This is a genomic window from Streptomyces sp. NPDC017056, from assembly GCF_044332485.1.
Lineage (GTDB): Bacteria > Actinomycetota > Actinomycetes > Streptomycetales > Streptomycetaceae > Streptomyces.
The window spans coordinates 279,976-333,370 of sequence record NZ_JBIRPD010000010.1 but is presented as its reverse complement, the minus strand read 5'-3'; the positions used below and the strand labels follow the sequence as shown (position 1 = coordinate 333,370).

The 53,395-nt window shown below is 71.4% G+C and carries 58 protein-coding genes (2 of these 58 running past the window's edge); 30 read left to right on the top strand and 28 right to left on the bottom strand.

What is annotated here, in order from left to right:
- Positions 1 to 720, bottom strand: partial view of a LysR family transcriptional regulator gene (locus ACH4OW_RS20735; RefSeq protein ID WP_398029455.1) — the 5' portion only. 213 nt of this gene lie to the left of the window's left edge; the window shows 720 of its 933 coding nt (coding positions 1–720); it begins with the start codon at positions 718 to 720; the stop codon falls past the left edge of the window.
- A 108-nt stretch (positions 721 to 828) separates the two neighbouring features.
- Here ACH4OW_RS20735 and ACH4OW_RS20730 point away from each other — a divergent pair, with 108 nt between their 5' ends.
- From ACH4OW_RS20730 to ACH4OW_RS20720, 3 genes are all read left to right on the top strand, one after another.
- On the top strand, positions 829 to 1,674 hold the full coding sequence (locus tag ACH4OW_RS20730) for an alpha/beta fold hydrolase (protein WP_398029453.1): 846 nt from the start codon (positions 829 to 831) through the stop codon (positions 1,672 to 1,674).
- Between the two features lie 14 nt (positions 1,675 to 1,688).
- The gene (locus ACH4OW_RS20725) at positions 1,689 to 3,140 is read left to right on the top strand and encodes an MFS transporter (protein WP_398029451.1); all 1,452 of its coding nucleotides are present in this window, start codon (positions 1,689 to 1,691) and stop codon (positions 3,138 to 3,140) included.
- Between the two features lie 198 nt (positions 3,141 to 3,338).
- The gene (locus tag ACH4OW_RS20720; RefSeq protein ID WP_398029449.1) at positions 3,339 to 3,809 is read left to right on the top strand and encodes a hypothetical protein; all 471 of its coding nucleotides are present in this window, start codon (positions 3,339 to 3,341) and stop codon (positions 3,807 to 3,809) included.
- A 3-nt stretch (positions 3,810 to 3,812) separates the two neighbouring features.
- Here the strand turns inward: ACH4OW_RS20720 and ACH4OW_RS20715 are convergent, their stop codons facing one another.
- The 3 genes from ACH4OW_RS20715 to ACH4OW_RS20705 are packed head-to-tail and all read right to left on the bottom strand — an operon-like array spanning position 3,813 to position 5,100.
- Complete coding sequence (locus tag ACH4OW_RS20715; RefSeq protein WP_398029447.1) at positions 3,813 to 4,007, bottom strand: DUF397 domain-containing protein; 195 nt, start codon at positions 4,005 to 4,007, stop codon at positions 3,813 to 3,815.
- Positions 4,008 to 4,017: 10 nt separating this feature from the next.
- On the bottom strand, positions 4,018 to 4,236 hold the full coding sequence (locus ACH4OW_RS20710) for a DUF397 domain-containing protein (RefSeq protein WP_398029445.1): 219 nt from the start codon (positions 4,234 to 4,236) through the stop codon (positions 4,018 to 4,020).
- A 12-nt stretch (positions 4,237 to 4,248) separates the two neighbouring features.
- Entirely contained in the window at positions 4,249 to 5,100 is an 852-nt protein-coding gene (locus ACH4OW_RS20705) for a helix-turn-helix transcriptional regulator (protein ID WP_360124925.1), read from the bottom strand.
- A 167-nt stretch (positions 5,101 to 5,267) separates the two neighbouring features.
- On the opposite strand from ACH4OW_RS20705, the gene ACH4OW_RS20700 reads away from it, so the two are divergent.
- The gene (locus ACH4OW_RS20700; RefSeq protein WP_398029443.1) at positions 5,268 to 5,699 is read left to right on the top strand and encodes an ATP-binding protein; all 432 of its coding nucleotides are present in this window, start codon (positions 5,268 to 5,270) and stop codon (positions 5,697 to 5,699) included.
- A gap of 77 nt (positions 5,700 to 5,776) precedes the next feature.
- Here ACH4OW_RS20700 and bla read toward each other — a convergent pair whose 3' ends face one another.
- Both bla and ACH4OW_RS20690 read right to left on the bottom strand, forming a co-directional pair.
- On the bottom strand, positions 5,777 to 6,709 hold the full coding sequence (gene bla / locus ACH4OW_RS20695; RefSeq protein WP_398029441.1) for a class A beta-lactamase: 933 nt from the start codon (positions 6,707 to 6,709) through the stop codon (positions 5,777 to 5,779).
- A 100-nt stretch (positions 6,710 to 6,809) separates the two neighbouring features.
- Positions 6,810 to 7,553 (bottom strand): DUF4232 domain-containing protein, encoded by a 744-nt coding sequence (locus ACH4OW_RS20690; RefSeq protein ID WP_398029439.1) that lies wholly within the window; start codon positions 7,551 to 7,553, stop codon positions 6,810 to 6,812.
- Positions 7,554 to 7,879: 326 nt separating this feature from the next.
- Here ACH4OW_RS20690 and ACH4OW_RS20685 point away from each other — a divergent pair, with 326 nt between their 5' ends.
- Positions 7,880 to 9,286, top strand: coding sequence for a helix-turn-helix domain-containing protein (locus tag ACH4OW_RS20685; protein ID WP_398029437.1), 1,407 nt, complete (start codon positions 7,880 to 7,882; stop codon positions 9,284 to 9,286).
- A 98-nt stretch (positions 9,287 to 9,384) separates the two neighbouring features.
- Here the strand turns inward: ACH4OW_RS20685 and argS are convergent, their stop codons facing one another.
- On the bottom strand, positions 9,385 to 11,163 hold the full coding sequence (gene argS / locus ACH4OW_RS20680; protein ID WP_360124911.1) for an arginine--tRNA ligase: 1,779 nt from the start codon (positions 11,161 to 11,163) through the stop codon (positions 9,385 to 9,387).
- A gap of 156 nt (positions 11,164 to 11,319) precedes the next feature.
- On the opposite strand from argS, the gene lysS reads away from it, so the two are divergent.
- The 4 genes from lysS to ACH4OW_RS20660 all read left to right on the top strand — a co-directional run bounded on the left by lysS (position 11,320) and on the right by ACH4OW_RS20660 (position 16,662).
- Positions 11,320 to 13,044 (top strand): lysine--tRNA ligase, encoded by a 1,725-nt coding sequence (gene lysS / locus ACH4OW_RS20675; protein WP_398029435.1) that lies wholly within the window; start codon positions 11,320 to 11,322, stop codon positions 13,042 to 13,044.
- A gap of 197 nt (positions 13,045 to 13,241) precedes the next feature.
- Positions 13,242 to 13,454 (top strand): hypothetical protein, encoded by a 213-nt coding sequence (locus ACH4OW_RS20670; RefSeq protein WP_360124905.1) that lies wholly within the window; start codon positions 13,242 to 13,244, stop codon positions 13,452 to 13,454.
- 101 nt (positions 13,455 to 13,555) lie between these two features.
- Positions 13,556 to 14,317, top strand: coding sequence for an HAD family hydrolase (locus ACH4OW_RS20665; protein ID WP_398029433.1), 762 nt, complete (start codon positions 13,556 to 13,558; stop codon positions 14,315 to 14,317).
- The gene (locus tag ACH4OW_RS20660) at positions 14,314 to 16,662 is read left to right on the top strand and encodes a glycoside hydrolase family 65 protein (protein ID WP_398029431.1); all 2,349 of its coding nucleotides are present in this window, start codon (positions 14,314 to 14,316) and stop codon (positions 16,660 to 16,662) included. The genes ACH4OW_RS20665 and ACH4OW_RS20660 overlap by 4 nt, the downstream gene beginning before the upstream one ends.
- Before the next feature lie 21 nt (positions 16,663 to 16,683).
- Here ACH4OW_RS20660 and ACH4OW_RS20655 read toward each other — a convergent pair whose 3' ends face one another.
- The 3 genes from ACH4OW_RS20655 to ACH4OW_RS20645 form a co-directional block, all read right to left on the bottom strand.
- A complete protein-coding gene (locus ACH4OW_RS20655) occupies positions 16,684 to 17,919 on the bottom strand; it encodes a DUF2637 domain-containing protein (protein WP_398029429.1) in 1,236 nt (411 codons plus the stop codon).
- A 123-nt stretch (positions 17,920 to 18,042) separates the two neighbouring features.
- Positions 18,043 to 18,768, bottom strand: coding sequence for a DUF3558 family protein (locus tag ACH4OW_RS20650; protein WP_360124893.1), 726 nt, complete (start codon positions 18,766 to 18,768; stop codon positions 18,043 to 18,045).
- 176 nt (positions 18,769 to 18,944) lie between these two features.
- A complete protein-coding gene (locus ACH4OW_RS20645) occupies positions 18,945 to 19,826 on the bottom strand; it encodes a hypothetical protein (protein WP_398029427.1) in 882 nt (293 codons plus the stop codon).
- A 162-nt stretch (positions 19,827 to 19,988) separates the two neighbouring features.
- On the opposite strand from ACH4OW_RS20645, the gene ACH4OW_RS20640 reads away from it, so the two are divergent.
- Entirely contained in the window at positions 19,989 to 21,182 is a 1,194-nt protein-coding gene (locus tag ACH4OW_RS20640) for an RtcB family protein (protein ID WP_360124887.1), read from the top strand.
- A gap of 59 nt (positions 21,183 to 21,241) precedes the next feature.
- On the opposite strand, the gene ACH4OW_RS20635 is transcribed toward ACH4OW_RS20640, so the two are convergent.
- From ACH4OW_RS20635 to ACH4OW_RS20625, 3 genes are all read right to left on the bottom strand, one after another.
- Positions 21,242 to 21,658: an RNHCP domain-containing protein gene (locus ACH4OW_RS20635; RefSeq protein ID WP_398029425.1), complete on the bottom strand. Its 417-nt coding sequence runs from the start codon at positions 21,656 to 21,658 to the stop codon at positions 21,242 to 21,244.
- A 16-nt stretch (positions 21,659 to 21,674) separates the two neighbouring features.
- Positions 21,675 to 22,073, bottom strand: coding sequence for an RNHCP domain-containing protein (locus tag ACH4OW_RS20630; protein WP_398029506.1), 399 nt, complete (start codon positions 22,071 to 22,073; stop codon positions 21,675 to 21,677).
- A gap of 305 nt (positions 22,074 to 22,378) precedes the next feature.
- Positions 22,379 to 23,371 (bottom strand): helix-turn-helix transcriptional regulator, encoded by a 993-nt coding sequence (locus ACH4OW_RS20625; protein WP_398029423.1) that lies wholly within the window; start codon positions 23,369 to 23,371, stop codon positions 22,379 to 22,381.
- Between the two features lie 91 nt (positions 23,372 to 23,462).
- Between ACH4OW_RS20625 and ACH4OW_RS20620 the strand changes: the two genes are divergently transcribed.
- Positions 23,463 to 23,861, top strand: coding sequence for a VOC family protein (locus tag ACH4OW_RS20620; RefSeq protein ID WP_360124875.1), 399 nt, complete (start codon positions 23,463 to 23,465; stop codon positions 23,859 to 23,861).
- A gap of 51 nt (positions 23,862 to 23,912) precedes the next feature.
- Here ACH4OW_RS20620 and ACH4OW_RS20615 read toward each other — a convergent pair whose 3' ends face one another.
- Together ACH4OW_RS20615 and ACH4OW_RS20610 are read right to left on the bottom strand one after the other, a co-directional pair.
- Positions 23,913 to 24,680: an SDR family NAD(P)-dependent oxidoreductase gene (locus ACH4OW_RS20615; protein WP_398029421.1), complete on the bottom strand. Its 768-nt coding sequence runs from the start codon at positions 24,678 to 24,680 to the stop codon at positions 23,913 to 23,915.
- A gap of 63 nt (positions 24,681 to 24,743) precedes the next feature.
- Positions 24,744 to 25,079 carry a YnfA family protein gene (locus ACH4OW_RS20610; protein WP_398029419.1) on the bottom strand — a complete coding sequence of 112 codons (336 nt, stop codon included), beginning with the start codon at positions 25,077 to 25,079 and terminating at the stop codon, positions 24,744 to 24,746.
- An 85-nt stretch (positions 25,080 to 25,164) separates the two neighbouring features.
- Here ACH4OW_RS20610 and ACH4OW_RS20605 point away from each other — a divergent pair, with 85 nt between their 5' ends.
- Positions 25,165 to 25,893: an AAA family ATPase gene (locus tag ACH4OW_RS20605; protein WP_398029417.1), complete on the top strand. Its 729-nt coding sequence runs from the start codon at positions 25,165 to 25,167 to the stop codon at positions 25,891 to 25,893.
- A 553-nt stretch (positions 25,894 to 26,446) separates the two neighbouring features.
- Here the strand turns inward: ACH4OW_RS20605 and ACH4OW_RS20600 are convergent.
- Positions 26,447 to 28,003: an FAD-dependent monooxygenase gene (locus ACH4OW_RS20600; protein ID WP_398029415.1), complete on the bottom strand. Its 1,557-nt coding sequence runs from the start codon at positions 28,001 to 28,003 to the stop codon at positions 26,447 to 26,449.
- Positions 28,004 to 28,115: 112 nt separating this feature from the next.
- On the opposite strand from ACH4OW_RS20600, the gene ACH4OW_RS20595 reads away from it, so the two are divergent.
- The 3 genes from ACH4OW_RS20595 (at position 28,116) to ACH4OW_RS20585 (ending at position 30,083) form a co-directional block, all read left to right on the top strand.
- Positions 28,116 to 28,703: a TetR family transcriptional regulator gene (locus tag ACH4OW_RS20595; RefSeq protein WP_360124860.1), complete on the top strand. Its 588-nt coding sequence runs from the start codon at positions 28,116 to 28,118 to the stop codon at positions 28,701 to 28,703.
- A gap of 91 nt (positions 28,704 to 28,794) precedes the next feature.
- Positions 28,795 to 29,301, top strand: coding sequence for a cupin domain-containing protein (locus ACH4OW_RS20590; RefSeq protein ID WP_360124857.1), 507 nt, complete (start codon positions 28,795 to 28,797; stop codon positions 29,299 to 29,301).
- Complete coding sequence (locus ACH4OW_RS20585; RefSeq protein WP_398029412.1) at positions 29,298 to 30,083, top strand: SDR family NAD(P)-dependent oxidoreductase; 786 nt, start codon at positions 29,298 to 29,300, stop codon at positions 30,081 to 30,083. The genes ACH4OW_RS20590 and ACH4OW_RS20585 overlap by 4 nt, the downstream gene beginning before the upstream one ends.
- A 4-nt stretch (positions 30,084 to 30,087) precedes the next feature.
- Here the strand turns inward: ACH4OW_RS20585 and ACH4OW_RS20580 are convergent, their stop codons facing one another.
- The 4 genes from ACH4OW_RS20580 to ACH4OW_RS20565 form a co-directional block, all read right to left on the bottom strand.
- The gene (locus tag ACH4OW_RS20580) at positions 30,088 to 30,330 is read right to left on the bottom strand and encodes a hypothetical protein (RefSeq protein WP_360124851.1); all 243 of its coding nucleotides are present in this window, start codon (positions 30,328 to 30,330) and stop codon (positions 30,088 to 30,090) included.
- 53 nt (positions 30,331 to 30,383) lie between these two features.
- The gene (locus ACH4OW_RS20575) at positions 30,384 to 30,881 is read right to left on the bottom strand and encodes an STAS domain-containing protein (RefSeq protein ID WP_398029410.1); all 498 of its coding nucleotides are present in this window, start codon (positions 30,879 to 30,881) and stop codon (positions 30,384 to 30,386) included.
- Positions 30,882 to 31,003: 122 nt separating this feature from the next.
- On the bottom strand, positions 31,004 to 31,861 hold the full coding sequence (locus tag ACH4OW_RS20570; protein WP_398029408.1) for a serine hydrolase domain-containing protein: 858 nt from the start codon (positions 31,859 to 31,861) through the stop codon (positions 31,004 to 31,006).
- A gap of 63 nt (positions 31,862 to 31,924) precedes the next feature.
- Positions 31,925 to 32,476 (bottom strand): hypothetical protein, encoded by a 552-nt coding sequence (locus ACH4OW_RS20565; protein ID WP_078897590.1) that lies wholly within the window; start codon positions 32,474 to 32,476, stop codon positions 31,925 to 31,927.
- Positions 32,477 to 32,746: 270 nt separating this feature from the next.
- Between ACH4OW_RS20565 and hemL the strand changes: the two genes are divergently transcribed.
- From hemL to ccsB, 7 genes are all read left to right on the top strand, one after another.
- Positions 32,747 to 34,054 carry a glutamate-1-semialdehyde 2,1-aminomutase gene (hemL, locus tag ACH4OW_RS20560; protein ID WP_398029406.1) on the top strand — a complete coding sequence of 436 codons (1,308 nt, stop codon included), beginning with the start codon at positions 32,747 to 32,749 and terminating at the stop codon, positions 34,052 to 34,054.
- A gap of 31 nt (positions 34,055 to 34,085) precedes the next feature.
- The gene (locus ACH4OW_RS20555) at positions 34,086 to 34,766 is read left to right on the top strand and encodes a histidine phosphatase family protein (RefSeq protein WP_360124841.1); all 681 of its coding nucleotides are present in this window, start codon (positions 34,086 to 34,088) and stop codon (positions 34,764 to 34,766) included.
- A 186-nt stretch (positions 34,767 to 34,952) separates the two neighbouring features.
- A complete protein-coding gene (locus ACH4OW_RS20550) occupies positions 34,953 to 36,173 on the top strand; it encodes a hypothetical protein (protein ID WP_398029404.1) in 1,221 nt (406 codons plus the stop codon).
- Between the two features lie 78 nt (positions 36,174 to 36,251).
- Complete coding sequence (locus tag ACH4OW_RS20545) at positions 36,252 to 36,866, top strand: TlpA disulfide reductase family protein (RefSeq protein ID WP_360124835.1); 615 nt, start codon at positions 36,252 to 36,254, stop codon at positions 36,864 to 36,866.
- A 4-nt stretch (positions 36,867 to 36,870) separates the two neighbouring features.
- Positions 36,871 to 37,632, top strand: a complete 762-nt coding sequence (locus ACH4OW_RS20540) for a cytochrome c biogenesis protein CcdA (RefSeq protein ID WP_360124832.1) — start codon at positions 36,871 to 36,873, stop codon at positions 37,630 to 37,632.
- A 3-nt stretch (positions 37,633 to 37,635) separates the two neighbouring features.
- Positions 37,636 to 39,369, top strand: coding sequence for a cytochrome c biogenesis protein ResB (locus ACH4OW_RS20535; protein WP_398029402.1), 1,734 nt, complete (start codon positions 37,636 to 37,638; stop codon positions 39,367 to 39,369).
- The gene (gene ccsB, locus ACH4OW_RS20530) at positions 39,366 to 40,457 is read left to right on the top strand and encodes a c-type cytochrome biogenesis protein CcsB (RefSeq protein WP_360124826.1); all 1,092 of its coding nucleotides are present in this window, start codon (positions 39,366 to 39,368) and stop codon (positions 40,455 to 40,457) included. The genes ACH4OW_RS20535 and ccsB overlap by 4 nt, the downstream gene beginning before the upstream one ends.
- Before the next feature lie 16 nt (positions 40,458 to 40,473).
- Here ccsB and ACH4OW_RS20525 read toward each other — a convergent pair whose 3' ends face one another.
- The 4 genes from ACH4OW_RS20525 to ACH4OW_RS20510 all read right to left on the bottom strand — a co-directional run bounded on the left by ACH4OW_RS20525 (position 40,474) and on the right by ACH4OW_RS20510 (position 43,133).
- A complete protein-coding gene (locus ACH4OW_RS20525; RefSeq protein ID WP_398029399.1) occupies positions 40,474 to 41,085 on the bottom strand; it encodes a DUF4291 domain-containing protein in 612 nt (203 codons plus the stop codon).
- Between the two features lie 61 nt (positions 41,086 to 41,146).
- Positions 41,147 to 42,118: an isopenicillin N synthase family dioxygenase gene (locus ACH4OW_RS20520; RefSeq protein ID WP_398029398.1), complete on the bottom strand. Its 972-nt coding sequence runs from the start codon at positions 42,116 to 42,118 to the stop codon at positions 41,147 to 41,149.
- On the bottom strand, positions 42,111 to 42,539 hold the full coding sequence (locus ACH4OW_RS20515; protein ID WP_360125027.1) for a nucleoside deaminase: 429 nt from the start codon (positions 42,537 to 42,539) through the stop codon (positions 42,111 to 42,113). Before ACH4OW_RS20515 ends, ACH4OW_RS20520 begins: the two co-directional genes overlap by 8 nt.
- Positions 42,540 to 42,698: 159 nt before the next feature.
- On the bottom strand, positions 42,699 to 43,133 hold the full coding sequence (locus ACH4OW_RS20510; RefSeq protein WP_398029396.1) for a PLD nuclease N-terminal domain-containing protein: 435 nt from the start codon (positions 43,131 to 43,133) through the stop codon (positions 42,699 to 42,701).
- An 88-nt stretch (positions 43,134 to 43,221) separates the two neighbouring features.
- Here ACH4OW_RS20510 and ACH4OW_RS20505 point away from each other — a divergent pair, with 88 nt between their 5' ends.
- Positions 43,222 to 44,679 carry a menaquinone biosynthesis decarboxylase gene (locus tag ACH4OW_RS20505; protein WP_360124804.1) on the top strand — a complete coding sequence of 486 codons (1,458 nt, stop codon included), beginning with the start codon at positions 43,222 to 43,224 and terminating at the stop codon, positions 44,677 to 44,679.
- A gap of 2 nt (positions 44,680 to 44,681) precedes the next feature.
- The gene (gene mqnP / locus ACH4OW_RS20500) at positions 44,682 to 45,605 is read left to right on the top strand and encodes a menaquinone biosynthesis prenyltransferase MqnP (RefSeq protein WP_360124801.1); all 924 of its coding nucleotides are present in this window, start codon (positions 44,682 to 44,684) and stop codon (positions 45,603 to 45,605) included.
- Positions 45,606 to 45,674: 69 nt separating this feature from the next.
- On the opposite strand, the gene ACH4OW_RS20495 is transcribed toward mqnP, so the two are convergent.
- On the bottom strand, positions 45,675 to 46,427 hold the full coding sequence (locus tag ACH4OW_RS20495) for a DUF4870 domain-containing protein (RefSeq protein ID WP_398029393.1): 753 nt from the start codon (positions 46,425 to 46,427) through the stop codon (positions 45,675 to 45,677).
- Between the two features lie 69 nt (positions 46,428 to 46,496).
- Positions 46,497 to 47,102, bottom strand: coding sequence for a rhomboid family intramembrane serine protease (locus ACH4OW_RS20490; RefSeq protein WP_360124795.1), 606 nt, complete (start codon positions 47,100 to 47,102; stop codon positions 46,497 to 46,499).
- 166 nt (positions 47,103 to 47,268) lie between these two features.
- On the opposite strand from ACH4OW_RS20490, the gene ACH4OW_RS20485 reads away from it, so the two are divergent.
- Positions 47,269 to 47,940 carry a UbiX family flavin prenyltransferase gene (locus ACH4OW_RS20485; RefSeq protein WP_398029504.1) on the top strand — a complete coding sequence of 224 codons (672 nt, stop codon included), beginning with the start codon at positions 47,269 to 47,271 and terminating at the stop codon, positions 47,938 to 47,940.
- Here ACH4OW_RS20485 and ACH4OW_RS20480 read toward each other — a convergent pair.
- A complete protein-coding gene (locus tag ACH4OW_RS20480; RefSeq protein WP_360124792.1) occupies positions 47,937 to 48,074 on the bottom strand; it encodes a hypothetical protein in 138 nt (45 codons plus the stop codon). The two genes, ACH4OW_RS20485 and ACH4OW_RS20480, sit on opposite strands and share 4 nt — an antisense overlap.
- A gap of 130 nt (positions 48,075 to 48,204) precedes the next feature.
- Here ACH4OW_RS20480 and ACH4OW_RS20475 point away from each other — a divergent pair, with 130 nt between their 5' ends.
- The 5 genes from ACH4OW_RS20475 to ACH4OW_RS20455 all read left to right on the top strand — a co-directional run bounded on the left by ACH4OW_RS20475 (position 48,205) and on the right by ACH4OW_RS20455 (position 52,756).
- Positions 48,205 to 48,660 (top strand): Lrp/AsnC family transcriptional regulator, encoded by a 456-nt coding sequence (locus tag ACH4OW_RS20475; protein ID WP_003986103.1) that lies wholly within the window; start codon positions 48,205 to 48,207, stop codon positions 48,658 to 48,660.
- Between the two features lie 138 nt (positions 48,661 to 48,798).
- On the top strand, positions 48,799 to 49,965 hold the full coding sequence (mqnE, locus tag ACH4OW_RS20470) for an aminofutalosine synthase MqnE (RefSeq protein WP_360125023.1): 1,167 nt from the start codon (positions 48,799 to 48,801) through the stop codon (positions 49,963 to 49,965).
- 61 nt (positions 49,966 to 50,026) lie between these two features.
- On the top strand, positions 50,027 to 50,551 hold the full coding sequence (locus tag ACH4OW_RS20465) for a GNAT family N-acetyltransferase (RefSeq protein WP_398029390.1): 525 nt from the start codon (positions 50,027 to 50,029) through the stop codon (positions 50,549 to 50,551).
- Between the two features lie 149 nt (positions 50,552 to 50,700).
- On the top strand, positions 50,701 to 50,991 hold the full coding sequence (locus ACH4OW_RS20460) for a DUF4229 domain-containing protein (RefSeq protein WP_360124786.1): 291 nt from the start codon (positions 50,701 to 50,703) through the stop codon (positions 50,989 to 50,991).
- A gap of 406 nt (positions 50,992 to 51,397) precedes the next feature.
- Positions 51,398 to 52,756 (top strand): dicarboxylate/amino acid:cation symporter, encoded by a 1,359-nt coding sequence (locus ACH4OW_RS20455; protein ID WP_360124783.1) that lies wholly within the window; start codon positions 51,398 to 51,400, stop codon positions 52,754 to 52,756.
- A gap of 98 nt (positions 52,757 to 52,854) precedes the next feature.
- Here ACH4OW_RS20455 and ACH4OW_RS20450 read toward each other — a convergent pair whose 3' ends face one another.
- Positions 52,855 to 53,395 carry the 3' portion of an alpha/beta fold hydrolase gene (locus tag ACH4OW_RS20450; protein ID WP_398029387.1) on the bottom strand. It continues 350 nt past the right edge of the window, so the window shows 541 of its 891 coding nt (coding positions 351–891); its start codon lies beyond the right edge, outside the window — the gene reads right to left on this strand; the stop codon is at positions 52,855 to 52,857.

The window sequence follows — 53,395 nt, the reverse complement described above, 5'->3', positions numbered from 1 at the left end:
CACGCCCGAGGCGGCGAGGCCGATGATCGTGTGCACATCCCTCGCGACGGTCGCGCCGCCGAGAGTCGATGAGTCCGCGCCCAGCAGGGTGCGCAGTCCGGCGACCACAGCGGGCTCGTCCTCGCCGGCTGACACGATCAGCGGCTGTCGCCGCAACTGATCGGCACTTACCGACTGATGGCCCGCGTACGGGTGCACCGTACTTACCACAGCGATCACGTGGTCGCGTCCGATCGGGACGGACACGAGATGCTCGGCTCCGGCACCCCGTGGTGGGCCCAGGGTGATGGCCACGTCCAGCTCCCCGGCGACGAGAGCCGGGCTGCTGCGGCTGGTCGCCATCTCGTGCAGTTCCAGTCTCACATCGGGCCGTTCACGGCCGAATCGGCTCAGGACGCCCGGCAGCGGGTCGAGCAGTGCCGAGGCGATGAAGCCGAGGCGCAGACGTCCCGTCTCGCCGCGCGCGGCCCGGCCCGCGTCGACCGTGGCCGCCGCGATCTCGTCGAGCGCCCGGCGCGCCCGCGCGAGGAACGCCTCGCCGGCGGCGGTCGGGAACACCCCCTGACGGGTGCGGTCGAACAGCCGGGCCCCGACCTCGCGCTCCAGGTCGGCGATCTGCTTGGACAGCGGCGGCTGCGCGATGCCCAGCTCGCCGGCCGCCCGGCCGAAGTGTTCGTGCTCGGCGAGAGCAACCGCGTACCGCAGGTGCCGCGCTTCCATGACCCGCCCTCCATCCCATCGGCTGGTGGTAATACCTCAAAGATATTGCCATGCCACTTACCAGATCTATGAATGGATAGCGCTGTAATTCCTGTCTGCAATGGAGCCATGAGGAACGTATCTCTGACCGACACCGTCTTCGTTTTCGTGCACGGCGCCTGGCACAGCTCCGGACAGTGGGCGGCGACGCAGCGCGCGCTAGCCGGACTGGGCGCTGCAAGCGTGGCCGTCGACATGCCGGGGCACGGCTTCGACGCACCCCTGCCCACCGGATACCTGCTGCCCGGCCAGCCGGGCCTGCTGACCGAGAAGTCACAGCTCGCCACCCTGACGATGGACGACTGCGCCGAGGCAGTACTGAGCGTCCTGCGCCAGGTGCGTCACCATCGCACGGTCGTGCTCGTCGCGCACAGCGCGGGCGGCGGTCCCGCGTCCCTGGCCGCGGAGCGGGCGCCCGAGCTGGTGGACCGGATCGTCTACCTGTCCGCTTTCGTCCCGGGCGGGCGGCCGCGGTTCTTCGACTATCTGGGCTCACCCGAGAACGCCTCTGCGCTGGGCCATAACCTGAACCTCGGCGACCCCGAGACCCTGGGCGCCGTACGGATCAATCCGCTCTCACCGGATCCCGTCTACCTTGACGAACTGCGGGAAACCCACTACCACGACACCCCCCTGGACCGCTTTGACCGGTGGCGGTCCGCGCTGAGCCCTGATCTGCCCCTGGCGATCCCGACGGCTCCGGTCACCCTGACCGCAGCACGGTGGGGACGCATTCCACGAACTTTCCTGCGCTGCGCCGAGGACCGGGCGCTGGCACCGGCCGCGCAGGACCTGATGATCGCGGAAGCCGACCGGGCCTTCCCCGGTAACCCGTTCACTGTGCGTACCCTGCCCGGCAGCCACAGCCCGTTCGCCGCCCGGCCGGGCGAGCTCGCCGCGGTCCTCGCCTCGTGAGCCGGCATCGGCCCGTGAAGGGTTCCCCGTCCCTGAGCGGGGGACGGCTCGCGGCCGGTGGCGGCGGGCGGCTCGTGCTGCCGGTCGTGCTGAGCGCGACATTCGTGCAGTTGCTCAACGTCACCGTCGCGCAGATCGCCGCCCCGGCGATCCGGGCCGACCTGGGTGCCGGCTCAGGTGCCGTGCAGCTGATCCTGGCCGGGTACACCCTGACCTACGCCTGCTTGCTTATCACGGCCGCGCGCCTCGGCGACCGGTACGGCTACCACCGGCTGTTCGCGCTGGGCACCGTCGTCTTCATGGCCGGTTCAGTAGCGGCCGCGTGTGCTCCCGATGCCACGTTCCTCATCGCGGCCCGGTTGGTCCAGGGCGCGGGCAGCGGCTTGGTCGCCCCGCAGGTTCTGTCGATCATCCAGGTCGCCGTCCCCGCTGCCCGGCGCCCACGGGCGCTCGGCCTGTTCGGTGCCACGATGGGAGTGGCGTCGCTGGCCGGGCCGCTGATTGGCGGACTTCTCGTCGGCGCCGACCTCTTCGGTCTCGGCTGGCGCTCGGTGTTCCTGGTCACGGTGCCGGTGGCACTCGTCTCGCTCGCGGGCGCGACCGTACTGCCTCACACGCGAGGCGCGGCCGGACAGCGCGTGGACGGGATGGGCATGTTGCTGACTACCGTGGGCTTCGGTGCGCTGGTGCTGCCGCTCTCGCTGGGAGGGGAAGCCGGCTGGCCCTGGTGGACATGGGCCACGCTGGCCGTGTCCGTGGCAGTTCTCGGCTGCTTCGCTCTGACTCTCCCGTACCGGCCGGATCCCCTGGTGCATCCGTCGCTGTTCCGCGACCGGAGGGCGCGTGCGGGGGTGCTGCTGGTGTTTGTGTTCAACTCCGGGGTGCCATCCTTCACGTATCTGCTGTTCCTGCATCTGCAGTCGGCCATTGGGTATCCCGCCCTCACGGCCGCGCTGACGTCGGCTCCCTTCGCGGCCGCGGCCGTGCTGGGCAGCCGTGGCGCACCCGCGCTGGCCCGCCGACACGGGTCGGCCGTGCTCACGGTTTCGGCGCTGGTACTGGCGGGGACGGCCCTGGCTCTCGCGCCGCTCATCGGCACGGCGGCCGGACGCTGGGCGGCGTTGCCGGTCCTGGCTCTCGGCGGCGCCGCGTTCGGCTCGTTCACCGCCTCGGTGTTCGCGTCGGTGCTGGCGAGGGTGGACGGCTCCGCGGCCGGTTCTGTGTCCGGGCTGTTGCCCACGGCTCAGCAGCTAGGCGGGTCGATCGGGGTGGCTGCGGCGGGGCTCGTCTACTTCGCACCCGCCGCCGGCCCGGGCGCCGCGTTTCGGCACGCCATGATCTACGAGGCCGCCGTCTTCGCCGTCACCGCGCTGATCAGCCTTCGGATGCGCGATCGGAACCGACCAGCCGCGCCACGGGCAGGCGCGACGCGTGCTGCGGGGACGTTCGAAACACCCGGATCGTGAGCCCGGCGAAGCGCCGGGGTGCGAGGCAGCAGGTTCGTAAGCCCCGACGCCGAGCCGGCCTGCGGCCTCATCTGCCTCCGCCGTCAGCGAACCTCATTCTGAAACGATCAGTTAGCGGCTGCCGTCAGCCTCACCGAGATCACGGACCCGGTCCGGCTGCGGAAGAAAACCGGCGCCGACTTGGTGACAGCGGCGAATGTGCTGGTGGGCAAGGCGCGAGGCAAGGCCAAGCTGAAGGCCGGCGACTTCGTCGGCATCGCGGTGCACGAGGATATGGATGCCTGTACAGGCCCCGGCTACGACTCGGTACGCCGTGCGGTTTCCTCCGCACTCGCCAAGGCCGCCGGCGCGTCCTCGTCCGTATACGCATTGGCCGCGGCGGAATCCGAGGCGTGGCTCCTGCTGTTCCCCGACGCGTTCTCTATCTACCGGCCTTCGTGGAAGATCCCCGCCCAGTGGAAAGGGAAGGACACCGGCCGCCGAAAGAACCCCAAGGAAGACATCGAGGCCGAACTGATCCGCCCCCGATTCAGGGAGAGCGACGGCCCCGAGATCGCGAATGCCGCACTGGGGCATGGGCTGTTGACCAGTCCAGACGGTTCGAACCGTTCCTACAGCGAGTTCGTACGGGACCTGGCCACGTGGCCGGTCCCGAGGCGGGGGCGGTAGGACTCAGGTTCCCGAGGGGAGGGCGCCGTGCTTGATGACGCGTATGAGAGAGCCGAGCCCCATTCGGCTCACGGTGACGAACGTGTCCGGGGCCTCGCTCTCACGAATCCGTAGGGTGCCGTCAGGGCTGGCGGTGAGTCCCAGGCAGTTGTTGCCTGTGCCGCAGTATGAAGATGTCTGCCAGTCGCACTCGGGCATGTACGGCCTCTCAGATTTCTCGCGCGATGGTGAGGATGAAATCCCGCGGCTCCGATCCCGCCTTGATGGCTCTTATGAAAGACCCGAGCTGAGCCCGGGCGGTGGTGACGACTGTGCCGGGGGACGAGCTTTCGCGTATGTGCATGGTGTTGTCGGAGCTTGTAGCGATGCCTAGGCAGCTTCCGCCTTCCTGGCAGAAGGAGGACTGTTGCCATACAAGCTCGGTCACTTGAACTCCCGTTCAGAGGCTCTGGGCGATGTCGTGGATGAAGTCGCGGGAGGGGCGGGGTTTGAGGGCGAGTGCTTCGAGCTGGTCGAGGAGTGTGCGGTACTTGATGCGTTGGGCTTCCGCGTCGATGAACAGCACGCCGTGCGCCTGGTCCAGGTGGACGGTGTCGAGCTGAGGCACCGAACCTCGTGCGTAGCTGAAAGTCTGCCCCGAGCCGGGGAACGCACCGGCGGCGAAGGGGATGACAACGACGGTGATGTTGTCGCGCTCGCTCATTTCGAGGATGTGCGTCAATTGTGCTCGTGTCACGGCCCGGCCGCCGAATTGCATGCGCAGTGCAGCCTCGTGCAGTACCGCGGTGTATGGTGCCGGGTCGTCCCTGTACAGAACGGCTTGGCGTTTGATGCGGAGGGAGATGCGGTGCTCGATCTCCGGCGGGGGTAGTGGCGGAAAGCCTTGCTGGAATACCGACCGGGCGTGGTCAACGGTCTGGAGCAGCCCAGGCAGGATGGCCGTTTGGGCTGCGCGCAACTCAGTGGCGTAATGCTCCAGTTCCGCCAAGTCGAGCATGCCCGGTGGCAGGATGCCCCGGTACTCCTCCCACCAGTGCCGGGTGCGGCCGCCGGTCATCGCGGCGAGGGCCTCGATGAGTTCCTTGTCCGCGCAGTCGTAGTTGCAGGCGAGGGTGCGAACGCGCTCGGCGCTGATGGGTGCGCGGCCGGTCTCGATGTTGCTGATGCGGGCCTGGTTGCCGCCGAGTAGCGCGCCCGCCGCGCTCGCGGTCATGCCTGCTTTCTCCCGCAGTTTGCGGAGCTCCGCCCCGAGGCGCTGCTGCCGGGCCGTCGGGTGTGTCCTCGCAGCCATGAGCCCTCTCTCTTCGTTCCCGGCCAAGTCTGCCGTGGGTACCACCGATGCGCCAGGGGTGATGGATTCGAGTGGATGGGTCGAATGTATCCATCCAGAGCCGCTACGGTGTGTGCTGCGTCACTCGCCCAGTGGCGTCAGCTCGGCAACCGTAACGGAGGCTTGCCATGCCCAGTGACTGGGACTATGCGTTCGAAATGCCTGATCATCCACGGGCTCCGCGGGTCGCTCGGCGGGTGGTGCGGCTGGTGCTGGAGGAGCATGGGGAGGGGGAACTCGTGGACCAGGCGGAGTTGTTGGCCTCCGAGCTGATCGCCAACTCGCATCGGTATGCGAAGGGGCCCGCCAACGTGCGGGTGAAGCGGATCGGAGCGCGGTTGCGCGTCAGCGTGTGGGACGGGAATCCGGATCTGCCGAGCTTCGGCACGGCTGCGGTGTCCGGGCCCGGGGACGAGGCGGGGCGGGGGCTGGGGCTGGTCAGGTTGTGCGCTGAGAGTTATGGGGGGTTCGCGTACGGGTCGGGGGCGCTGGGGTCGGGGGGCGGCAAGGTGATGTGGTTCGAGTTGGGGGATGAGGGGGCTTGTCGCGGGCTTGGGTGAGCATCACGGTTTGCGCCCCGCCCCCTCCCCGGGGTCGGCCGTGGGAGAGGGCGGGGCAGTTTGTGGGGCGGGCGAGGTCAGGACGGGTGGATCGCCTCGGCCATGGCGGTGGCGGTTTTGATGATCAGGGGAGTGTCGCCCGCGGCGGTGGGTTGAGTCGGCTTGTGGGTGAAGGCGGCGAGTATGAGCGGGGCGCCGTCGGGGGTCCAGGCGATGGCTACGTCGTTGCTCGTTCCGTACGTGCTGCCGCCGCCGGACTTGTCCGCCACCTTCCAGTCCTTCGGCAGCCCCTTGCGGAACCGGTCGGTGCTGGTGGTGTTGCGCAGCAGCCAGTCGGTCAGGAGGGCGCGGTCGGGGCCGTTCAGGGCGTTGCCGAGGACGAGGTGGCGGTAGGTGCGGGCGATGGCGTACGGGGTGGTGGTGTCCGTACGGCGGTCCGGCTCGGCCGAGTTCAGTTCCGGCTCCCAGCGGTCGAGGCGGGTGACCGGGTCGCCGAGGGAGCGGCAGAAGCGGGTGACGGCGGTCGGGCCGCCCAGTTCGCGCAGGAGGAGGTTGGCGGCGGCGTTGTCGCTGTAGCGGATCGTCGCGTCGCAGAGGTCCCGTACGGACATGCCGTCGGCGATGTGCTGCGACGTGACGGGCGTGTGGCCGGCCTTCTTCACGTCGGCCTCGGTGTAGTGGATCACGCGGGACAGCTGAGTCCCGTCGTGGTCCAGGTCGCGCAGTACGGCCGCGACGGCGAGCGTCTTGAAGACGGAGCAGATCGGGAACCGCTCGTGGGCGCGGTGCAGTACGGACGCGCCGGTGGCGAGGTTGAGGGCGAAGACTCCGATGCGGGCCTGGTGGTCGCGCTCCAACTGGCGGAGCTTGTGGACGGCCCCGGTGGCCCGGGAGGGCGTGCGGGCTCCGGCCGCGCTCGCCGGCGTGGTGCCGAGGGCGAGTGTGCCGCCGAGGCCGAGGCCGGCGCCGAGCAGTGACCGTCGGGTGAGTGACGACGTGGGCTTGCGCATGGGGTGGTGTTCCTTCCCTAGTCCCCGGTTGGATTGTGCTGGTGGGGACGTTGGGGGTGGTGGGGTGGTTGCGCTGGCACGAGGGCCGAGGGGAGGACGGTTAGAGGGCGTCGTCCAGTTCGGTCTGCCAGTACGTGACCTTGGCGGAGTCGTCGATGTACGTGTCCTTGGGGAGCGTGAGGCGGGTCGAGCGGTCGCCGTAGCCGCCGTCGCGGTTCGCGAAGAACACCTGGAGGCGGTGTGCCGTCTTCCCCCCGTCGGCCTCCCCGGTCGGGTCCGACGCGCGGACGGCCGCGTACGCGGACCGGCCCGGCTCCACGGACACCACGGCCTGCGGCCGGCTGTCCTCCATGACCGCGGTGGGCGCCTGGGCGTCGTCGAAGCGGAGGGCCGGGTAGTAGTAGGCGTCGCAGCGGGTGGAGCCGGTGTTGGTGACGGTGAGGAGCAGGTGGTTGATGGGGCGGCTGAGCTTGGAGACGGTCACTTTGGTGTTGGCCGGGGTGCAGGTGGTGGACGACTTGCCGTTCGGAGCGGCGTGGTGCTTGCCGCCGGAGCCGGTCTTGGCCGGGGCCGCGTGCGTGCCCGCTCCCGAGGGGGCCTTCGCCGACGGGCCCGTACCGCCCGAGCCGCCCGTACCGCCCGAGCCGTCCGAGCCGCCCGCTCCGTCCACAGGGGCGGACCCGGCCGCGGAGTCCGGTGCGGGGGAGGCCGCGGGCCGGTCGGCGCCGGCGGCCTTCTTGCCGTCCTCGGCACCGCCGCACGCGGTCAGCGAGAGCGCGGCGGCGACGGCCGCGGCGGAGGCGGCGATACGGGCGGTACGGGTGGTGAAGAGACGTGAGCGCATGGGTGGTGCTTCTCCTGGGGCGTACGGGAGTGAGCGGAAGTCAGAGTTGGCGTACGAGGGCCGTGATGACGACGACACAGAAGGCGAGTACGCCCAGTGCCGCGAGATCGGCTGGTTCGAGAGGAAAGCGGAAACGGATCCGCACGGTGGCTCCCCGGTAAGGCCCTGGTCAGGGCGTCGTCGGTGGTCACAGCCTGGGTGACGTCCCGTCCCGGGCACAACGCCCGGCGGAACATCCGGGACGCTGGAACGATTGCGCGTACGCTGACCAGCGGGAATGGGGGTTCCCTGGAACGCGGTTATGGGATGCGGCAGGAGGGGGAAGGGTGAGCACGGCTTCCGGTACGGACGATTTCGCGGCGCTGCTGCGTTCGTTGAAGACGAGGTCAGGGCTGAGTTACGGCGCCCTGGCGAAGCGCCTGCACATGAGTACGTCCACACTGCACCGCTACTGCAACGGCGACGCGGTGCCCACGGACTACGCGCCTGTGGAGCGGCTGGCCCGGGTGTGCGGCGCGAAGCCCGAGGAACTGGTCGAGCTGCATCGTCAGTGGATCCTGGCGGATGCGGCGCGGGGGAGGCGGGGGGTGGAGGGGGACGCTCCGGTTCCGCCCCCGGTTGCGGCCCCGGCCGGGGAGGCGAAGCCGGAGCCGGAGGCGGAGGACGCACCCGTGGCCGCGCCCGCGCCCGTGCCGGAGCCTGCCCCCGCGCCCGCCCCCGACCCCGCCCCGGAACCCCCAACCCCGGAACCCACCCCCACCTGCCGCCCCACCCGCTCCACCCGTCCCTCCCGCCCCAAGCTCCGCTGGGCCCTGGCCGGCACTGCCGCCCTCGCGCTGGCCGTTCCGGTCGTCGTCAGCGGTGTGACGTCTTCCGGGGAGGGCAGCTCCGGGGTGGCCAGGGCGAAGATGCCCGACCACCGTCCGGACAGTGGCGGCCGTGGCGCGGTCCCGGATGGTGGTCCCTCCGGTACGCCGTCCCCCTCCGCCTCGGTGTCCGCCGGGCCGACCGGGAAGCCGAAGCAGGACAGCGCGCCGGCCTCCGCGGATCCGAGCAGTGCCGGCACTGGTGCCGCCACCGGTGCCGGCACGGACGGCAGCGCGCGGCGCAGCGGTACTCCGCTGACCGTCGACGTGCGTACGAACAACTGGGACGACCCCTGCGACCGCTGGTACATGCTCGACAAGCCGCCCACCGAGGTCCCGCCGCCGCCCACCGGGGTCAGCGCGCGCGGCTGGGCGAACGCGTTGGGCGGGGTGCCCGGCGGCCATCTGCGGGTTTCGCTGGCGGTCCAGGGGACCGGTGACGAGGCCGTCGTGCTGCACTCGCTGAACGTTCGGACCACCACGCGCACGGCCGCGATGGGGGGCTCGGCGTACTCCATGGGCGACGGCTGCGGCGGCGGGCTCACCCCGGCCTCGTTCGACGTCGGGCTGGACGCGGCGCAGCCGCTGATGCGGCCGGTCGCCGGCGAGCAGGGGGACCGGAAGATCCCGGCGACCGACTTCCCGTTCAAGGTCTCGGCGTCCGATCCGCAGGCGCTGTACGTCGACGCGCACACGGAGGCGAACGACGTCAGCTGGTACCTGGAGCTGGAGTGGAGCAGCGGCGGCCGGCGCGGCACGCTGCGCCTGGACGATCACGGCAGGCCGTTCCGTACCAGTGCGATGAAGGGGCGTCCGGCGTACGGCTACCGATACGACACGAATGTGTGGGAGCCGATCGAGAACTGACCGCGTGCGGGCGAAACCGACCGCGTGCGGACATGGGGAAGGCCCCGCCGGAACCAACCGTTCCGGCGGGGCCTTCGTCCGTACGTGTCAGCGGGGCGTCAGAGCCGCTCGGGCGTGCGGATGCCCAGCAGCGCCATGCCGCGGTGGAGGGTGCGGGCCGTCAGGTCGCACAGGAACAGGCGGTTCTCGACCTGCTCGGCGCCGCCTTCGGCCTTGAGGACCGGGCACTGGTCGTAGAAGGTCGTGTAGAGGGAGGCGAGCTGGTAGAGGTACGCGGCCAGCTTGTGGGGCTCGTAGCCGGTCGCCGCCTCCTCCAGGGTCTCCGCGAACTGGTCCAGGTGCAGGCCCAGCGCGCGCTCGGCGGGGGCCAGCTCCAGCTCCGGGTGGGCCTTGGGCGCGGCGTCCCCGGCGCGCCGGAAGATGGACTGGATGCGGGCGTACGCGTACTGGATGTACACGCTGGTGTCGCCGTTGAGCGAGACCATCTGGTCCAGGTCGAACTTGTAGTCGCGGGACGCCGAGGTGGACAGGTCCGCGTACTTCACGGCGCCGATACCGACCTGGAAGCCGTTCTCGGTGATCTCCTGCTCGGTCAGGCCGATGTTCTCGCCCTTCTCGCGGACGACGGCGGTCGCCCGCTCCACCGCCTCGTCGAGCAGGTCCACCAGGCGCACCGTCTCGCCCTCACGGGTCTTGAACGGCTTGCCGTCCTTGCCGAGGACGGTGCCGAAGGCGAGCTGTACGGGCCGCACGTCGTCGCCCAGCCAGCCGGCCCGGCGCGCGGTCTCGAAGACCATCTTGAAGTGCAGGGACTGGCGGGCGTCGACCACGTACAGGAGGGTGTTCGCGCCCAGGCCCTGCACGCGGTCGCGGATGGCGGACAGGTCGGTGGCCGCGTAGCCGTAGCCGCCGTTGGACTTCTTGACGATCAGCGGGGTCGGGTTGCCGTCCGGGCCCTTGACGTCGTCGAAGAAGACGCAGAGCGCGCCGTCGGAGCGGACCGCGACGCCGGACTCCTCCAGGAGGCGGCAGGTCTCCTCCAGCATGGCGTTGTAGCCGGACTCGCCGACCACGTCCGCGTCCCGGATCTCCATGTCCAGCTTGTTGAAGACCGAGTAGAAGTAGACCTTCGACTCGTCGACGAAGCGCTGCCACAGGGCGAGCGTCTCCTCGTCGCCGGCCTGGAGGTCCACGACGCGGCGGCGGGCGCGCTCCTTGAACTCCTCGTCGGAGTCGAACAGGGCGCGCGACGCCTTGTAGAGGCGGTTGAGGTTGGACATGGCCTCTTCGCCGGAGACCTCGGCGGAGGCGTCGCCGCTCTTGTGGTCCAGCTCGTGCGGGTGCTCGATCAGGTACTGGATGAGCATGCCGAACTGGGTGCCCCAGTCGCCGATGTGGTGGCGGCGGACCACCTTCTCGCCGGTGAACTCCAGGATCTCCACCATCGCGGCGCCGATCACGGCGGAGCGCAGGTGGCCGACGTGCATCTCCTTGGCGACGTTCGGCTGCGCGTAGTCGATGACGGTGGTGCCGGGGTTCTGGGCGTACGGGACGCCGAGGCGGTCGTCGGCGGCGCGGGCGGCCAGGGTACGGACGATCGCCTCGTCGCTGACGGTGATGTTCAGGAAGCCGGGGCCGGAGACCTCGATCTCCTTGATCACGTCACCGGCGGCGAGCTGCCCGACGACCTGGCCGGCCAGCTCGCGCGGGTTGCCCTTGAGCTTCTTGGCCAGCGCGAGCAGGCCGTTGGCCTGGAAGTCGGCCCGGTCGCTTCGTCGCAGCAGCGGGTCGGCGGCGCCGGCCTCCGGCAGGGCTGCCGTGAGGGCGTCCGCGACGCGCTGGTTGACCGTGGCTGCGAGGGAAGGGACCGAAGTCATGGAATGAAGGCCGTTCCGTTGGTGTGGAAAGGGTTTGCCAGCGAGTATCCCACGGCGGTTCCCTCGGTTTTCCACAGGGAAAATCCCGCCGCGGCTCCGTCTGGGAGAATGGGGGCCGTCAGGCTTGTCGAGTGGTGAGAAGAGGAAGGGCCGATCGTGGCTCAGCAGAGCACCGAGACCGACTGGGTCTCCAGGTTCGCGGACGAGGTCGTTGCCGAGGCGGAGCGCCGCGCGCCCGGCAAACCGATCGTCTGCGCCTCGGGCCTGTCTCCTTCCGGCCCCATTCACCTGGGCAATCTGCGTGAGGTCATGACGCCGCACCTGGTCGCGGACGAGATCCGCCGCCGGGGCTTCGAGGTCCGCCACCTGATCTCCTGGGACGACTACGACCGGTACCGCAAGGTCCCGGCCGGCGTCGCGGGCGTCGACGAGTCGTGGGCCGAGCACATCGGCAAGCCGCTGACGTCGGTGCCGGCCCCGGCCGGCTCCGCGTACCCGAACTGGGCCGAGCACTTCAAGGCCGCCATGGTCGAGGCCCTCGCCGAGCTGGGCGTGGAGTACGACGGCATCAGCCAGACCGAGCAGTACACCTCCGGTGCCTACCGCGAGCAGATCCTGCACGCGATGAAGCACCGCGCGCAGATCGACGCGATTCTCGGCCAGTACCGCACCAAGAAGGCCCCCGCGAAGAAGTCGCAGAAGCCGGTCGACGAAGCCGAGCTGGAGGCCGCCGAGGGCTCCGGCGCCGCGGCCGAGGACGACGGCAGCAGCGGCTCGGCGGGCTATTTCCCGTACAAGCCTTACTGCGGTCAGTGCGAGAAGGACCTGACGACCGTCTCCTCCTACGTGGAGGAGACGACCGAGCTGACCTACGCCTGCACGGCCTGCGGCTTCGGCGAGACGGTCCGGCTCAGCGAGTTCGACCGCGGCAAGCTGGTCTGGAAGGTCGACTGGCCGATGCGCTGGGCGTACGAGGGCGTGATCTTCGAGCCGTCCGGTGTGGACCACTCCTCGCCGGGTTCGTCGTTCGTGGTCGGCGGCCAGATCGTGCGCGAGGTCTTCGGCGGCGCGCAGCCCATCGGCCCGATGTACGCCTTCGTCGGCATCAGCGGCATGGCCAAGATGTCCTCCTCCAAGGGCGGCGTGCCCACCCCGGGCGACGCGCTCAAGATCATGGAGGCGCCGCTGCTGCGCTGGCTGTACGCGCGCCGCAAGCCCAACCAGTCCTTCAAGATCGCCTTCGACCAGGAGATCCAGCGGCTCTACGACGAGTGGGACAAGCTGGAGGCCAAGGTCGCCGACGGCTCGGTGCTGCCCGCCGACGCCGCCGCGCACTCCCGCGCGGTCCGCACGGCCGCCGGCGAGCTGCCCCGCACCCCGCGCCCGCTGCCGTACCGCACGCTGGCCTCGGTCGCGGACATCACCGGCGGGCACGACGAGCAGACGCTGCGCATCCTCAGCGAGCTGGACCCGTCCGACCCGGTCACGTCCCTGGACGAGACCCGGCCCCGGCTGGACAAGGCCGAGTACTGGATCGCCACCCAGGTCCCGGCCGAGCAGCGCACGATCGTGCGCGACGAGCCGGACGCGGAGCTGCTCGGCTCGCTCGACGGGCAGGGCCGCGAGTCGCTGCGGCTGCTGCTGGACGGGCTGGACGAGCACTGGTCGCTGGACGGGCTGACCACGCTCGTCTACGGCGTGCCGAAGATCCAGGCCGGTCTGACGCCGGACGCCAAGCCGACGCCGGAGTTGAAGGTGGCGCAGCGTTCGTTCTTCGCGCTGCTCTACAACCTGCTCGTCGGCCGCGACACCGGCCCGCGCCTGCCCACGCTGCTGCTGGCGGTCGGCGCGGACCGCGTGCGCAAGCTGCTCGGCGCCTGAGTGACCGGTGTCTGAGCGGCTGGTGTCCGGGCGACCGGTGTCCGAGTGACCGGCGCCTGAGTGACCGGCGCCTGACTGAGCGGCGTGGTGCGCGGGCGGGGATGAGGCTGCCGACCGCGCGGCTGCGACTTTCGAATGAGTGCCGTTTCGGCCCCGGGGACGACGATCCCCGGGGCCGCTCGCGTGATGGTGGTTCCATGCGAGGAATCATCGGAATCATCGTCCTGATCCAGGGGGCCATGGGCGCCCTCGGCCGGACCTTCACGGACGGCACGGGCTGGGGCATCCTGCCGCACTGGTTCGACCTGCCGACGCTCGCGTACGCCGGGATGGCGGCGGTCGGCCTGGCCCTCATCGCGTGGGAGGAGGCGGACAAGAAGCGCAGGAAGCGTGTGGGCCCCGGGGCGTAGCGGCCCGCCGGCCTCCGCTGCCGCCCGCCGCCCGGCCGCGTTCCGGGCGGGAAATGGCCGGAACAGACATACGAAGAACATCGGGCGGGGACTCGTCTTCCATGACGGATTCGCTGACCTCACTCGGCCTGCCGGACGGCATCCGCGCCTGCCTGTTCGACCTCGACGGCGTCCTCACCAAGACGGCCGTCGTCCACACGGCCGCCTGGAAAGAAGCCTTCGACGACTTCCTGCGCCACCGCGACGGACCCGGATTCACCCCCTTCGACCCGGTTTCCGACTACGACGAGTACGTGGACGGGCGGCCCCGCGCCGACGGCGTCCGCACCTTCCTCGCCTCCCGCGGCATCGAACTGCCGGAGGGCGGCCCCGACGACCCGCCCGACCGCGACACCGTGCACGGGCTGGGCAACCGCAAGAACGAACTGCTGCTGGCCAAGCTCCGCGAACAGGGCGCCGAGGCGTACGAAGGCTCCCGCCGCTACGTGCAGGCCGTCCGCGACCGCGGACTGGCCACCGCCGTCGTCTCCTCCAGCGCCAACTGCCGCGAAGTGCTCGCGTCGGTGAACATGGAGGGGCTGTTCGACGTACGGATCGACGGGATCGTGGCCGCCGAGCGCAAGCTGCCCGGCAAACCGCACCCGGACACCTTCCTGGAAGCGGCCAGGGAACTGGGCGTCACCGTCGCGCGTGCGGTCGTCTACGAGGACGCCCTCGCGGGCATGGACGCCGGGCGCGCCGGCCACTTCGGATATGTCGTCGGCGTCGACCGGGTCGGCCAGGCCGAGGCGCTGCGCAAGCACGGGGCCGACGTCGTCGTCGAGGACCTCGCCGAGCTGTTGAAGGGGGACGCCACCGCATGATCACCCACTCCTCGTACGCCTGCGACCCCTGGGTGCTGCGCGAGACCGACCTCAACCTGGACGTGCTGCCGCAGAGCGAGTCCGTCTTCGCCCTGTCCAACGGGCACATCGGCTGGCGCGGCAACCTGGACGAGGGCGAGCCGCACGGCCTGCCCGGCACCTACCTCAACGGCGTCCACGAGCTGCGCCCGCTGCCGTACGCCGAGGCCGGCTACGGCTACCCCGAGTCCGGGCAGACCGTCATCAACGTCACCAACGGCAAGCTGATCCGGCTGCTGGTCAACGACGAACCGTTCGACCTGCGCTACGGGCGGCTGCGCTCCCACGAACGCGTGCTGGACCTGCGCGCCGGGACGCTGCGCCGCATCTGCGAATGGACCTCGCCGGCCGGCTGCACCGTACGGGTGACCTCCACCCGCCTGGTCTCCTTCACACAGCGGGCCGTCGCCGCCGTCGCCTACGAGGTCGAGCCCCTGGACTCCGAGGTCCGCGTCGTGGTGCAGTCCGAACTCGTCACCAACGAGCAGCTGCCCGAGTCCGGCGGCGACCCGCGGGTCTCCTCGGCGCTGCACAACCCGCTGGAGCCGGAGGAGCACTTCTCCTCGGACGCGCGCCTGCGGCTGATCCACCGCACCCGCCGCAGCGGGCTGCGGGTGGCGGCCGCCGCCGACCACATCGTCGAAGGACCCGAGGGCGCCACGCGTACCGACAGCGAGAGCGGAGACGACGTCGCGCGCTTCACCGTCACCTCGCTGCTGAAACAGGGCCAGCGGCTGCGCCTGGAGAAGACCGTGTCGTACGGCTGGTCCGGCGCGCGTTCGCTGCCCGCGGTGCGGGACCAGGTGGACGCGGCGCTCGCCGGCGCCCGCAGCACCGGCTGGCAGGGGCTGGTCGACCAGCAGCGCGCGTACCTGGACGACTTCTGGGACCGCGCGGACGTCGAGGTGGACGGCGACGCGGAGATCCAGCAGGCCGTCCGCTTCGCGCTCTTCCACGTCCTCCAGGCGGGCGCGCGGGCCGAACAGCGCGCCATCCCCGCCAAGGGCCTGACCGGGTCCGGCTACGACGGCCACACCTTCTGGGACAGCGAGACGTTCGTCCTGCCGATGCTCACGTACACCTCGCCCGCCGCCGTCGCCGAGGCGCTGCGCTGGCGGCAGGACACGATGGGCGCCGCCTGCGAAAGGGCGAAACAACTCGGGCTCCGGGGCGCGGCGTTTCCCTGGCGGACCATCGAAGGCTCGGAGTGCTCGGCGTACTGGCCGGCCGGCACCGCCGCGTTCCACGTGAACGCCGACATCGCCGACGCGGTCGTACGCTACGTCCGCGCCACCGGCGACGAGGAGTTCGAGCGGGAGACCGCCGTACCGATACTGGTGGAGACCGCCCGGCTGTGGCATTCGCTGGGCCAGCACGACCACCACGGCACGTTCCACATCGACGGCGTCACCGGGCCCGACGAGTACAGCGCCGTCGCGGACGACAACGTCTACACCAACCTCATGGCCCAGGCGAACCTGCGGGCCGCCGCCGACGTGGTCGAACGGCACCCCAGGGAGGCCGAGGCGCTGGGCGTCGACGACGAGGAGAGCGCGTCGTGGCGGGACGCGGCCGAGGCGGTGGCCGTGCCGTACAACCGCAATCTGCGGGTGCACGAGCAGTCGGCCGGCTTCACCACCCACCAGACCTGGGACTTCGCCGGTACGCGCCCGGACCAGTACCCGCTGATGCTGCACTTCCCCTACTTCGACCTGTACCGCAAGCAGGTCGTCAAGCAGGCCGACCTGGTGCTCGCCCTGTACAAGCGCGGCGACTGCTTCGACGCGGACGAGAAGGCGCGCAACTTCGCCTACTACGAGCCGCTGACCGTACGCGACTCCTCCCTGTCCGCGTGCGTCCAGGCCGTCATGGCCGCCGAGGTCGGCCATCTGCGCCTCGCCTACGACTACTTGGGCGAAGCGGCGCTGATGGACCTCCAGGACCTGGAGAACAACACCCGCGACGGGCTGCACACCGCCTCGCTCGCCGGCACCTGGGTCGCCCTCGTCGCCGGCTTCGGCGGCATGCGGCACACCGGCCAGGCCCTGTCCTTCGCGCCCCGCCTCCCCGAGAAGCTCAGCCGCCTGGCGTTCTCGGTACAGGTGCTGGGACGGCGGCTGCGGGTGGAGATCACCGGCCCGACGGCGACATACACGCTGGTCGAAGGGGCGCCGCTGGAAATACGGCACTACGACGAACCGCTCACCGTCTCCGACAAGAGCCCCCAGAAACGCGAGATCCCCGAACTGGCCGCCCGCCCCGAACCGTCCCAGCCGCCGGGCCGCCGCCCGATAAGGCGGCACTGAGCGCGGCCGGCCCGCCGGGAGCTACGGAATGTGCTCGGCGGTCTCCATGTCCTCGCGGAACCGCTGCCGGAAGTCGCGCACGAAGGTCCGCAGGTAGCCCTCGCTGAGGGGCCCGCCCTCGCGCCCGGTGACGCCGTACGCGTCCAGCAGGTACCGGCCGAACTGCCGGGAGTCGGGGAAGTCGTTCTTCTCGGCGACGAACGCGCGGAAGGCGGCATAGTACGCCTCGTCGCGCGGCACGTCGTCGGGGAGCCCGGGGCCGGGCCCGGGCTCGCGTCCGGCGGGCTCGGGCCCGGCCCCCGGCGCGTCCGGGGCCGGGGCGGTGCGCGGCTCCGGAATGGGCAGCGGCCCGGCCGTACCCCCGAGCGGCCGCTTGCGACCGGGAGCGACGGGCACACTCAACCGGCCGCCGTGCGCGGGGTGTTCGGCGGCGGCTTCCTCGGGGACCGGCGGGCGGTCAGGGGCGGGCGACTCCGGTTCGGCCCGCGACTCTTCGTGCGCGGGTTCCGGGGGCACGGGAGGCGGGGGCACGGGAGTCTCGGGAGCGGCCGCCTCAAGCGGCGGAGCCCCGGCACCCGGCCCCGCCTCGATCCCCGCCGCCGCCAGCCCCGCCGCGCCCGTCTGGGACAGCGGCACCCCGTACCGCGCCAGCCGCAGCGGCATCAGCGCCTCCACCGGCGCCCGCCGCCGCCACGCCCGCCCGTACCGGGCCCGCAGCCGCGTCCGGTAGACCAGCCGGTCCTGCTCCAGCTTGATCACCTCGTCGTACGACCGCAGCTCCCACAGCTTCATCCGGCGCCACAGCCGGAACGTGGAGGGAAACGCCAGCAGCCAGCGGGCGAGCCGGACGCCCTCCATGTGCTTGTCTGCGGTGAGGTCGGCGATCCGGCCGACGGCGTGCCGGGCGGCCTCGACGGCGACCACGAAGAGCACCGGGATCACTGCGTGCATGCCGACGCCGAGCGGGTCGGGCCAGGCGGCCGCGCCGTTGAAGGCGATGGTGGCGGCGGTCAGCAGCCAGGCGGTCTGGCGCAGCAGGGGGAACGGGATGCGGGTCCAGGTCAGGAGGAGGTCCAGGGCCAGCAGGACCACGATGCCCGCGTCGATGCCGAGGGGGAAGACGGCGGAGAAGGCGCCGAAGCCCTTGCGTTCGGCGAGGTCGCGGACGGCCGTGTAGGAGCCGGCGAAGCCGATCGCGGCGATCAGGGCCGCGCCGGCGACGACCACGCCGATCAGGATGCGGTGGGTACGGCTCAAGCGCGTCGCGTGTGTCGTCGCGGGCACCCGCGATCCCTCCCCGGCTTCGGCTGACTGTGTCGCTGTGTGGGCGCTCAGCCTGGCACACGCGTCAAGCCGGGGCCGGGGAGGACCGGGTGGTGGTTACTGGTTGGCCTTGCCGACCGCGGCGACGGCTTCCTTGGCGGCGGGCACGGCGAGCTCCAGGAGGTCGCTGGGGTCGGGGGCGTCGGCGCCTGCCAGGCCCGCGCCGTTGTAGTTGACGGTGACCACGACGTTGGCGGTGCGGGCGACCACCGTCTGGTTCTTGGAGACGCTGCCGTCCTTCTTCAGGTCGTACGTGATCCAGGCCGACTCGTCGCCGGCGCCGTCGACCGCGCCGGTCTTGACGTTCTCGGCGCCCTGGGTGGCCTTGGCCGTGTCGACCTGCTTCCGGTAGAAGTCGGTGGCGCGCTTCTCGCCGGTGCCCGCGGTCGGGTCGGAGTCGTAGCGCTGGAAGCCGACGTCCAGCCAGCGGTACTGGGTGCCGTCCACGCCCTTGTCCTCGGAGCTCTTCCAGGCGCAGTAGCCGCGGGCCATGGCGTTGGCGGACTTGCCCTGCTCGCCGTCCGCGTTCTCGGTCTTGGGCACCAGCTTCTTGATCGTGTCCTTGGACAGGGACTGGCAGGGGTTGGGCAGCTTCTTCATCTTGGCTGGCTTGACGCTGGGCGAGGCGCTGGCGCTGCCGCCGCTCTTGCCGGGCGAGGCGGACTTCGAGGCGCCGCCCTGGTCCTTCTTGCCGGAGTCGTCGGAGGAGCAGCCGGCGACGAGCATCACCGGTACGGCTGCGCAGGCGAGGAGGCTGGCGAGGCGCTTGGCTGAACGGTGCATGGTTCCTTCGCTGTTCGTCGTCGTTCGGCGCGTCGGTAGGACGCCGTCGGGTACCGCGTGCGGTACGTCCTTCGGGGCGCGCGGCGGCGTTGCCACGCGGGGGCTCGGGGGCTCACGGTACGCGGCACGGCACGGGCGGAGGGCGATTCGTGACGTTACTCGCCGGACGAACCGGACTATTCGTTGAAGTGGTCGGTCAGCTCCTGGGCCAGTGCCTGGGCCTTGTCCTGGAGGTCCTTGCTGTCCGGCAGCGCCGCCTTGTCGGTCGACCACTGGTCGTACGTGATGGTCACGATCACGTTCGAGGAGCGGAAGACGACCGTGACGTCGCGGTGCACGCCGCTGTCCGCGGTGATCAGCTTGTCGTTGAGGAAGGCGGCGTCGCCGAGGCCGTCCAGGACGCGCGGTGCGGTGCCGGCGCCGGGCGTGGAGCTCGGGTCGTCGCTCGGCGAGCCCGTGGGCGGGACGGGGGAGCCCGAGACCGCGGGGGACGCCTTGCCGCCGTCCGTGCCCTTGCCGCCCTCCTTGTCGTCCGCCGCGCCGGAGCCGGCGTCGCCGGGCGTCTTGGCGGACGGCGGCGGGGAGGAGGTGCCGGGTCCCGCTGGCAGCTTGGCGGCCAGTTCCTTCTTGGCGTAGACGCTCTGCGCCTTGTCGTCGTCGCTGACGGCGGGGTCGTAGGAGACCACCCGCTCGAAGTCGAGGCTGAGGTGGCGGGTGCCTTCGGGGGCCTCGCGCTTCCAGCGGCAGCCGACGCGCCGGTCCGTGTCGTACGTGATGTCGGCGGTGCCCGCGTAGACCTTCTCGGCGTCCTGGGGTTGCTCCGTGGCGCTGGGCGGGAGCATCTTGCGCAGGGTGTTCTTGGAGGGGAGGCGGCAGGGTTCGGGGAGCGTCTTGTATTTGCCGGGCTCGGCGGACTGCGCCATGGCGGCCGAGTCGCCGCTCTTGGTGTCGTCGGCGGTGCGGCCGGAGCCGGAGCTCCCGGAGCAGGCGGTGAGGGTGGCGGCCAGCGTGGCCGCGGTCACCAGCGCGGCACCCGGTACGAACGACCTTCGCTGCACCGTACCCGGCTCCTTCCGTGGGGAAATCTGGTTGCTGCGGCCTGACGGCAGATGAACACAATGTCTACCGCACGTTCTGCCGCACACGCCGGTTCCCTGTCCTTGATCAGGTCGCTTGTCCGGCTTTTGCTTTTTATGGATTTTCGGGGGAATGAGGAAGTCATGTCGTATACCGAAGTACCCGGGGCCAAGGTTCCGATCCGGATGTGGACGGACCCGTCCACGGTCGAGGGCGCGGCCATGCAGCAGCTGCACAACGTCGCCACCCTGCCATGGATCAAGGGCCTGGCCGTGATGCCTGACGTGCACTACGGCAAGGGTGCGACGGTCGGCTCGGTGATCGCCATGCACGGGGCGGTCTGCCCGGCGGCCGTCGGTGTCGACATCGGCTGCGGGATGAGCGCCGTGAAGACCTCGCTCACCGCCAACGATCTTCCCGGCGACCTGTCCCGCCTCCGCTCCAAGATCGAGGAGGCCATTCCGGTCGGGCGGGCGATGCACGACGACCCGGTGGACCCGGGCCGCCTGCACGGCCTGCCGACGAGCGGCTGGGACGACTTCTGGAGCCGCTTCGGCGGGGTGGCGGAAGCGGTCAGGTTCCGTGAGGAGCGTGCCGTCAAGCAGATGGGCTCGCTCGGCGGTGGCAACCACTTCATCGAGTTCTGCCTCGACGAGGCCGGCTCGGTCTGGTTGATGCTGCACTCCGGCTCCCGCAACATCGGCAAGGAGCTGGCCGACTTCCACATCGGCCAGGCGCAGAAGCTGCCGCACAACCAGGGCCTGGTCGACCGGGACCTCGCCGTCTTCATCGCGGACACCCCGCAGATGGCGGCGTACCGCAACGACCTCTTCTGGGCCCAGGAGTACGCCAAGCACAACCGCGCGATCATGATGGCCCTCTTCCAGGATGTCGTCCGCAAGGAGTTCAAGAAGGCCAGGCCGGTGTTCGAGCCGGTCATCTCCTGCCACCACAACTACGTGGCGGAGGAGCGGTACGACGGCATGGACCTGCTCGTGACGCGCAAGGGCGCCATCCGCGCCGGGAGCGGTGAGTACGGCATCATCCCGGGCTCGATGGGCACCGGTTCGTACATCGTCAAGGGCCTCGGCAACGCCGCGTCCTTCAACTCGGCCTCGCACGGCGCCGGCCGGAAGATGAGCCGCAACGCCGCGAAGAAGCGTTTCTCGACGCGGGACCTGGAGGAGCAGACCCGGGGTGTGGAGTGCCGCAAGGACTCCGGCGTGGTGGACGAGATCCCGGGCGCGTACAAGCCCATCGAGAAGGTCATCGACCAGCAGCGGGACCTGGTGGAGGTCGTGGCCAAGCTCAAGCAGGTGGTGTGTGTGAAGGGCTGATCACGCGCGCCCCCGGGCCAGGGCCCCGGACCGGTTTCCCCGGTCCGGGGCCCTGGCGTTCACAGGGTGATCAGTGCCCGTACGGGCCTGCTGGTGTCCGCCAGGGGGCGGACGGCCAGGCGTACGAGGGCCAGCGCGTTGTCGTCGCCCGCGGTGCGGTTGGTGCTCAGCTCACCGCAGGCCAGGCACTGGTGGACCAGCAGCCATTCGCCGTTCTGGCGGGTGGTCAGGCACAGCGCCCGCATCCGGCCGCCGCACTCCGCCGACCGGTCGCCCGGGACGCGGCGGTCCACGTGGCGGCTGGTCAGGCAGTGCGGGCAGTGGTTGCGGTGCGCGGTGCCCGGTGCGGCCAAAGGCACTTCCAGGCGGCAGCCCAGACAGCGGAACGCGTCTCCCGGCGTGCCGCCGGGGCCGTGCAGGACGTCCTTGGGCCGCTGGGCGCGGCGCCGTTGGCCGGGGTTGCTGCGTCGTGGCATGTCGTCGCTCCCCGCCCTACAGGTCGCCGAACGCTTCGAGCGGGAACGGCGGCTGGGCCAGCGGCCGGACCGCCATCCGCATCAGGATCAGCTGGTTGTCGTCCGGTGAGACGGGGTTGGAGGTCAGCTCGTCGCAGCGGGTGCACCGGTGGACGACCATCCAGTCGTTGTTGCGGAGCACCGCTATGGCGATGGGCGACATCCGCGACCGGCACGCGGAAGGGGCGTGCTCGACCGCGTCCCACACGTGCTGGGAGTGCAGGCAGCTGGGGCAGTGGTTGCGGCGGCTGCCGTCGGGGGCGAGCGTGGTGACGGTCAGACCGCACCGGACGCAGGTGAAGGTGTCGGTGCGGGGGAGCGGGCTGGAACTGCTGGAACTGTGGGATTTGTTGGAACCGTTGGAGCTGTTGGACAGCACTCGGGGACTCCTTGCCGGAAAGCGTGGTTGCGATGGCGGCGGGAGCAGGCCGAGCGGCCTCGGTCGTCAGGGCGGCGGACGGCGTCCGGTGAAAAAGAGGTTCAGCGGCGGGTTTCGTCCGCGCGGTGGTGAGGCGCGCTCAGCGCCGGCCGGGGCATAATCACTGCTTTCCAGGGCGGGGCCCGAGAGGTTCACGTGCGATGGCGTACAGCACGGTACGGGCGGACGCCGGTGGTGCGCCAACGATTATTCGGGACCGCGGCCCTTACCGCTCCCACAGTCCTTACCGCTCCTGCAAGCTCTTACGGCTCCCGCCGGGCCGACCGCATGAGCCGTTCGGCGAACCCGGCCACCAGGTCCCGGAGCTCGTCGGGCCGCTCGACGGCGAACGGCAGGTCCAGTGACGCGAGCACGGCGGGCAGCCAGTCGAGCCGTTCGGCGCGCAGCTCGACGCGGCACCAGTGCCCGGGGTCCGCGCCCGCGCTTTCCCCGGCCGGCGGCTCCGTCACGACGGCGAGGGCCGCGGGCAGCCGGGAGCGGATCTGCTCGGCCGTCCCCAGGACGCGCAGCACCACCTCGTGCCGGTACGGGGCGGTGGCGAGGCCGGTCAGGACGCGTTCCGCCGGGCCGGGGCCCTCGGGCGGTTCGAACGAGCCGGGCAGGGGCCGCGCGTCGGTGATGCGGTCCAGCCGGAAGGTCCGGTGCTCGCCGATCGCGGGGTCGGCTCCCGTCACGTACCACCTGCCCGAGTGGGCGACGAGCCCGTACGGGTGCAGGGTGCGTTCGCTGCGGCGCCCGTCGGCGGCGGTGTACCGGATGGAGACCGGCCGGTGGTGGCGTACCGCGTCGGCGACCGGGAGCAGGACCGCGGCCTTCGGGGCGGCCTCTTCGCCGGACGGTGCCGTGAAGGCGAGGGAGCCGAGTACCGCGTCGAGCCGGCGGCCGAGCCGGGCCGGCAGCACCCGCCGGATCTTGGCGGCCGCCGTCTCGCCCGCCGTGCCCGCGGTCGTCGTCAGGCCGGTCCGCCGCCCCGCGACCAGGCCGAGCAGCACGGCCAGCGCCTCGTCGTCGCTCAGCATGAGCGGGGGCATGCGGTAGCCGGGGGCGAGCCGGTAGCCGCCGTAGCGGCCGCGTACCGACTCGACGGGCACGTCGAGGTCGACGAGGTGGTCGGCGTACCGGCGCACCGTGCGCTCGTCGACGCCGAGCCGGTCGGCGAGTTCGGCCACGGTCCTGACGTCGCCCACCTGGAGGAGTTCCAGCAGGGTGAGGACGCGTGCGATGGGTCGGGTCATGGGAACCAGTCTCCCCGCGATACCGGGCGGGTTCTGTCCGGTATCGCTCGTAGCCTCTGGTCAGCAGCACCGACCGACCAGGAGAAAACCCATGGACTTCGTCTCGATCCGCGTCATCACCGAGGATGTCGCCCGCCTCGTCGCCTTCTACGAGCGCGCCACCGGAGTGCGGGCGAGCTGGTCCACCGAGGACTTCGCCGAGCTGCGGACCGCTTCGGCCACCCTCGCGATCGGCAGCACCCGTACCGTCCCGCTGTTCGCGCCCGGCTCCGCACGCCCGGCCGACAACCGCAGCGTCATCCTGGAATTCCTCGTGGACGACGTCGACGGCGTGTACCGGAACCTGAAGAGCTTCGTCACGGACTTCGTCAACGAGCCCACCACGATGCCCTGGGGCAACCGCGCGCTCCTGTTCCGCGACCCCGACGGCAACCTCGTCAACTTCTTCACCCCGGTCACCGCGGCCGCCGTCGAGAAGTTCGCGCGCTGATACGGCCCGCGCGACGGCGGTCCCGGCCGCGGCGGCCCGGCTCCCGCGGCCTCAGGAGGCCCGGTGCACCTTGGTGTTGGACGCCTGGGCGCGGGGGCGGACGACGAGGAGGTCGACGTTGACGTGGGCCGGGCGGGTGACGGCCCAGCCGATGGTGTCGGCGACGTCGTCGGCGGTGAGCGGCTCGGCGACGCCCTCGTACACCTTGGCCGCCTTGGCGGTGTCGCCGCGGAAGCGGGTGGTGGCGAACTCGTCCGTCTTGACCATGCCGGGCGCGATCTCGATGACGCGGACGGGCTCGCCGCACAGCTCCAGCCGGAGCGTCTCGGCGATGACGTGCGCGCCGTGCTTGGCGGCGACGTAGCCGCCGCCGCCCTCGTAGGTGCCGTGGCCCGCGGTCGAGGAGACGATCACGACGGTGCCGTCGCCCGAGGCGGTCAGGGCCGGCAGCAGGGCCTGGGTGACGTTGAGGACGCCGAGGACGTTGACCTCGTACATCGTGCGCCAGTCGGCCGGGTCGCCGGTCGCGACGGGGTCGGCGCCGAGAGCGCCGCCCGCGTTGTTGACGAGGACGTCCACGGAGCCGTGGCGCTCCCGGAGGTGGGCGGCGAAGGCGTCGACGGCCGCGCGGTCGGTGACGTCGAGGGGGTGGGCCTCGGCGTCGGGCAGTTCGGCGGCCAGTTCCGCTATGCGGTCCTTGCGGCGGGCGGCGAGCACCACGCGGTAGCCCTCGGCGGCCAGCCGGCGGGCGGTCGCGGCGCCGATGCCGCTGCTCGCTCCGGTGACGACGGCGGTACGGGCGGCGGGTACGGCGGTCATGAAGCGGCTCCTCGGGCGCGGCGGGCTGCGGGCTCGGTGGTACGTGTACGCAGGATATGCGGGTCAGCGGCCCCGCGGCGCGTACATGATCACGGCCATGCCGGCGAGGCAGACCAGCGCGCCGAGCACGTCCCAGCGGTCCGGGCGGTAGCCGTCCGCGATCATGCCCCAGGCCAGCGAGCCCGCGACGAAGACGCCGCCGTACGCGGCGAGGATGCGGCCGAAGTCGGCGTCGGGCTGGAGCGTGGCGACGAACCCGTACACGCCGAGGGCGAGCACCCCGGCGCCGATCCACACCCAGCCGCGGTGCTCGCGTACGCCCTGCCAGACGAGCCAGGCGCCGCCGATCTCGAAGAGGGCGGCGAGGAGGAAGAGGGCGGCGGAGCGGAGGGTGAGCATGTGACCAGCGTAAGGACGGGTGCGGCGGACGGGCCGGGCGTGGCGGTCCGGGGCCGTTGTCAGTGCCGTGTGAGAGCTTCGAGACATGCTCATCGAACGCGCATACGTGGATTTCTCCGCGGAAGAGGCGGCGGAGGCCGGGGAGAGCTGGCCCTGGACGGTTCCCTGCGTGCGCCGGTTGGTCGCGGACGGGCTGAAATTCGGCGCGCCGGTCACCTTTCTCGTGGGGGAGAACGGCTCCGGAAAGTCGACACTGGCCGAAGCCCTGGCGGAGGGCTTCGGCCTCGATTCGTACGGTGGCGCAGCCGGTTACAAGTACGCGAGCTCGCGCGCGCCCTCCGAGCTGGGCAGCGCCATCCGCTTCGACCCGACGATGGCGGGCCGCCGGATGCTGCGCGGGCCGCGCACCCGCCGGCGCGGGTTCTTCCTGCGGGCCGAGACCGCGTTCGACGCGCTGGGCAGGGCGGGCCTGTCGGGCGTGCCGGAGGAGATGAGCCACGGCGAGGGCTTCCTGATGGCGTTCAGGGAGCGGTTCCGCCAGCCGGGCCTGTACGTGATGGACGAGCCCGAGGCCGCCCTGTCCTTCTCCTCGTGCCTGGAACTGGCCGGGCTGATGCACGAGCTGAGCCGTACCGGCGCCCAGATCGTCTGTGCCACCCACTCGCCGCTGCTCACCGCGCTGCCCGGCGCGGAGATAATCGAGGTCGGTGAGCACGGCATGCGCTCGGTGGCCTGGGACGAGCTGGCCCTCGTCGACCACTGGCGCCGCTATCTCACCGACCCGCGGGCCTATTTGCGGCACATCGTCGGCTGACCCGGCGGGCGGCGCCGTATACGGCCGGTGAGGTTGTCCGGAAGCGGGGATTGACGGGAAAGGCGGGCGCACGAACAACCCCGGCCGGATGAACGGCGAACCACTGGCCAAAAATCGTACGGTGCGTCACATGCCCAGGCGGGCCCCCTTGTCACGGCGTAGATGGGTCCCTAGATTCCCCTTTTAACCGGGGGGCGACAGACCGGTCGGCGGGTGCGGACGGCGCGGGAAAGCGCGGTTTTCCGTTGATCGGTACACAACCGGTGGACCACCTCGAATTCCCCGCGGCACTTCCGGCGTACGCGATGTACCCGGTGCGCCCGGTGAATGCGCGGGCGGATTCACCGGGCACCGCGCGGCGGCCGCACATTCTTCGGTGGCGGGCGGCGGTAACCGGGCAGCTGCGGGATCCGGTTTCGCCGCCAGGCCCGGCAAGCGTCCGTCCGCCCGGCCCGGGGACGGCCGGGTGCACAGGACGGCGTGGGCCCGTCCCCCGTTCATGGCCGGGGGACGGGCCCACGCGGGCCGCACCGGGAGCGCTTCCGCGCGGTGTTCACGCCGCGGCGGCGCTCAGGGCGTCGGCGCCGCGGCCGGTGGCGCTGCCCGCGCCCGTCCAGCAGGCGAGCGCGCAGCGCAGGGCCTCGGCGCGTACGTCCGGGTCGGCCGCGTCGGTGGCCCAGGCGATGTAGCCGTCGGGCCGTACGAGGAGCGCGGTCCGCCGGTCGCTGTCCCACGAGGCCCGTACGAGCCGCGAACCGGTGCCGTCCGTGCCCGCCGCCGGAGCCTCGTCCGCCGGTGTGACGAGCACGAACCCGCCGCCGCGCAGCGCCTCGTACAGGCGGGTGCCGCCGGCCAGCCGCAGGTCGGGGGCGCGCTTGCCCGCGAGCGGATGGGCGCCGCGCCCGGCCTTGTACGCGATGCCCACGCCGCTGATCGACAGCATCGCCCGGTCCGCGAGCGGCGGCACCGAGTTCAGCAGCCGGGCGAGCGTCGCGCGAAGCGCCCGCTGCGGCTTGCTGCGCAGCTGCGCCAGCCGGATGACGGCGCCGCTGCTGCGCAGCACCATCTTGCCGACCGGGTGGCGTTCGGCGTGGTAGCTGTCCAGCAGGCTGTCGGCCGCGTCGCCGCGCAGCACCGCGGCCAGCTTCCAGCCGAGGTTGGCGGCGTCCTGGAGTCCGGTGTTCATGCCCTGGCCGCCGGCCGGGGAGTGGACGTGCGCGGCGTCGCCGGCGAGGAAGGCGCGGCCGACGCGGTACCGGGGGACCTGGCGCTCGTCGCTGTGGAAGCGGGACGTCCAGCGGACCTCGCCCAGGCCGTAGTCGCTGCCGAGCGCGAGGCGCATGTACTCGCGGAGTTCGTCGGCCTCGACGGGGGTGTCCTCGGGGACCCGGCGGCGCTGGTCCCAGCCGATGACGCGGTACCAGCCGTCGCCGAAGTTGCTGATGAGCGCGAAGGCGTCGTCGGTGGCGTTGGCGACGAGCGGGACGTCGGGCCGCTCGTCGAGCCGTACGTCGGCGAGCACGACGGAGTCCACCACGGTCCGGCCGGGGAAGGGCAGGCCGAGGGACTGGCGGACGGTGCTGCGCACGCCGTCCGTGCCGACGAGGTAGGCCGCGCGGTACGTCGTGGCGGCCCCGTCCTCCTCCTGTACGCGGACGTCGACGCCGTCGGCGTCCTGCTCCAGGCCGGTCACACGGGCCCCGTACCGGAAGGTGACGCCGGCCTGCCGCGCGCGCCGCTCCAGCAGCGCTTCGACCTCGTACTGCGGGGTGATCAGCACGAACGGGAAGCGGGAAGGCAGCCGGGACGGCTGCATGTCGGCGGCGGCGAAGAGCCGCAGGCGCGCCAGCGGGTGGCCGGTCGCGACGAGTTCGTCGGCGAGGCCGCGGGCGTCGAGCTGTTCGAGGCTGCGGGCGTGCACGGCCATCGCACGGGTGAGGTTGCTGATTCCGGGGGCGCGGCGCTCCAGCAGCGTGACGCGCAGTCCGGCGACGGCGAGGTCGCCGGCGAGCAGCAGTCCGGTGGGGCCGGCGCCGACGACGATGACGTCGCTGCTCGCGGTGGTGCGTGGGGAGTCCTGGTCGTTGGTGTTGCCGGGCTTGCGGGTCATGGCCGCCTCCTATGCCAACGCGTGTTGGTCAACGCATGTTGGTCAACGCTTGTTGGCAACGATAGGCCCGGCTTCCTGGCAAGTCAACGGGCGTTGGCCTACAGTCGCGGGCATGGTCGACACCGCCCCCGCCGAGCCCCAGGACCGCCCCCGCCGCTCCGACGCCACCCGCGCCGCGATCCTCGACGCCGCCCGCGACCGCTTCGCCGCCGACGGCTACGAGCGCGCCACCATCCGCGCCATCGCCCGGGACGCCGGCATCGACCCCTCGATGGTCATGCGCTACTACGGCAACAAGGCGGGCCTGTTCGCGGCCGCCTCCGAGATAGACCTGCGGCTGCCCGACCTGTCGGCCGTGCCGCGCGACCAGCGCGGCGAGCAGCTCGTACGGCACTTCCTCGCCCGCTGGGAGCACGACGAGGCGCTGACCGGGATGGTGCGCGTCGCCGTCACCAACGAAGCCGGCGCCGAGCGGCTGCTCGGCGTCTTCACCGGGCAGATCAAACCGGCGCTCGCCGCCATCTGCCCGGTACCGGAAGAGCTCGACTCCCGCGCGGCACTGATCGGCTCCCAGCTGGTCGGCATGGGCCTGCTGCGCTACATCCTGATCCTGCCGCCCGCCGCCGCCCTCCCCCGCGAAGAGGTCGTCGCCTGGCTGGCCCCCACCATCCAGCGCTACCTGACCGCCGAACACCCGTAACCGGCGGGGCACCTGGGCGATCTCCCGGACGCGGCCGCCCCGCCGCGCCTACGGTGAGGACCGTACCCGCGAGGGAACGGGAAGGAGACCCATGCCCCGGCACACTTCCGCGACGCCGCCCTCTCCCGAGGCACTCGTCGAGCTCTACGGGCTGGAACCACTGCCCAGGGAAGGCGGACGCTACCGGCGCACCTGGGCGGGCCCCGAGCGCGCCGACGGACGGCCGGAAGGCTCCGCGATCGTCGTACTGCTCACCGGCGAGCCCGGCGACTACAGCGCGCTGCACCGCCTGCCCACCGACGAGGTCTGGCACTTCTACCTCGGCGACCCGCTCACGCTCCTCCTCCTGGAACCGGACGGCGGCTCCCGCACGGTCGTCCTCGGCCCGCACGTCCTGGACGGCCAGCACATCCAGTTCACGGTCCCCGCCGGCACGTGGATGGCCGCCGAAGTCGCCGACGGCGGCGCCTGGTCGCTCTTCGGCTGCACCATGGCGCCGGGCTTCACCTTCGGCGGATACGAGCACGGGGACGCCGCCGCACTGGCCGCGCGCTACCCCCGGGAGGCGGCGCGGATCACCGCGCTGAGCCGCCCGTGAGCGCGCCCTCCGGCCACCCCGGCCTGCCGTCCCTCGCGGGCCAGGTGGCCCTGGTGACCGGCGCGGGCGGCTGCCTCGGCACCGGCATCGCCCTGCGCTTCGCCGCCGCGGGCGCCGCCGTCGTCGCCCACTACCGTACGAACGCCACCGCCGCCCGCGCACTCGTCGCGCGCATCGAGGAACAGGGCGGCAGCGCGCTGGCGGTGAGCGCCGACCTGTCGGCCGAGGAGGAGTGCCACCGGCTGGTGCGTACGGCGGCGGACTGGCACGGCCGGCTCACCGCCCTGGTCAACTGCGCGGGCGTGCAGCCCGACCAGGACCTGGCGTCCATGACCGTCGCCGACTGGCGGGCGGTCAACGACACCAACGTCCTGAGCACCTTCGCCTGCACCCAGGCCGCCGCCGCGGTGATGCGGGAGGGCGGCGGCGGGTCGGTCACCCACATCGCCTCCATCCAGGCACACCAGCCCGCCGAGGACCACGCGCACTACTGCGCCTCCAAGGCGGCCGTCGTGATGCACGCCCGCTCGGCCGCGCTGGAGTACGGGCCCGACGGCATCCGCGTCAACAGCGTCTCGCCCGGACTGGTCGACCGCGAAGGGCTGGAGGAGGCGTGGCCCGACGGCGTGCGCCGCTACCGCAGGGCCGCCCCGGCCGGACGGCTCGGCCGCCCCGAGGACGTCGGCGACGCGTGCGTCTTCCTCGCCTCGCCCATGGCTTCCTGGGTGACGGGCCAGGACCTGGTGGTGGACGGCGGGGTGTCGGCCCGGCCCACCTGGTGAACGCCTACTTGCCGCCCCCGGCCGGGCGTCCCGCGCGCGTCCCGCGCTCCCTGCGGTAGCGCCGGTCGTAGCGGTCCTGCCGGATGCGGCGCTCCCGGTAGACGCGGTACTCCGGGTCGAACCGCAGGAAACCCCGGTAGTAGTGCACGGTGAGGTAGACCAGGACGGCCGAGGCCACCCACCACAGCGGGCTCGCGAACCCGGCGATGACCGTGAGCACGATCGAGACGAGAAGCAGCGGGAACACTGCCCACCTCCCCAAGCGAAGCGGTCCTCGAAGCGCCCGGTCCCGGGCGCCCGTCAGGCCACGGCCTGCGGACCCGCGGCCGCGGCGTCGGTTGCGGTGTCCAGCCCGGGGAAGACCGGCAGCAGCCGGTTCAGCCCGCTGTCCCGCAGCGCCGCGAGGACGGCGGGGCTCGGCTGGACGAGTCTGAGGTCGCCCCCCTGGGAGCGGGCGCGCCGGGCCGCGGCGACGAGCGGGCCGAGGGCGAGCGCGCAGCAGGCGGTGACGCCGGACAGGTCGACGATCAGCAGGCTGCCGGGGGCGCGGGGCAGCCGGCGCAGCCGTTCGCGCAGGACCGGCAGGGTGGCGAGGTCGATCCTGCCGCGCACGATGAGCACCGCGAAGTCCGTCTGGGTGTCCTCTTCGCCGGGCTGCCCGTCCGGCACGGGCCGCGGTGGCACGGCCGTTGCGGGAGGGCGCGACGGCACGTACGGGGCACGGTGGCGGCCCTGGGCCGCCCGCGAGCCCACGGCTCCGGCGCGCGGAATGTCGAGGGAGATTCCGGGTTCTGCCATCACCACGCGCCTCCTCGGTGCGGAACGGGACTCCGCGCTGCCGGGGACTCGGGCTGCGTTCCCAGGGTAGTCCCGGCCGCGTGGCCCGAACAGCGTGCGTGCCGGAGCGAGCTGCCGCATTGTCACCCGCCCTCCGGGGGCTCCTCCTTGCGCATCAGCAGCCGCACCCCGATCCGGTCGGCCGCGTGCAGGCCGCCGTCGAGGCAGTGCACGGCCACCCACTCACGGGTCTCCCGGTGCAGCCCGGCGAACACGGAGGCGTCCCGGGTGCCGCCGTTGTGCCAGACCAGCGGCCCGTCCTGACGCCAGGTCAGGGCCGGCGGGCCCGGCACGTCGCCGGCCAGCAGCCCGCTGACCAGCGCCGCGACGGCGGGCGGTGTCGCCCAGTAACCCCCGGCGGGCAGGATCGCGCCGTCCATCGTCCACGCGGACCGCGGCCGGCCCCACCGGCCGGTGCCGGCCAGCCGCCGGTCCCCGGGCGGCCGGGCGGTCATCTCCTCGATGCCCAGCGGGTCGAGCACCCGGTGCCGTACGAGCCGCTCGTACGGCTCGCCGGCGGCCGCGGCCAGTGCGGCGCCCAGGACGGCGTAGCCGAGGTTCGAGTACTCCTCGGACGTGCCGGGCGGCGCGGTGGCGAGCGTGTCGAGCCGGGCCACGAGGGAGCGCAGCGCCCCGGCGTCGAAGCGGCGGTACGGGTCCCGGCGCGGCAGGGGCACCGGGGGCAGCCTGGGCAGTCCCGAGGTGTGGTCCGCCAGGTGGCGCAGGGTGATGCCGGTGCCGGGGGGCGCGTCGAGCCAGCGCTCCACCGGGTCGTCCGGTGCCAGTACGCCGTCGGCCGCCAGGCGGTCCAGCGCGGTGCCGGTGAGCACCTTGGTCAGCGAGCCGATCTCGACGTAGGCGTCGGTCCGGTGGCCGTTCGTCAGGCGGGGCGGTGCCGAGGAGGACAGGATCGCGGTGCGGGCGCGCGGTGGTAAGGCCATGGGCGCACCGTACGCGGCCGGGGCCGTCGCGGCCCCGGCCGTTCCGTCAGCGGTCCGCGCGCGTCACGGCCACACCAGGCAGTACGCCTGGTGGCCCGCCTCGTGCAGCCGGTGGGAGAAGTCCTGCCACTCGTGCAGCAGCTGGTAGACGGTGAAGGCGTCGCGGGGGCCGCCGCGGTCGGGGACCGTGGACCAGATGAAGGCCGCCGCGCCCACCGACTCCTCGCCGACGCCGCGCAGCGGGTCGACGACCGTCATGGGCAGCTTCACGACGGCGTAGTCGGGATGCAGCACGACCAGCTCCAGCGGGGGGACCTTGTGCAGCGGTATGCCCTCTATGCCGGTGAGGACCATCGCGGCCATCGTCTCCGGCTTGATCTTCGTGAACATGCCGCCCATGCCGAGCTCGTCGCCGCCGAGTTCCTCGGGCCGCATCGAGATCGGCACGCGCGCCGCCGTGGCACCGTTCGGCGCGCCGAAGTACTTGTACGTCACCCCCATGCGGCCGCCTCTGCTTCCCCCGCCCTTGGTCTCCTCGCGCCGGTGGCGGCCCCGCTGGGCGCGCTCAGGTCCCCGGTCATCGGTGCCCTCGCCCAGTTCGCCACCGCGATGCATATCTCCACCCGACCACTCGCAGCCCCAGCCGCGCAACCCGATCATCGTCTCAGAGACCTCCCCCGTCACCGGCGCGCGAAACGCCCGGCCGCGCGCCCCCGTGCGCCTCTGAGACCATTGCTTGCGTGACTTACTCGTACGTTGCCCCAGTTTTGCAGACTCGCGGGGTCTGACACCTGGACGAGAGCGGGCGGTTTTCCGTTCCGCGCTCAGCCCGGGTGCCGCCGCCGGCCGTCGCCCCTCCCTACGTTTGTGCAGGTCAGGATCACAGTGCCTTTTCCCTATGAAGCCCCAGTTTCGCAGACGCTCTTCGACCGCGCGGCCGTTGTGACGCCGGGCGGGGTGAACTCTCCCGTACGCGCGTTCCGCGCCGTGGGCGGTTCGCCCCGGTTCATGGTGTCCGGTACCGGTCCGTACCTCACCGACGCCGACGGCCGCGAGTACGTCGACCTCGTGTGCTCGTGGGGTCCGATGATCCTCGGGCACGCCCAGCCCGAGGTGATCGCCGCCGTACAGGAGGCCGTCGCCCGCGGCACCTCCTTCGGCACGCCCGGCGAGGGCGAGGTCGAGCTGGCCGAGCAGATCGTGGCGCGCATCGACCCCGTCGAGCAGGTCCGGCTGGTCTCCTCCGGCACCGAGGCGACCATGTCCGCCATCCGGCTGGCGCGCGGCTTCACCGGCCGCGCCAAGGTCGTGAAGTTCGCCGGCTGCTACCACGGGCACGTGGACGCGCTGCTGGCCGCGGCCGGCTCCGGCGTGGCGACCTTCGGACTGCCCGACACGCCCGGCGTCACCGGCGCCCAGGCCGGCGACACGATCGTGCTGCCGTACAACGACATCGAGGCCGTACGGGCCGCCTTCGCGGCCCACCCCGGCGAGATCGCCTGTGTGATCACCGAGGCGTCGCCCGGCAACATGGGCGTCGTCCCGCCGCTGCCCGGCTTCAACCAGGGCTTGAAGGACGTGTGTGCCGAGAACGGCGCGCTCTACATCTCCGACGAGGTCATGACCGGCTTCCGGGTCAGCCGCACCGGCTGGTACGGCATCGACGGCGTCCGGCCCGACCTGATGACCTTCGGCAAGGTCATGGGCGGCGGCTTCCCGGCCGCGGCCTTCGGCGGTCGCGCCGACGTGATGGCGCACCTCGCGCCGGCCGGCCCGGTCTACCAGGCGGGCACCCTGTCCGGTAACCCGGTCGCCACGGCCGCGGGCGTCGCGCAGCTCAAGCTGCTGGACGAGGCGGCGTACGAGAAGGTCGACGCGGCCTCGGCCGAGGTGCGCTCGCTGGTCACCGAGGCGTTCACGAAGGCGGGCGTCGCGCACCGCCTCCAAGTCGCGGGCAACATGTTCTCGGTCTTCTTCACCGACCGGGACGTGACCGACTACGACAGTGCCAAGTCGCAGGAGGCGTTCCGCTTCACCGCCTTCTTCCACTCGATGCTCTCCCAGGGCGTGTACCTGCCGCCGTCCGCCTTCGAGTCGTGGTTCGTCTCCACCACGCACGACGAGCGGGCGATCGAGCGGATCGCCGCGGCCCTGCCGTCGGCCGCGCGGGCCGCCGCCGAAGCGACCGCGTGAGCCGCGCGGACGGGACCGGAAGATGGGTGACATGAGCAGCGAAGACATCACCGTCGTACACCTGATGCGGCACGGCGAGGTGCACAACCCCGAGGGCGTGCTGTACGGGCGGCGGCCCGGCTACCACCTCTCCGAGCTGGGCCGGAGCATGGCCGACCGGGTCGCGGAGCACCTGGCGGGCCGGGACGTCACGCACGTCGTCGCCTCCCCGCTGGAGCGGGCGCAGGAGACCGCGACGCCGGTCGCCAAGGCGCACGGCCTCGACCTGGCCACCGACGAGCGGCTGATCGAGGCGGCCAACGTCTTCGAGGGCAAGACGTTCGGGGTCGGCGACGGCGCGCTGAAGAAGCCGGGCAACTGGAAGTACCTGACCAACCCGTTCCGGCCGTCGTGGGGCGAGCCGTACCTGGAGCAGGTCGTACGGATGATGGCGGCGCTGGGCGCGGCGCGCGACGCGGCCCGGGGGCACGAGGCGGTGGCGGTCAGCCACCAGCTGCCGATCTGGGTCGTGCGCAGCTTCGCCGAGCGGCGGCGGCTGTGGCACGACCCGCGCAAGCGGCAGTGCACGCTGGCCTCCCTGACCTCGTTCACCTTCCGCGGCGACAAGATTGTTTCGGTGGGTTACAGCGAGCCGGCGCTCGATCTGGTGCCGGTGCACCTGCGGGCGGGCGCCAAGCCGCAGGCGGGGAAATCCAAAGCCTTCGGGGCGTGACGCCGGACCGGCTTTTCGCATCTTGTGGTGTGAGGGACGCGAGAGGCCGGTGTGACGTGAGGTCATCAGCGAGTAAAATAAGCAATTTGCGCCAATAACCCGGAACCTCCGTGTTCGAAAAACCCTCTTACACAATGTCCGTTTATATGGATATTGAGTAAGACGAGTACGGATGGGGACGACGGTATGAGCGCGATCAGTCGGCGGAACCTGCTGGGCATGGGGGTGGGTGCGGCCGCGGCGCTCGGCGTCGCCGGCTGCTCCTCCGCCGGCTCGGGGTCCGGCTCCGGCCAGGACAAGAACGCCGTACAGGCGAAGGCCAAACCGATCGGCGACGGCTCGACGGCCGACGCGGGGCCGCAGCCCCACCAGCCGGAGAAGCCGCGCCGCCTGGAGCCCGGCGAGACCCCGCCGCAGTTCGTGATCTTCTCGTGGGACGGCGCGGGCGAGGTCGGCAACGGCCTCTTCCCGCGCTTCCGCAAACTGGCCAAGGACCACAACGCGGCCATGACCTTCTTCCTCTCCGGGCTGTACTGCCTCCCGGAGTCGAAGAAGCACCTCTACCGCCCGCCGAACAACAAGGTCGGCGCCTCCGACATCGGCTATCTCTCCGACGAGCACATCAAGGCCACCTTGAAGAACGTCCGGGAGGCGTGGCTGGAGGGCCACGAGATCGGCACGCACTTCAACGGGCATTTCTGCGGCGAGGCCCGTACCTCGGTCAAACACTGGACCCCGGCCCAGTGGCAGTCCGAAATCGACCAGGCCATGGACTTCGTCACGAAGTGGCGGACGAACACCGGATTCACCGACCTGGACCCGCTGCCCTTCGACTACAAGAAGGAACTGGTCGGCGGCCGTACGCCGTGCCTGCTCGGCCAGGACAACCTGCTGCCGACCGCCAAGAAGCTGGGCTGGCGCTACGACGCCAGCTCGCCGGGCGGCCTCCAGATGTGGCCCAAGAAGAAGCTGGGCCTGTGGGACTTCCCGCTCCAGCAGATACCTTTCCCCAGCCACCGGTTCGAGGTCCTGTCCATGGACTACAACATCCTCGCCAACCAGTCGAAGAACTCCACGAAGGGCCCGCCGGCCAACTACCCGGGCTGGCGCAAGGAAGCCACCGGCGCCTACATCAAGGGCTTCGAACGCGCCTACGAGACCAACCGCGCACCCCTGTTCGTCGGCAACCACTTCGAACAGTGGAACGGCGGGATCTACATGGACGCCGTCGAGGAAGCGCTCAAGCACATCGCCGACGAGAAGCGCAAGGACGTGCGCCTGGTCTCCTTCCGCCAGTTCACCGACTGGCTGGACGCCCAGGACCCCAAGGTCGTGGCCAAGCTCCAGGGCCTGCGGGTCGGGCAGAAGCCGGCCGGCGGCTGGAAGACCTTCCTGTCGGGCGCCTGACGTGCCCTGACATGGCCGGTACCGGCCGGTCGAGGGGGGCGCGGAAGATCCGTAACAGTCTCATGCGAAACTTTTCACATGAGTGCCTGCCGCGTCCCCCGCCGACTCGCCAGTCGTCGCCGCACCACCCTGCTCGCCGCAGGGGCCGCGCTCGCCGCGCTGACGCTGAGCGCCTGTGGCGAGGGCACCTCGGGCGGCTCCGAACAGACCCAGTTCGTCCAGGGCGAGGGCGGCGTCGCCACGGTCGCCAAGAAGGACCGCAAGCCCGTCCCCGCCCTCTCCGGCGAAACCACCCGCGGCGAGAAGCTGGACGTCGCCGACTACAAGGGCAAGGTCGTCGTCCTCAACGTCTGGGGATCGTGGTGCGGCCCCTGCATCGCCGAGGCCGCGAACTTCGCCAAGGTCGCGAACGAGACCAAGGCCAAGGGCGTCCAGTTCGTCGGCATCAACACCCGCGACTCGCAGCAGTCGCAGGCGGTCAGCTTCGAGGAACAGCACAAGATGCCGTACCCGAGCCTGTTCGACCCGACCGGCAAGCTGATGCTGCGCTTCCCCAAGGGCAGCCTCAACCCCCAGTCCATCCCCTCCACCATCGCCGTGGACCGCGAGGGGAAGATCGCGGCCCGCTCGATCGGCCCGCTCGGCGAGGACGAGCTGCGCAAGATGGTGCAGCCGCTGATCGACGAGAAGTGATCACATGATCGCGCTCGCCGCCCCCGACCCCGCCGCCACCATCGCCTCGGGCGCGCTGCTGCTCGCCGTGCCCGTCGCCCTCCTCGGCGGCCTGGTCTCCTTCTTCTCGCCCTGCGTGCTGCCGCTCGTACCCGGCTACATGTCCTACGTCACCGGCGTGACCGGCACGGACCTCGCCGACGCCAAACGCGGCCGGATGCTCGCCGGCGCCTCCCTCTTCGTCCTCGGCTTCACCGCCGTCTTCGTCTCCGGCGGCGCCCTCTTCGGCTACTTCGGCAGCAAGCTCCAGGAACATCAGGCCCTGCTCAACAGGGTCCTCGGCGTCCTGCTGATCCTCCTCGGCCTGGCCTTCGCCGGCGTCCTGAAGAACTTCGGCCAGCGCGAGCTGCGCTTCCACAAGAAGCCCGCCATGGGCCTGGCCGGCGCGCCGGTGCTCGGCGTGCTCTTCGGCGTCGGCTGGACGCCGTGCCTGGGCCCCACGCTCACCGCGGTCAGCTCCCTCGCCATCGACCAGGCCAACGCCGGGCGCGGCGCCCTGCTGACCGTGGCCTACTGTCTGGGTCTGGGCCTGCCGTTCATCTTCGTCGCCCTGGCCTTCCGCAAGGCGCTCGGCGCCTTCGGCTGGGTCAAACGCCACTATGTGTGGGTGATGCGGCTCGGCGGCGGCATGATGGTCGCGCTCGGCGTCCTGCTCCTCACCGGCGTATGGGCCGACATGATGTCCGGCCTGCAGAGCTGGACCAGCAGCTTCACCCCAGGGATCTGATTGATGTCCACCAATACCGACACCCACCGCGACGCCGACGACGCCGAAGTCGGCGCGGCGGGCTCCCGGCTCTCCACCGCGCCCCAGGAGGAGGTCTCCTTCCCCTCCCTGGGCCCCGTGGGCTGGGCCAGGTGGTTCTGGCGGCAGCTGACCTCGATGCGGGTCGCGCTGATCCTGCTGTTCCTGCTCTCGCTCGGCGCCATCCCCGGCTCGCTGGTCCCGCAGACCAGCATCGACCCCACCAAGGTCGAGCAGTTCCGCGCCGACCACACCACGCTGGCGCCGGTCTACGACAAGCTGGGCCTCTTCCACGTCTACAGCTCGGTGTGGTTCTCCGCGATCTACCTGCTGCTGTTCATCTCGCTGATCGGCTGCATCGTGCCGCGCTCGTGGCAGTTCGTCGGCCAGCTGCGCGGCCGCCCGCCGGGCGCCCCGCGCCGGCTGACCCGGCTGCCCGCGTACACCACGTGGCGTACGGACCGGGCGCCCGAGGAGGTGCTCGGCGCGGCCCGGCGCCTGTTGAAGAAGCGCCGCTTCCGCGCCCACCGGGTCGGTGACGCGGTCGCCGCCGAGAAGGGCTACCTGCGCGAGGCCGGCAACCTCGTCTTCCACATCTCCCTGATCGTGATCCTGGTGGCGGTCGCCGTCGGCAGCCTGTGGAAGTCCGAGGGCGGCAAGCTGGTCGTCGAGGGCGACGGCTTCGCCAACAGCCTCACCCAGTACGACAACTTCAAGTCGGGTGCCTTCTACGACACCGACGACCTCGAACCCTTCGGCTTCTCCCTCAAGAGCTTCGACGCGTCCTACGAGCGCAGCGGCCCCCAGATGGGCACCCCGCGCGAGTTCCGCGCCAACATCTCGTACTTCCAGGGCGCGGACGGCAAGGAGCACCAGGGCAAGATCGAGGTGAACCACCCGCTGGAGATCGCGGACTCCAAGGTCTTCCTGCTCTCCCACGGGTACGCGCCGGTCGTCGAGGTCACCGACGGCCGCGGCAAGAAGGTCTACAGCGGCGCCGTGCCGTTCCTGCCGCAGGACATGAAGAACTACACCTCCACCGGTGTGATCAAGGTGCCCAACGCGCAGACCGAGGACGGCAAGCGCAACCAGCTCGGCTTCTCGGGCTTCTTCGTGCCGACGTTCGGCGGCGAGGGCTCGGGCTCGATGTTCTCCCAGTTCCCGGCACTGGACAATCCGCGCCTCACGCTCACCGCCTACCACGGCGACCTCGGCACCGACTCCGGGCTGCCGCAGAGCGTGTACCAGCTGGAGAAGAAGAACCTCAAGCAGTACAAGCAGGACGGCAAGGCCGTCGCCCAGATGATGCGGGCCGGCGAGACGATGAAACTGCCCGGCGGCGACGGCAGCATCAAGTTCGTCGGCGTCAAGCAGTGGGCCACCTTCCAGGTCACCCACCAGCCCGGCAACGGCCTCGCGCTGATCGGCGCGATCGCCGTGCTGCTGGGCCTGGCCGGCTCGCTGTTCATCCAGCGCCGCCGGGTGTGGGTACGGGCCGTACCGGGCGCCGACGGCGTGACCGTCGTCGAGATGGCGGGCCTGGGCCGCAGCGAGTCCGCCCGCCTGCCGGAGGAACTGGCGGACCTGGCCGGGGCCCTGGGGCCGGACGCGCCGCAGACCTCCGCCGAACCGCCCGCCACCCCCACCGAGCCCGAGAACGCGGCGAAGCCCTCCGACTCCGCCGACCCTGCTGATCCCTCCGAAGGAGCGCGCGCGTGAACCTCGCTGCCGCAGCCACCAACGAGAACCTGGCCAGTATCAGCAACGTGCTGATCTACTCGGCCATGGCCGTCTACACCCTCGCCTTCCTCGCGCACCTCGCCGAGTGGGCCTTCGGCAGCCGCAGCAAGGTCGGCCGTACCGCCGCGGCCCTGACCGCCACGGTGCCCGCCCCCGCCAAGGCGGCGGACCAGGCGGCCGCGCAGGGCGGCGGCACGGCCGTACTGGAGCGCCCCAAGGTCGTCACCCGCGCGACGAACGGCAGCCGGGACGTCCCGGACGGCCCGGGCGCCGCGGGCGGCACCGAGAAGGGCGACCTGTACGGCCGGATCGCCATCTCGCTGACCACCCTCGCCTTCCTGATCCACCTCGGCGGCGTACTGACCCGCGGCCTGTCCGTGCAGCGTGCCCCCTGGGGCAACATGTACGAGTTCTCCACGACCTTCGGCATGGTCGCGGTGGCCGCGTACCTCGTCCTCCTCGCCTTGAAGAAGAACGTCCGCTGGATCGGCCTGCTGCTGACCGCCACCGTCCTGCTGGACCTCGGCGTGGCCGTCACCTGGCTCTACACCGACAGCTCCCAGCTGGTTCCGGCGCTGCACTCGTACTGGCTGTGGATCCACGTCAGCTGCGCGATCATCTCCGGCGCCTTCCTGTACCTCGGCGCCGTCTCCACGCTGCTCTACCTCTTCCGCGACCGCTACGAGAGCAAGCTGGCCGACCCGTCCGGCAAGCAGCCCGGCGCCTTCGCCACCTCTGTGATGGAGCGCCTCCCCGCGGCCGCGAGCCTGGACAAGTTCTCCTACCGCGTGAACGCCTCGATCTTCCCCCTGTGGACCTTCACGATCATCGCGGGCGCCGTCTGGGCCGGCGAGGCGTGGGGCCGCTACTGGGGCTGGGACTCCAAGGAGATCTGGTCCTTCGTCACCTGGGTCGCCTACGCCGCCTACCTGCACTCCCGCGCAACCGTGGGCTGGAAGGGCCGCAAGGCCGCCTACCTGGGCCTGTTCGCCTTCCTGACGTACATCTTCAACTACTACGTCGTGAACTACTTCTTCTCGGGGCTGCACTCCTACGCCGGGGTCTGACCCACCAGCGCCCCTGCTACCCGGCCGCCGGGCAGTAGGGGCGTTCTTCGGGGAGCAGGGCCGCGGCCGCGGTCAGGTTGCCTTGGGTGACCAGGGAGTGGATCTCCTGGGCCAGCGGGGTGACGTCGCGGATGGCGACCGTCCACTCGTCGGCGTAGCGGCGGGATGCCTCGCCCGCCAGGCCGAGCTGGAGCGAGCGGTACGGCAGCGGGTTGAGGCGCAGGTCGCGTTCGGGGTCCCACTGGACGCGCGCGGGGGACTCGCGCAGCTGCCGCTTCCAGGCGCTGCGGTCGGCGTGGACGTCGGGGTCGTAGTGGGACAGGCAGGCGTTGCGCAGCGCCCAGTCGAAGCCCGTGCGCTCGATCTCGATGGCGAGGACGCGCTCCTGGCCGGGCTTGGTGGCCCAGCCGCAGCGGTACATCATCCACAGGAACGACGGCTTGATCCACGTCATCCGCTCCCGCTTCCAGGCGGGCGGGAAGCGGCCGTCGCGGGCGGCGGGCAGGCCGAGGGACGGGGCGTACGCCTGGTAGACGGTGATGGTCGTAGCGGTGTGGGCGGCCCGGATGCGGCGGAGTGGTTCGGGGTGGGTGGCGGATCGGTCCGGCTGGGTGTGCTCGCTGTTCATGGGGCGTCAGTCTGTGCGGGCGGCGGCGTGGGCGGCCACTGGTTTTCGGGGCGGGACGGTGTCAGGCGGTGCCCTGTGCGTTGATGGCGGCGAGTTGTCCGCGCAGGTATGTGTGGGAGTCGGCCAGGGTGCCGACGCGGGTGCCGGGGTCGCATTCGTAGAAGTAGACGAGGGACATCAGTTCCTCGGCGGGGGCGTCGGACGGTGGCGGCAGGACGCGGTGGCGGCCGGAGCGCCAGCGGCCGCCGGTCCAGCGGGCCAGGAGGTCGCCGGCGTTGACGGTGAGGGAGCCCGGGACGTACGGGGCGTCCTGCCAGCCGGTGCCGCCGTCGGCGGGGTCGGTCCAGATCTGGAGGCCGCCCTTGCCCCGCTGCCGGTCCAGGACCGTGACGGTGCCGAAGTCGGTGTGCGGGCCGATGCGGTACTGGCCCGGAGCGGCCTCGCCCACGGTCCGGGTGCCCGGATACCAGTTGATGTTGAAGCCCCAGGTGGGGTGCGCGGTGTGCCGGGTGAAGTGGTCGGGTCCGGCGCCGAGCGCCTCGGCGAGGAGGGTGAGGAGCAGGTCGGACAGGGCCCGCAGGGCGGCCAGCAGGTCCTGGACGTCGGTGCGCAGGGCGGGCACCTGGTGGGGCCAGATGTTGGGCAGGAACCACTCGGCGTCGACGGCCGGGTTCCCGGTGGGCTCCTCGGACGCGAAGGACAGCGACTCCTTCATGTCCGGCGGCGTCGCGGTGCCCTCGGCGGCGCCGTTGGCCTCGGCGCCGGGCCCGAGCCAGCCGCGGCCGCCGACCTCGGTGGCGTACGGCTGCTTCTCCGCTGCGGGCAGCGCGAAGAAGGCACGGGCGGTGGCGCGGACGCGGTCGCGCAGGTCCGCGTCGATGCCGTGGCCGGTGACGAGCAGGAAGCCGGTGGCGCGCAGCGCGGCGTCGACGGCCGCGGCCGTCTCGCGGCGGGTGCCGAGGCCGCCGGCCCGCCAGCGGGCGAGGTCGACGGTGGGGACGGGGGAGGCGGGCGGTCCCGCGGTCTCAGTCACGGCCGATGTCCTCGTTCCACACCTCGGGCCGGGCGGCGACGAACCCGCGCATCATGGCCACGCACTCCGCGTCGTCCAGCAGCACGATCCGTACGCCGCTCTGGGCCAGCCAGTCGTGGCCGCCGTGGAAGGTGCGGGACTCGCCGATCAGCACCCGCGGTATCCCGAACTGGCGGACCAGGCCGCAGCAGAACCAGCAGGGGGAGAGGGTGGTGACCATCGTCGTGCCGCGGTAGCCGCGCTGCCGGCCGGCGGCCCGGAAGGCGGAGGTCTCCGCGTGCGCGGACGGGTCGCCGTCCTGGACGCGCCGGTTGCGGCCGCGCCCGAGGAGGGCGCCGTCAGGGCCGTACAGCGCGGCGCCGATCGGGATGCCGCCCTCGGCCAGCCCGGCCCGCGCCTCGGCGACCGCGGTCGCCAGCATCTGCCGCTCGTGGTCCTTCACGACCGCCACTGTCCTCGCTCCGGGGCGGCCCGGCAACGCACCGGCCGCGATCGGCGGGCGCGCGGACGCGGCAGCGCGCGGCGGGGAGCGCGGGGCCCCGTACGCGCCGGGCGTACGGGACGGGGCGCGTGGCGGCGGTCAGCCCTTCGCGGGCGGGTTCCCCTCGCCGTCCGACGGGCCGTTCTCCTTGCGCCGCAGCTCCTCCTCGCGGCGCCGCAGGTCGGCCTCCCAGTCCTTGAACATCGCCTCGTCCTTCTTGCCCTGGTCCTGCTTGCCCCCGTCCTTGAGCGTGCGCAGGAAGTCGGGGTTGTCGTCCGGCGCGACCCACTTGGCGGCCGGGCCGCGGCCGCCGCGCTGCCACGGTGCGGGCGCGCCGCCGGCGTGCTCGCGCCGCGGCCGGCCGGCGACGAGCCAGGCGACCGGCCCGATCAGCACCTCGCCGAACAGCAGGATGATGAAGACCCAGGCGATCTTCGGCAGGCCGCGTACCTGGTTCTCCGGCGTGTTCAGGCAGTCGATGAACGCGTAGATCCACAGCGCCAGGATCACGAGGAACGGCAGATACCTGAGCATTGCGGAAGCAGCCCCCCAGAGCTGACGGGCGGGCCCCGGCGGGGCCCGGTGACCCGTCCAGGGTAGTGCGTACCGGATACTGGAACGCATGGCTTATGACGATCTTCGCTCTTTCCTGCGAGCGCTCGACCGTGAAGGCGACCTCCAGCGGATCAAGGCCGAGGTCGACCCGTACCTGGAAGTCGGCGAGATCGTCGACCGGGTGCAGAAGTCCGGCGGCCCGGCGCTGCTCTTCGAGAACGTCAAGGGCTCGTCGATGCCGCTGGCCATGAACGTCTTCGGCACCGACCGGCGGCTGCTCAAGGCGCTCGGCCTGAAGTCGTACGACGACATCAGCGCCGCGATCGGCGGGCTGCTCAAGCCCGAGCTGCCGCAGGGCTTCGTCGGCGTACGCGAGGCGTTCGGGAAGCTCGCGAACATGACCCACGTACCGCCGAAGAAGGTCAAGGGCGACAGCGCGCCCGTCCAGGAGGTCGTGCTCCGGGGCGACGACGTGGACCTCGACGCGCTGCCCGCGCTGTTCACCTGGCCGAAGGACGGCGGGTCCTTCTTCAACCTGGGCCTGACCCACACCAAGCACCCCGAGACGGGCGTGCGGAACCTGGGCCTGTACCGCCTCCAGCGCCACGACAAGCGCACCATCGGCATGCACTGGCAGATCCACAAGGACAGCCGCAACCACTACCAGGTCGCGGCCAAGCGCGGCGAGAAGCTGCCCGTGGCGATCGCCTTCGGCTGCCCGCCGGCCGTGACGTACGCCTCCACCGCGCCGCTGCCCGGCGACATCGACGAGTACCTCTTCGCGGGCTTCGTGCAGGGCAAGCGGGTCGAGATGGTGGACTGCAAGACCGTGCCGCTCCAGGTGCCGGCCAACGCCGAGGTCGTGCTGGAGGGCTGGCTGGAGCCCGGCGAGACGCTGCCGGAGGGGCCGTTCGGCGACCACACCGGCTTCTACACGCCGCAGGAGGACTTCCCCGCGCTGACCATCGACTGCGTCACGATGCGCAAGCGCCCGCTGCTCCAGTCGATCGTGGTCGGCCGGCCGCCGACGGAGGACGGCCCGCTGGGCCGGGCCACGGAGCGGTTCTTCCTGCCGCTGCTGAAGATCATCGTGCCGGACATCGTGGACTACCACCTGCCCGAGTCGGGCGGCTTCCACAACTGCGCGATCGTCTCGATCGACAAGAAGTACCCCAAGCACGCCCAGAAGGTCATGCACGCCATCTGGGGCGCGCACATGATGTCCCTGACCAAGCTGATCATCGTGGTCGACGCCGACTGCGACGTGCACAACCTGCACGAGGTGTCCTGGCGGGCCCTCGGCAACACGGACTACGCGCGGGACCTGACCGTCGTCGAGGGGCCGGTCGACCACCTCGACCACTCCTCGTACCAGCAGTTCTGGGGCGGCAAGGCGGGCATCGACGCGACGAAGAAGCTGCCCGAGGAGGGCTACACCCGGGACGGCGGCTGGCCGGACATGGTCGAGTCGGACCCGGAGACGGCGGCGAAGGTCGACCGCCGCTGGAAGGAGTACGGGTTCTAGACATGAGCGCCGATTCAGCGACACCGGATCTCTTCGCACCCGAACCCGCACCGCCCGGCAGGATCAAAGCGTTTCTGCGGCTCGTCATGATCGAGCACTCGGTCTTCGCGCTGCCCTTCGCCTACATCGCCTCGCTGACCGCGATGCACGGCTCGGACCGCAGCATCCACTGGGTCGAGCTGCTGCTGGTCACCGTCGCCATGGTGGGCCTGCGGACGTTCGCGATGGCCGCCAACCGCATCATCGACCGGGAGATCGACGCCCGTAACCCGCGCACCGCCGGCCGCGAGCTGGTCACCGGCGCGGTGTCGGTGCGCTCCGCGTGGACCGGCGCGCTGGTCGCCGTGGTGTTCTTCCTCGGCGCCGCGGCCCTGCTCAACCCGCTGTGCCTGGCGCTGGCGCCGGTCGCCGTGATCCCGATGGTGGTCTACCCGTACGGGAAGCGCTTCACGAACTTCCCGCACGCGATACTGGGCCTGGCCCAGGCGATGGGCCCGGTCGGCGCGTGGATAGCCGTGACGGGGTCCTGGTCCTGGGACGCGGTGATCCTCGGGCTCGCCGTCGGCGTCTGGATCGGCGGCTTCGACCTGATCTTCGCCTGCCAGGACGTGCAGGCCGACCGGGCGCACGGCGTGAAGTCCGTACCGGCCCGCTTCGGCATCCCGGGGGCGCTGCACGGCGCCCGCGCCTGCCACGCCGTCACCACGGCCCTGCTGGTCTGGTACGCGCTCGCCACGCACGCCGGGGTGTTCTTCTGGCTCGGCCTGGTGATCGTCGTCGGCGCTTTCCTCTACGAGCACACCATCGTGCGGCCGCACGACCTGTCCCGGCTGAACCGGGCGTTCTTCCAGGTCAACGGCTTCATCGGCATCGCGCTGTTTGTATGCGCGCTGCTGGACCTGTTCGTACGCGGCCTGACGGTCTAGCACCGACCCCGAACGACGGAGCGCTCCGGGGCGGGCCCCGGAGCGCTCTTCTGCTTACCGCCTGTGCCGCTACGGCTTGACCATCGGCCAGGCGATGAACTTCGGGTACGACCACAGCTCACCGCGGTTGGCCTTGACCGTGCCGATGACGGCGAACACGATGCTGGTGATCGTGAAGGCCGCCAACAGCCCCAGGATGACCAGGATGGTGATCGGGAAGGCGAGCGCCACCCGGCCGTCCTGCGCGTCCTCCAGGCTGACGCCTATGAGGAAGGCGAAGAAGTAGAGCACCGCGCCGATGCCCACCACGATGGCCTGCGTGATGCCGAAGTTCATCGCCTGGGTGCCGTGGTGGCGCACCAGCGGGTCGTGCCGGTTCTCCTGGTTGTTGCGGATCGCCATGGGGGCGATCCAGCCGAGGATGCCGCCCAGGCCGCAGCAGAAGCTGGAGCCGACGGTGATCGTCAGCAGGGCGCCCAGGTGGGTCCACATGGCGTTGTTGTTCGACGAGGGCCGCGGCGGCTGCGCGTAGCCGGGGCCCCAGCCGCCGCCCTGGGGGTACTGACCGCCCTGGGGGTACTGGCCGGGGCCGTACCCGGGGCCGGGGCCGTACGGCTGGGCGCCGGGGGCCTGGCCGTAGGCGCCCTGCGGGGGCGGCGGGGGCTGCTGTGCCTGACCGGCGCCGTACGGGGGCGGCGGGGTCTGCGGAGCCTGCGGGTGCTGCGAGGGCTGCTGCGGCGTCTGCCCGCCCTGCGGGGACTGCTGCGACGCCTGCGGGTCCTGCGGCTGCTGCGGTTCTTCGGGCTTGTTGAATTCGACCATGCCAGGTCCCCCCAAGGGTCGTGCTGTCTGTCCTGCGGCGGCGCCCTGCGCGGGCTCCGGTCAGCGAGACTACGGGATCGCCCGGGCCTGGCCGCCGGGCAGTGACGCGGCCGGGCGCAACCGGAAGACGAACGCCGCCAGCACGCCGCCCACCAGCCCGAAGAGATGGCCCTGCCAGCTGATGCCGCTGCCGGTCGGCAGCGCGCCCCACAGGATTGATCCGTACACCGCGGCGACCAGCACGCCGAGGCCGATGTCCAGCGGCTTGCGGTCGATGAAGCCGCGTACCAGGAGATAGCCGAAGAGGCCGAAGACGATGCCAGAGGCGCCGGCCGTGTTGCTGTCCGCCGGGGCGGTCAGCCAGACGCCCAGGCCGCTGGTCAGGGCTATCAGCAGGGCGACGCCGGCGAAACGCCGCAGTCCGCTGCGGAGCGCGGCGAGGAAGCCGAGGAACAGCAGCGGCAGCGTGTTGGCCGCCAGGTGGTCGAAGCCGAAGTGCACGAAGGCGGCGGGCAGCACGTCGGCCAGCTCGCCCAGCTCGCGCGGCCGGACGCCGAAGGTGTCCAGCGCGTTGCCCGAGAGGGCGTCGGCGGCCTCCAGCGCCCACAGCAGCGCGACCCAGCCCAGCATCAGCGCGGCGGCGGGTTTGGCCCGGGTCTTCGCTCGCGTCCTCATCCCGCGTCCCCCTCTTCTTCCGTTCACCCGGTCAAACGGCCGTGAGTGGTCCGGTGTTCCGCCGGATAGGCTCGTTGCCGTGGAACCGCAGGACGACAACACCAGCAGGCCCGGGGTCCAAAGGCCCGGCGGGCACTCCGCCCGGCCTGCCGCCGGGGCCGCCGACATGCCGCGCCGCCCTTGGGTGGTGGGGGTTTCCGGGGCGTCCGGGACCCCGTACGCGGCGTCCGTGCTGCGCGGGCTGCTCGCGGCGGGGGAGGCGGTGGACCTGGTCGTCAGCCGGGCCTCGCGGCTGACGCTGCTGGACGAGACGGGCATCGCCTTCCGGGACGCGCACTGGCGCGAGGACCTGCGGGAGTGGCTGGCCCGCGGCGCGGACGGCAAGCCGGACACGTTCCCGGTCTCCGGCGCGGACCTGGACCGGGTGCGGCACTGGCCGGCCGGCGACCTCGCGGCGGGCCCTTCGTCGGGCTCGTATCCCGTCAAGGGGATGCTGATCGTGCCGGCGAGCACGGCGTGCGTGGCGGGTGTGGCGCTCGGGCTGTCGAAGGACCTGCTCCAGCGGGTGGCGAGCGTGACGCTCAAGGAGCGCAGGAAGCTGGTGGTCGCGGTGCGCGAGACGCCGCTGAACGGGCAGACGCTCAAGCAGCTGGTGACGCTGGACGAGGCGGGCGCGGTCGTGCTGCCCGCCTCGCCGGCGTTCTACGCGGGGGCGACGCACATCCAGGATCTGGCGGACTTCGTCGCGGGCCGGGTGCTGGATGCGGCGGGTGTGCCGCACCGGCTCTACCGGCGGTGGGAAGGGGAGCTCGGCTCGGGCTTCAAGAAGGAGGGTTAGCGCTTCTTGGCGGAGCCGGTACGGCCGAAGCGGCGCTTGGGCTGCGGAGCGGCGGCGGGACGGTGAGCACGTGAACGATTGGCCAGGTCCTGCAGCTCGCGCATGCGGGCGTAGGCCATCTCGATCGAGTACACGGTGACATCTCCTGTGAAAGATCGTCTTTGATCAGCTGAAATTGATGGTTTGCAGGGTCACATCCCCTGCTTGCCTTAGATTCTACATGTAAAAGTCGGGATTGCAGAGCGAATGGAAGGTCAGGGGCGTATGGATGCCGTAGATAGGCAGCTCATCCAGGCACTGCGTGAGAACGGCAGGGCCTCGTACGCGGAGCTGGGCCGGCTCGTGGGCCTGTCCGGGCCCAGCGTCACCGACCGGATCAACCGCCTGGAGGCGGCCGGGGTGATCACCGGCTACCGGGCGACCGTCGACGCGGCCTCCCTGGGCCTGGGCGTCACCGCACTGGTCGGCATCTCCCTGTCGGACGCGGCCGACCACGAGGACGTGGCGATGCGGCTGCGCGACCTCGCGGAGATCGAGGACGCCTGGTTCATCGCGGGCGACGACTCGTACATGCTCAAGGTGCGGGTGAGCGACGTGGACGGGCTGGAGCGCACCATCCGCAGGCTCTCGGGGACCAAGGGCGTCTCCCGCACGCGGACCACCATCGTGCTGTCCACCAAATGGGAGAACCGCGTCGGCGAGCTCCCCGAGGACGCGTAGGACCCCCGCTTCCGCGCCGGTACGGCGGGCCCCCGGCCGTACGGGCATGGGGGCCCGGCCGGGCCGGATTACGGGGGAGTACGCTCGGTGAAGCCCGATTTTGGCAGAGATATGGGAGGCGGCCGGATGACTGCATCCATGGATGTGGGTCTCAAGCGCGAGCTGGAGGACAAGGTCCGGTCCGGGGAGCGGCTGACCCGCGAGGACGGCATCGCCCTCTACGAGTGCGACGACCTGGCGTGGCTGGGCGGGCTCGCCCACGAGGTGCGCACGCGCAAGAACGGCGACGTCGTGCACTTCAACGTCAACCGTCACCTGAACATGACGAACGTGTGCACCGCCTCGTGCGCGTACTGCTCCTTCCAGCGCAAGCCGGGCGAGAAGGACGCGTACACGATGCGCATCGAGGAGGCCGTCCGCCTCGCCAAGGCGATGGAGGGCGACAAGCTCACCGAGCTGCACATCGTCAACGGCCTGCACCCGACCCTGCCGTGGCGCTACTACCCGCGCTCGCTCAGCGCCCTCAAGGAGGCGCTGCCCGACACGGTCTCCCTCAAGGCGTTCACCGCCACCGAGATCCACCACTTCGAGAAGATCTCCGGGCTGTCCGCCTCCGAGATCCTCGACGAGCTGATCGACGCCGGCCTGGAGTCGCTGACCGGCGGCGGCGCCGAGATCTTCGACTGGGAGGTGCGCCAGCACATCGTCGACCACGACACCCACTGGGAGGACTGGTCGCGCATCCACCGCCTGGCGCACGAGAAGGGCCTCAAGGGCCCGAGCACCATGCTGTACGGGCACATCGAGGAGCCCCGGCACCGCGTGGACCACGTGCTGCGCCTGCGCGAGCTCCAGGACGAGACCGGCGGCTTCCAGGTCTTCATCCCGCTGCGCTACCAGCACGACTTCGTGGACATGAAGGACGGCAAGGTCCGCAACCGCCTCCAGGCGCGCACCACGATGGCGACCGGCGCCGAGGCGTTGAAGACCTTCGCGGTCTCCCGGCTGCTGTTCGACAACGTCCCGCACGTGAAGGTCTTCTGGGTCATGCACGGCCTGCAGACCGCGCAGCTCGCGCTCCAGCACGGCGCCGACGACATGGACGGCTCGGTCGTCGAGTACAAGATCACGCACGACGCGGACAACTACGGCACGCCGAACAAGCTCACCCGCGACGACCTGCTGGACCTGATCCGCGACGCGGGCTTCCGGCCGGTCGAGCGCAACACCCGCTACGAGATCATCCAGGAGTACCCGGGCCCGGACGCCGCGCGCCGGGAGTCGCCGCAGCCGATGCGGGTGTGACGCTGCCGATACGGGTGTGACGTCAGGGGCAGGTGTTGTCCGGGGCGCATAGGGTCCGCACATGGACCTGCGCTTTGACCTGGACCCCGCCGTCACCCCCGGGCTGACCGACGGCATCCGTACGCTGTGGGCCGACGTGTCCAACGCGGGCGGTGCCGTCGGCTTTGTGCCGCCGGTCACGGCCGAGGACATCCGCCCCGACCTGCTCGCCCACCTGGTGGCGATATCCGAGGAGCGCGCAAGGCTGGTCGTGGGCCGCGACGAGCGGGACCGGGTGCTGGCCACCGCCTTCCTCCACCTCAACACCCGCCGCCTGATGAAGCACTGGCTGTGGGCCTACACGGTGATGGTGCACCCCGCGCTCCAGGGGCAGGGCGCGGGCACCGCGCTGATGGCGGCCGTCGAGGAGGCGGCCCGCTCGATCGGCGGCATCGAAGGCATCCGGCTCACCTGCCGCGGCGGCACCGGGCTCGACGCGTTCTACGCCTCCTGCGGCTACAAGGAGATCGGCCGGGCGCCCCGCGCGATCAGGGTGGCCGACGACGACTTCCGGGACGACATCACGATGTGGCGGGAGCTGGTGTGACCACCGCGGCCCGGCCGCGGCCCGGCCTCCGCCCGCGGGGGCCGGGACGAAGTGGTCCGTTTCCGGCAGGGGTCCGGAAGATCACGAAATCGGGCTGTGCTTGACTGGAGGCAGACCCTTTCGGTTGTCGTCGTGAAGAAGGTCAGCCCGTGAGTAGCCAGAAGTTCGCCACGCTCCGCTACACCGCTCTCCGCCTGGGGATCTTCGTCGTGTGCTTCGCGCTGGTCTGGGTGCTCGCGTACTTCCGGATCATCCCGCTCGGCGTGGGCAGCGCCAACGCGGTGTGGCTGCTCCTGCTCGCCGTCGTGATCTCCGCGCCGCTCAGCTTCGTACTGCTGCGCAAGCAGCGGGACGCGATGTCCGAGCAGATCGTGGCCAAGGTGGACCGGCAGAAGGAGCGCATCGCGGCCAACGCCCGCCAGGAGGACGGCCTCCTGTAGCCGGCCACGGGACCGCGCCGGCCCCGCCGCCCCTGTAAGGCGCCTCACAACCGACAAGAGCCCCGTCGTGGAGTTACCGCTCCAGGACGGGGTTTTCGTGCGTTCCGGGGCGGATCCGGACACCTCCCGCCCCTGCTGCCCAAAGAATCCCTTTGGGTTCCCCAAAGTTCAAGTGTTAACGTGTCCGACATGAAGACAGCAGTAGCGCACCAGTTCTCCACGGGCGTCCCGCTCGTGGCGCGCCTGCACGTCGATCTTTGCCGCTGCATGTCCGCGGCCTGTTGCCGCCGCTGACCCCTGTCACCGCAGCGGCCGGAGATCCCGTACGGATCGATACGGACCTCCTGTCTCCTGGCGCTGTCCGCCGTTCCCTTACCGACGCCTGTCTGTCCCCGGAGTGTGTCCGTTGTCCACCACGTCTTCCGAGACCTCGCGGTCCACCGAGACCGCCAGATCCTCCCGCATACCCAAGGTCCCGTTCTGGGCCCAGATCCTGCTCGGCCTCGTCCTCGGCGTGCTGCTCGGCTGGATCGCCAAGAGCGGCGACGTCTCCTGGCTGAAAACCACCCTCGACACGATCGGCAGCCTCTTCGTCCAGCTGCTCAAGCTGGCCGTGGCGCCGCTGGTGTTCTTCGCCATCCTGGTCTCGATCACCAACCTGCGGCAGGTCAACAACGCCGCCAGGCTGGCCACCAGGACCCTGCTGTGGTTCATGGCCACCTCGCTGATCGCGGTCGCCATCGGCATGGCGATCGGCCTGGTCAGCGACCCCGGCGCGGGCACCGGGCTGACCCCCAAGGACGGCAAGCTCCCGCAGCACGCCGGCTCCTGGATCGACTTCCTGACCGGCATCGTCCCCAAGGACGTCATCACGCCGTTCACCGAGCTGAAGGTCATGCAGATCGTCTTCATGGCGACCGTGGCCGGCATCGCCGCCCTCAAGCTGGGCGACCGCGCCGAGCCGGTGCTGCGCCTGAGCCGCTCCGCGCTGGAGCTGCTCCAGAAGGCCCTGTGGTGGGTCATCCGCCTCGCCCCGATCGGCTCGCTCGGCCTGATCGGCTACGCCATCGCGGACTACGGCTGGGACCTGATCAGCAAGTACGCGACGTTCACCGTCGACATCTACGTCGGCTGCGCCATCGTGCTGTTCGGCGTCTACCCGCTGCTGCTGTCGGTCTTCGCCAAGGTCAACCCCCTGCAGTTCTTCAAGGGCGCCTGGCCCGCCATCCAGCTGGCGTTCGTCTCCCGCTCCTCGGTCGGCACCATGCCGCTGACCCAGAAGGTCACCGAGCGCCTGGGCGTCCCGAAGGAGTACGCGTCCTTCGCCGTGCCGTTCGGCTCGACGACGAAGATGGACGGCTGCGCCTCGATCTACCCGGCGCTGGCCGCGATCTTCATCGCGCAGATCTTCGGCGTGGACCTGGGCGTCGGCGACTACGTACTGATCGCCTTCGTCTCGGTCATCGGCTCGGCGGCCACCGCCGGCCTCACCGGCGCCACCGTCATGCTGACCCTGACGCTGTCCACGCTCGGCCTCCCGCTGGAGGGCGTCGGCCTGCTGATGGCCATCGACCCGATCCTGGACATGATGCGGACCGCCACGAACGTCGCGGGCCAGGTCGTCGTGCCGATCCTGGTCTCGGCCAAGGAGAAGATCCTGGACCGCGACGCGTACGCCAGGGCTGCGGGCGTGGACCTGGAGGACGGCGCGGTGCGCGAGTCTGAGCAGAAGGCCGCGGTCCCGGCGACGGCCGGGGCGAGCTGACCGCCCTGCGGTACGGCTCTTCGAGAGCACCGTGAGCGCCGGGCGGGCGTGGGACGACCCCACGCCCGCCCGGCGCTTCGCGTAGGTACGGCCTTTTCTCAGCGCCCCGCTTTCGCCGTGAGCGCGAGGACCGCCTCGGCCAGCGGCCCCTGCACATCGGGCGGCAGCGCGTGGCCCATGCCCGGGATCTCCACCAGGTCCGCGCCCCGGACGACCTGCGCGAGGTGCTGCGGGTGCGGTGGCGGGAAGACCGGCTCGGCGGGGGCCGAAACGACGAGTACGGGTATCTCGTTCGCGGCCAGGGCCTCGGTGCGCAGGAGGCCCGAGTCGTCGGCGCGGCCGTGCGCGGTGGAGACGTCGTACCGGCCCGTGTGCTCGATGATCTTGCGCTCCAGCTCCCGGAAGTACCCGGCGTCGAACGGGAGCTGCCCGCCGCTCAGCACCCGCCAGTGCGCCACGCGCCGGTCGAGCTCGGCCTCCAGCCCGTGGTCCTCGACGGGCCGGCCCCACATCTCCAGCACCTCCGGCGCTATGCCGGGCAGCTCGTCGACGGGGACCTGTGTGCCGTCGGGGCGGGTGTACGGGGTGGTGCTCAGCGCGCAGGTGCCCAGCACGGTGGCGCTCAGCACCCGGCCGGGG

What these genes read in the sequence shown, in the direction of transcription:
- ACH4OW_RS20730 (WP_398029453.1), top strand. Translation starts at nt 829, where the DNA reads ATGAGGAACGTATCTCTGACCGACACCGTCTTCGTTTTCGTGCACGGC.
- ACH4OW_RS20715 (WP_398029447.1), bottom strand. Translation starts at nt 4,007, where the DNA reads ATGCCCGAGTGCGACTGGCAGACATCTTCATACTGCGGCACAGGCAAC.
- ACH4OW_RS20705 (WP_360124925.1), bottom strand. Translation starts at nt 5,100, where the DNA reads ATGGCTGCGAGGACACACCCGACGGCCCGGCAGCAGCGCCTCGGGGCG.
- ACH4OW_RS20700 (WP_398029443.1), top strand. Translation starts at nt 5,268, where the DNA reads ATGCCCAGTGACTGGGACTATGCGTTCGAAATGCCTGATCATCCACGG.
- bla (WP_398029441.1), bottom strand. Translation starts at nt 6,709, where the DNA reads ATGCGCAAGCCCACGTCGTCACTCACCCGACGGTCACTGCTCGGCGCC.
- ACH4OW_RS20690 (WP_398029439.1), bottom strand. Translation starts at nt 7,553, where the DNA reads ATGCGCTCACGTCTCTTCACCACCCGTACCGCCCGTATCGCCGCCTCC.
- argS (WP_360124911.1), bottom strand. Translation starts at nt 11,163, where the DNA reads ATGACTTCGGTCCCTTCCCTCGCAGCCACGGTCAACCAGCGCGTCGCG.
- ACH4OW_RS20670 (WP_360124905.1), top strand. Translation starts at nt 13,242, where the DNA reads ATGCGAGGAATCATCGGAATCATCGTCCTGATCCAGGGGGCCATGGGC.
- ACH4OW_RS20665 (WP_398029433.1), top strand. Translation starts at nt 13,556, where the DNA reads ATGACGGATTCGCTGACCTCACTCGGCCTGCCGGACGGCATCCGCGCC.
- ACH4OW_RS20660 (WP_398029431.1), top strand. Translation starts at nt 14,314, where the DNA reads ATGATCACCCACTCCTCGTACGCCTGCGACCCCTGGGTGCTGCGCGAG.
- ACH4OW_RS20650 (WP_360124893.1), bottom strand. Translation starts at nt 18,768, where the DNA reads ATGCACCGTTCAGCCAAGCGCCTCGCCAGCCTCCTCGCCTGCGCAGCC.
- ACH4OW_RS20640 (WP_360124887.1), top strand. Translation starts at nt 19,989, where the DNA reads ATGTCGTATACCGAAGTACCCGGGGCCAAGGTTCCGATCCGGATGTGG.
- ACH4OW_RS20635 (WP_398029425.1), bottom strand. Translation starts at nt 21,658, where the DNA reads ATGCCACGACGCAGCAACCCCGGCCAACGGCGCCGCGCCCAGCGGCCC.
- ACH4OW_RS20625 (WP_398029423.1), bottom strand. Translation starts at nt 23,371, where the DNA reads ATGACCCGACCCATCGCACGCGTCCTCACCCTGCTGGAACTCCTCCAG.
- ACH4OW_RS20620 (WP_360124875.1), top strand. Translation starts at nt 23,463, where the DNA reads ATGGACTTCGTCTCGATCCGCGTCATCACCGAGGATGTCGCCCGCCTC.
- ACH4OW_RS20615 (WP_398029421.1), bottom strand. Translation starts at nt 24,680, where the DNA reads ATGACCGCCGTACCCGCCGCCCGTACCGCCGTCGTCACCGGAGCGAGC.
- ACH4OW_RS20610 (WP_398029419.1), bottom strand. Translation starts at nt 25,079, where the DNA reads ATGCTCACCCTCCGCTCCGCCGCCCTCTTCCTCCTCGCCGCCCTCTTC.
- ACH4OW_RS20605 (WP_398029417.1), top strand. Translation starts at nt 25,165, where the DNA reads ATGCTCATCGAACGCGCATACGTGGATTTCTCCGCGGAAGAGGCGGCG.
- ACH4OW_RS20600 (WP_398029415.1), bottom strand. Translation starts at nt 28,003, where the DNA reads ATGACCCGCAAGCCCGGCAACACCAACGACCAGGACTCCCCACGCACC.
- ACH4OW_RS20595 (WP_360124860.1), top strand. Translation starts at nt 28,116, where the DNA reads ATGGTCGACACCGCCCCCGCCGAGCCCCAGGACCGCCCCCGCCGCTCC.
- ACH4OW_RS20590 (WP_360124857.1), top strand. Translation starts at nt 28,795, where the DNA reads ATGCCCCGGCACACTTCCGCGACGCCGCCCTCTCCCGAGGCACTCGTC.
- ACH4OW_RS20575 (WP_398029410.1), bottom strand. Translation starts at nt 30,881, where the DNA reads ATGGCAGAACCCGGAATCTCCCTCGACATTCCGCGCGCCGGAGCCGTG.
- ACH4OW_RS20570 (WP_398029408.1), bottom strand. Translation starts at nt 31,861, where the DNA reads ATGGCCTTACCACCGCGCGCCCGCACCGCGATCCTGTCCTCCTCGGCA.
- ACH4OW_RS20565 (WP_078897590.1), bottom strand. Translation starts at nt 32,476, where the DNA reads ATGCATCGCGGTGGCGAACTGGGCGAGGGCACCGATGACCGGGGACCT.
- ACH4OW_RS20555 (WP_360124841.1), top strand. Translation starts at nt 34,086, where the DNA reads ATGAGCAGCGAAGACATCACCGTCGTACACCTGATGCGGCACGGCGAG.
- ACH4OW_RS20550 (WP_398029404.1), top strand. Translation starts at nt 34,953, where the DNA reads ATGAGCGCGATCAGTCGGCGGAACCTGCTGGGCATGGGGGTGGGTGCG.
- ACH4OW_RS20545 (WP_360124835.1), top strand. Translation starts at nt 36,252, where the DNA reads ATGAGTGCCTGCCGCGTCCCCCGCCGACTCGCCAGTCGTCGCCGCACC.
- ACH4OW_RS20540 (WP_360124832.1), top strand. Translation starts at nt 36,871, where the DNA reads ATGATCGCGCTCGCCGCCCCCGACCCCGCCGCCACCATCGCCTCGGGC.
- ACH4OW_RS20535 (WP_398029402.1), top strand. Translation starts at nt 37,636, where the DNA reads ATGTCCACCAATACCGACACCCACCGCGACGCCGACGACGCCGAAGTC.
- ACH4OW_RS20525 (WP_398029399.1), bottom strand. Translation starts at nt 41,085, where the DNA reads ATGAACAGCGAGCACACCCAGCCGGACCGATCCGCCACCCACCCCGAA.
- ACH4OW_RS20515 (WP_360125027.1), bottom strand. Translation starts at nt 42,539, where the DNA reads ATGCTGGCGACCGCGGTCGCCGAGGCGCGGGCCGGGCTGGCCGAGGGC.
- ACH4OW_RS20510 (WP_398029396.1), bottom strand. Translation starts at nt 43,133, where the DNA reads ATGCTCAGGTATCTGCCGTTCCTCGTGATCCTGGCGCTGTGGATCTAC.
- ACH4OW_RS20505 (WP_360124804.1), top strand. Translation starts at nt 43,222, where the DNA reads ATGGCTTATGACGATCTTCGCTCTTTCCTGCGAGCGCTCGACCGTGAA.
- mqnP (WP_360124801.1), top strand. Translation starts at nt 44,682, where the DNA reads ATGAGCGCCGATTCAGCGACACCGGATCTCTTCGCACCCGAACCCGCA.
- ACH4OW_RS20495 (WP_398029393.1), bottom strand. Translation starts at nt 46,427, where the DNA reads ATGGTCGAATTCAACAAGCCCGAAGAACCGCAGCAGCCGCAGGACCCG.
- ACH4OW_RS20490 (WP_360124795.1), bottom strand. Translation starts at nt 47,102, where the DNA reads ATGAGGACGCGAGCGAAGACCCGGGCCAAACCCGCCGCCGCGCTGATG.
- ACH4OW_RS20485 (WP_398029504.1), top strand. Translation starts at nt 47,269, where the DNA reads ATGCCGCGCCGCCCTTGGGTGGTGGGGGTTTCCGGGGCGTCCGGGACC.
- ACH4OW_RS20475 (WP_003986103.1), top strand. Translation starts at nt 48,205, where the DNA reads ATGGATGCCGTAGATAGGCAGCTCATCCAGGCACTGCGTGAGAACGGC.
- mqnE (WP_360125023.1), top strand. Translation starts at nt 48,799, where the DNA reads ATGGATGTGGGTCTCAAGCGCGAGCTGGAGGACAAGGTCCGGTCCGGG.
- ACH4OW_RS20465 (WP_398029390.1), top strand. Translation starts at nt 50,027, where the DNA reads ATGGACCTGCGCTTTGACCTGGACCCCGCCGTCACCCCCGGGCTGACC.